Raw genomic sequence first — 57,671 nt, 5'->3', positions numbered from 1 at the left:
AGAGTTTAAAGAAGGTATTTTACCTTGGTCTATTCAAAATCCTGTTGCACTTGTTTTTGACGAGTATGATGCAGGAAGACCGGATGTGATGTTTGTTATTCAGAGGGTATTAGAGGCTGAAGGAAATTTCACTCTTTTAGACAAAAATAAAGTTATAAAACAAAATAAATTTTTTAGATTATTTGCAACTTCAAATACAGTTGGTTTAGGGGATACAACTGGATTATACCATGGCACTCAACAAATAAATCAAGGACAGATGGATAGATGGAATATTGTTACATCTCTAAATTATCTTAGTCTCGATAGAGAAATGGAAATCGTTCTCGCCAAGAATAAAAATTTAAATAATCCAAAAGGTAAAGAAAAAGTATCTAACATGATTAAAGTTGCATCTTTAACTAGAAAAGGCTTTATAGCAGGAGATATATCAACAGTAATGAGCCCAAGAACAGTACTTCATTGGGCTGAAAATACTGAAATTTTCAAAGATACAGGTTATGCTTTTAGAGTTACTTTTTTAAATAAGTGTGACGATATAGAAAAAAATACAATAGCTGAATATTATCAGAGATGTTTTGGGGAAGAGTTGCCAGAGTCGATGGTTAATATTCAGATCTAAATGAGCTCAAAAGAAAATAATTTTAAAGAGCAATTTAAACAAGCTTTAATTTCTACTGCTAAAGTAATTTCTGAAGATTACAAATTGGATATTAAAAAATTAGACAAAAATTTAAGTAATAAGAAAACTGATTTTTTTGATATAACCAATTTATCAAATAAAAATGATTTTGTTAGACTAAGAGCAGAAACTGATTCAGGTGCCTTAAAGAAAAAATTTTCTAATAAAGAAATATTTAACAAAAACCTACCTAATAATCCTTCTTGTAAATCTTTATATGATATTGCTGAAAAAATTAGGTATGAACTTCTTGGTGGCAAAATGCTCAAAGGAATTGGGAAAAATTTAAGTGAAAACTATAGTCAAAAAATACTCTCCAATCATAAAGGGCAATTAAAAAAGAAAGAAGACGTTCCAGTGACTGAAGCTTTTGAACTATATATGTTAAATAAATTCTTTAAATTAAAGCTCAACGATGTGTCTGAAAAAATGTTAGGTTTTTGGAAAAAAGAATTTGACGAATCAATTGATAAACATTTTGATTTTTTAAGTAAAAATTTGGAGGACCAAAATAATTATAGTTTGAAATTTTCAGAAATTTTAGAGAGTATGGATGTATTTGCTTCAAATAATGAGGAGAATAATGAAGAAAATGATGAACAAGAAAATGAACAAGACAATGAATCTGAGAACGATAATGACGGTCAGTCTGATGACAAAGAGGAAGAAAGTAAACAAGATGATAGTCAGACTAATTTAGATGCTGGTTTTGATCTTAGCGATCAACAGATGGAAGAACAATTAGAGGATTCAGACTCTTTAAAAGAGAGCACAGAAAATGTTTTACAAAAAACAAATATAAATAATATTGATCAAGATTATAAGGTATTCACCACAGAATTTGATGAAATTGCAAAAGCTGAAATACTAGAAGACATAAAAGAAACTCAAAAGTTAAGAAAAAATTTGGATCAGCAACTTGTGGGATTTCAAGATCTGATTACTAAGCTTGCTAATAAACTACAAAGACAACTACTTGCAAAACAAAATAGAGCCTGGGAATTTGATTTAGAAGAAGGTTTATTAGACAGCTCAAAATTAACTAGAATAATTATGGATCCTTATAATTCTTTATCCTTTATGAAAGAAAAAGATCTTGATTTTAAAGATACTATAGTAACTCTATTAATAGACAATTCTGGGTCTATGAGAGGTCGACCAATAACAATTGCAGCACTTTGTGCGGATATATTATCTAGAACCTTAGAAAGATGCTCTGTAAAAGTCGAGGTTTTGGGCTTTACCACAAAAAATTGGAAAGGTGGTAAAAGTAGAGAAGCTTGGACTAAAAATGATAAGCCAAAAAATCCTGGAAGATTAAATGATTTAAGACATATAATTTATAAAGATGCAGACACACAGTGGAGAAAGGCTAAAAACAATATAGGTTTAATGCTTAAAGAAGGATTGTTGAAAGAAAATATAGATGGAGAAGCTATTTCGTGGGCCTATAATAGAATTAAAAAGAGAAAAGAAGAAAGAAAAATACTCATGGTTATTTCTGATGGTGCTCCAGTTGACGACTCAACTTTATCAGTAAATTCTGGAGATTTTTTAGAAAAACATTTAAAGAGGATGGTTAAATTTATAGAAACTAAGAGTGATGTTGAAATTTTAGCTATCGGTATTGGGCATGATGTTTCTCGATACTATGATAAGGCTATTAAGATAACAGATGTACAAGAACTTGGAGATGTAATGGTTTCTCAATTGAGTGGCTTATTTGAAAATAAAAAGAAACTACACTAAAGTTTTAAAAGGTCTTCATTCTTCCATTTAATACTGACTTCAGCCCCACTTCTTGTTTGAGAATTTCTACATAAAATATTTGCATAATTTTTTTCAAGTAGAGTTTTGCCTATAAAAATCCCAAGACCTAATCCAGATTTTGATTTTATTGAAGACTTAAAAGATTTAATATAGGGCTCTCCAATTTTACTCAAGACATCTTTTGGATATCCCTCTCCATCATCTTCAATCATAACTTCTGTTAAATCACTATCACTTTTTATATTAATAAAAATTTTATTTGCAGAAAACTTATTTGCATTACCAATAAAATTTCTTAGACCATAAACAATTTCTATTGATTTAGTTATATTTAGTGGATTTGAATTTTGATCATAATTAACAATAAATTCTTTCTTGCTTGTTTGTTGGAATGATTTGACTATTTCACCCACATAGTCTGCCATTGTTAAATCACCATCAATAAAATCATCTTCAATAATCGGGTTTAATGTTAATTTTTTTAAAATCTCACTACATCTCTCTAATTGACTGGATAATAGCTCAATATCCTTTTTAACATCTTCATTATCTTTAAATTGCTCTAGTAAATCAGTAGAAATAATCTTCATTGTTGAAAACGGTGTACCTAATGAATGTGCGGCAGCAGCAGCTTGTCCGCCTAACGATAATAACTCATGTTCTTTGGACATAATTTCTTCCATTTTATTTAGTGCCTCTTTCCTTATTCTAGATTCCGTTCCAAAGGTTAAAGCAAAATAATTTAAAAAAATTAAAGCAATAATTAATGCTATTGGAATTGAATAATAATAATAACTGTCTACATGAAAATGTTCGCTAACTGGATAGGGTAAAGGTTGATTAAAAAAAGTAAGAAAAATAATCACTAAAACTGTGAAGCTGACTAACAATAGATTACTTCTAAAACTTAAATTAGATGATGAAAATATAGCTGGAATAATCAAAAAAATTGAAAAAGGATTTATAATTCCACCTGTTAAATAAATCAAACAACTCAGTTGCAGAATATCAATAAATAAAAAAAGAAATGCGGTTTTATCTAATAGCTGAGTGTGCTTATTAATATAGATTAAATAAAGATTACTTAGCACTCCAATTAAAATTATTGAATTTTCTAAAATTAAATTAAATTTAAAATCAAATACAAAATAAATAAGATTAATTGTTATAAGTTGACCAATAATAGCAATCCACTTTAGATTAATGTAAGTCGATTTTTTTAATGAAAAATATTTTGAAGTTTCGAAAAACTTCATTATTAAATATCTAGATTTTGAACATTAATTGCATTTGAAACAATAAAATCTTTTCTTAATGCAACATCATTACCCATTAATGTGTGAATTAAATCTTGATCTTTTTTTGTATCTTTTGAGTATTGTACTTTTAATAAATTTCTTGTTTCGGGGTCTAACGTAGTATTCCATAGCTCTTCTGGGTTCATCTCTCCTAATCCCTTAAACCTTTGAATACTCATTCTAGATTTTTCATCTTCATAAGCCATAGTAAATTCTTTTGTTCCTTTTTTAATTTTTTGCAATTCTTTGTTATTCTTTAAAATATAATCTTCCAACTCTTTTTCATCTTTTATATAAATGCCTTTTGTTCCTTTATTGATCTTGAATAAAGGTGGCTGTGCAAGATAAACATGTCCATTTTCAATTAGTTTATTAAATGGTTTGTTATTAAAGAATGTTAGCAACAATGCTCGTATATGAGAACCATCAACATCGGCATCAGTCATGATAATAATTTTTCCATATCTTAAGTCTTTCAAGTCAATATCTTCAACTTTTGGATCAAGGCCAAGTGCATTAATTAAGGTCACAACCTCATTAGATGACATCATTTTTGCTAAAGATTTTGTTCTATGTTCGCTACCATCTCTATTGCTATTTTTTTTAAGAACAATCTCTTCCACATAAGTATTAAGAATTTTACCTCTAAGGGGTAAAACGGCTTGATTTGACCTATTTCTTCCCTGTTTAGCAGAACCACCAGCAGAATCTCCCTCAACGATAAATAATTCTGTTCCTTCTTGTTTGCCTATTTGACAATCTGCTAATTTTCCAGGCAATCCACTTAATTCCAAAGCACCTTTACGTCTAACATTTTCTCTAGCTTTTCTAGCAACATCTCTTGCTAGAGCTGCCTGCATTACTTTAGCTAAAATAACCTTTGATAAAGATGGGTTTTGATCAAACCATATTGAAAGTTTTTCACTAACAATGCTTTCCACAATCATTCTAACTTCTGATGAAACAAGCTTGTCTTTTGTTTGAGAAGAAAATTTAGGATCAGGTATCTTTGCTGAAATTACACATGTAAGACCTTCTTTAATATCGTCTCCTGAAATAGTTAATTTGTTTTTTTTTAATAAATTATGTTCTGTAGCATATTTATTAATTACTCTAGTAAGGGCACTCCTAAATCCTAATAAATGGGTACCACCATCTTTTTGATAAATATTATTTGTATATGGATAGATATCCTCTCCATAACTTGCATTCCACTTCAAAGAGCATTCAATTTCTATATTGTTTTTTTTTCCTTCAATATAAATTGGCTTCTTAAATAAATCATTTCCTGTTTTATTTACAAGTTTTTCTCTTTTTTCGTCTAAAAAATCAACAAATTCTAAAACTCCTCCATCAAACTTAAATACAATTATTTTTTCTTTTTTTTGATTTAAATCATTAACTGTTATCTTTATTCCCTTGTTCAAAAATGCAAGTTCACGCATTCTTTTAATAATTATATTTGGAGTAAATTTTATTGAAGAGAATATTTCTTTTGATGGTAAAAATGTTATTTGTGTTCCGGTTTCTTTTGATTTTCCTATAACTTTAAGAGGTGCTTTTGAAGCCCCATCTTTAAATTCCATAAAATATGTATTTCCATCTCTATCTATTTCTAACTTTAATTTTTCAGATAATGCATTTACAACTGAAACTCCGACACCATGTAATCCACCCGATACTTTGTATGAGTCGTGATCAAATTTGCCTCCAGCATGAAGCTGAGTCATAATAACTTCTGCAGCAGACATTTTTTCACCCTTATGCATATCAACGGGTATTCCTCTACCATCATCTCTAACTGTAATAGTTCCATCAGAATTTATTTTAACGTCTATATTTTTACAGTGTCCTGCTAAAGCTTCATCTATTGAGTTATCAACAACCTCATAGACCATATGATGCAAACCCGTACCATCATCGGTATCACCAATATACATTCCTGGTCTTTTTCTAACAGCTTCAAGACCTTTTAAAACTTTGATGGAGTCTGCTTGATATGTGGAGTTATTTTTCATAATTAATTGAAAGAAATTGTAGTTTTATATCATTTTTATAATAATAATCACAAACAATTCATTCCGTCCATTACACTTCAAAAGTTGATTTAACGTTTAATCGATGTCTAACAAACTTCTATATTTATCAATATTTTCTACCACATAAGTGGGGAGGTTAACTTTATTAATAGAGAGTTTATTTAATTCAATTTTTTGCTTGATTTCAATAGGTTTTAGTTCATCAATACATTTCTCAATATAGTTATCATTATTTACAATGGGATTATTTAATTCTGTATGTGCAAAACTATTTAATTTATTTTTTATAAAGTCTAAATTTCCTAGCCAAGTAAAATGCCACCCACCACTATTAATAATTTTGAAATTTCTTTCATAATTAGTTGAAAACAATAATTTATCCAATCTATAAAGCTTATATCTTTTATGTGTTTTTAAATTTCTTAACCATTGCGGGCTTTTTAAAAACTTTTTTTGACAGGCTCTTGTTCCATGCCAGGTTGTTGTTTTTGCTCCAAAATTTAGTTTATAAAAAAATAATCTTTGATTAAATACAATTATTTTTTCATTATAATTACTGAAGTTGATATTTTCTAAATTTGGAATTTCATCGAGATCAGAAATCAATATAATATCATCTTGCTTAGCATAATTTAAACAATTTGAAATATAGTTTCTTTGATAGTTTTCTTTTTGCCAAGGGCTTAGCCCTACTGGAAAACTATTAATTTTTTTATATATAATTTTTTCTTTAAATTCTGGATATTTACTGATTTCGAATGTGGTATTTTTTTTATTACCTGAATGTGTCTCTTCACTTTCTATAATAACAAAGTGATCCACAAATTTATTTAACACATTAAATCTTATTTCTAACAATTTTTCTTCATTGTTAAACATAAAACAATCAAAAATTTTATTCATAATTATAAATATTAATAGAAATAACAAGCTATATATTATATTTTTACTTTTTAAAAATACAAAAAATTTATTTTATGCTTTATATACACATGGGTGCAGGTGTCAGAAATTTAGATTCTAAAGCAAATAAGTTAAATATAAAAAATTAAATTATCAATCGTTAAAATGGTAATGGTTATTCTTATTGTGGATCAGAATATGATCATAATAACTTTGATTACATATTCAAAAAAAGGATATTATTTAATAAAATATTTTCAAGAGTACTTTTTTTAGTAAATATAAAATATTTGAATATTTTTAATAAACTTTTATTCAAAGAATAATGATGGCGGAGAGAGTGGGATTCGAACCCACGGTACCTTTAACAATACACATACTTTCCAAGCATGCGCCTTAAACCGCTCGGCCATCTCTCCATTAATTTATTTAACTTAACACAATTACTTAAAATTGATTCATAAACCCCCATAAAATCTCAAATACCCAAATTTAAATTTAGAAAATTAAATCAAAAGGCAAAGAAATTCTATCAGTGATATTTGGATCTTTGTTTTTAACACTATGCTCTAGATATGAATTAAAAATTATAAGATCATTGTTTTTAGGGTTAAATAAGTATTTATCACCAGTAAATGTACTTTTTTCAATTTTATTTAAATTTAGATTGTACTTATAAATATCCATTTCTTCTAATGGGTTAAATATTTCCAGTCCAGAGTTAGAACTGTTGATGTTTACTTTTAGATAAAGGACTCCTGACAAGTCAGAGTCAAAATGACTATGCTTATTTATAATACCTGATTGTTTTGTTATTACAAACCACATTTTAATAAGGTTTATTTTTTTTGAATTAAAAATATTAGCTACATTTTTACTTATAAAATTTTCTATACTTGTGGAAATATCTATAAATTCTTTTTTTTTATTTAAATTATGTTCAGATTGAAAAATATTTTTATGACCATCGTTGGTAAATTCGTTTATATCAAATAAATTCTCATAGTTATAAATATTATCTATAATATCTTTAGTTTCAAAATCATGATTAAGAATAAATATTTTTGGTCTATAAAATGCTGTTAATAAATCTTTATCAAAATATCTTTTTCTTTTTTTGAAAAAATTATAAAAAGAAGTTCTTTTTTTTTCTTTTTTTGAAAATATTGAAATGAGTTTTGAAAAATAAACAGCTAATCTAAAAAAATTATACAAATATAAGAATTTTGGAAAGTTTATCACTTGCTATTTATACCAATTTTTATCTAAGAATTTTTCACTGACACTATTAACTGTTTTACTATCTAGTTTATGTGGAAGTATAGAAAACTTTGAAGAAAAATTTTTGACTCTATTTTTTCTAATAAAAGTTATTTCAATCATGTCTGGCACTAGATAATCACTAATTTTTTTAATTTTGCTAATATTATTTATATGTAAATGGCAGACATAAAAATAATTATTCAATTTAGTGATTATTTTATCAAAGAGGTTCAAAAATATATCATTACGCAGATTTCTTAAATCATGAAATTCAATTACTAAAATTCTTACTTTTTTTAAATTTTCCTCTGAAATATCAATTAGGCTAGCATACTCATCACCCTCAACATCTAATTTTAAAATTATGTCTTTATCAGCTTGTATTATCCAGTCATTAATAGATATTTCTTGATTACTGGACACTAAGCCTAATTTTTTTTTTAAAAATAAAGCTTTACTTGGCAATATAGTTTTTTCTATTTCATTAAAATCTAGCATGTTGGATTTGATTAAATATCTTGTTTCTAAATCTTTTTCGAATTGAGTCAAAAAACCTACCCCTGCAGAATAATTTTTATCAATATCAACAAAATCATCAGGCACTAAATATCCTCCATCATTTTTTTCACCCAGTCTTATTAGTTGAGCATCAATCTCATAGGGTAATAATTTTTTTAAAGTCTTTGAAATTTTTTCTTTGGATGATTTTTTTTCTATATACATTTTAAAAATATCAAAAAATTTTTCTTTTAAGTTCATTATCTTTAATATTTCACTCTATAATTTGCTTTTTTAATAAAAATATAATTTAGACAAGCTGTAAATCTTGTAAAGCTTCTAATATAATTTTTTTTACGCTGTAGTAAGAAATTAATAATAAGTTTAATAAAATATTTTAAAAACATTCTTAAAAAAAATAAGTAAAATGTTGGTCTTGTACTAAATTTATCCTTAAAATATAATGATGACCAACAAAAGTGCCAATTTCTAGATTTATCTATCTTTTCTCTATTTTTTTTTTTGTTTGAACTAAAACCTAAATGATGAGCAATTGATTTTTTAATTTTCATAATTGAGTATCCCTTTTTTCGTAATCTTAAGCATAAATCTATATCTTCATGATATGTGTATATATTTTCATCCCACCCATTGATCTTTTTGATGATTGATTTTTTTATTAACATTGCCGTTGCATTTACAGCTTCGACACAAATATCACCTGAGGGAAGCATACTAACTTTTTTTGGTCTTCTTTTATTTTCTAATTTTCCTGACTTTGATAAACTCAAATCTAAATAATCATATTGACTATATTTTTTTTTTTCAAACAATAATGGAGAAATAATACCTACTTTAGTATACTTTTTTTGTGCCTTAAGAAGATTTATTATTGAATTTTTTTCAAAGCAAACATCTGGCTGCGTGATTAATATATTTTCATTTTTAGACTTTGCTAATGCAATATTAAACGACTTTGATAAACCTACATCCCCTACTTTATAATGTTTGATTTTATATTTTTGTAGTTTTATAATTTTTTCTAATTCTGAGTCATTCCCATTGTCTATAATGATTATTTCGGAGCTCTGTGGCAATGATCCTAAACATTTTTTAATTATATTTCCTGGATAAAATGTTGGTATTACTATTGTTAGCTTTGAGAGTGACATAAATAAGTTAACTGTCTTTATTTATTTTTAAAACACCAATAAATGCTTCCTGAGGTATCTCAACTTTTCCAAATTGTTTACCTCTAGCTTTTCCTTTTTTCTGCTTATCTAATAATTTTCTTTTTCTGTCTCTAGCACCACCGCCATGAATTTTTGTTAAAACATCTTTTTTAAAACCCTTAATAGTTTCCCTTGCTATGATCTTTCCTCCAATTGCTGCCTGAACTGGTATCATAAAATTATGTCTTGGAATTAGATCTCTTAATTTTTCACAAACTTCTCTTCCAACCGTTTGAGCAAAATCTTTGTGAACCATCATTGATAATGCATCAACTGGTTCAGCATTAACTAGTATTCCTAATTTTACTAAATCTCCTTCTCTATGACCTATAATTTCATAGTCAAAACTTGCATAACCGCTAGTCATTGATTTAAGTCTATCATTAAAATCAAAAACAACTTCGTTTAAAGGAATTTCATAATTCAAAACTGCTCTATTACCTGAATAACTTAAGTTTGTTTGTACTCCTCTTTTATCCTGACAAACCTTTATAATTGCTCCTAGATATTGATCTGGTGTAATAATTGTTGCTTTAATCCAGGGTTCTTCAATAAATTTGATTAGAGTAGGCTCTGGTAAACTTGAAGGGTTTTGTAACTCTATTATCTCCCCTTTGTTCATGTGAACTTTGTAAACTACCCCAGGTGTTGTGGTTAATAAATTTATGTCAAATTCTCTTTCTAATCTTTCGGTTATAATTTCTAAATGTAAGAGACCTAAAAAACCACATCTAAAACCAAGGCCTAATGCAGATGAAGATTCTGCCTCATATGAAAAGCTAGCATCATTTAATTGAAGTTTACCCAAGCCATCTTTTAATTTTTGGTATTCAGAACTATCTACAGGGAACAATCCGCAAAATACAACTGGCTTACTTGGTTTAAATCCTGGAAGCGCCTCTTGAAGTGGTTTGGTTGCATCACAAATAGTATCTCCAACTTTTGTTTCTGATAAAATTTTTATTCCTGTCGTTATAAAGCCAATTTCTCCTGCATTTAATTCATTAACATCCGTTGCTTTTGGAGTAAATACACCTACTTTTTCAATTATGTATTCTTGTTTAGTAGACATCATTTTGATCTTCATATTTTTAGAAATTTTTCCGTTAATAACTCTAACTAAAATAACCACTCCTAAATAAGTGTCATACCAACTATCAACCAATAAGCATTTTAGATCTGCATCTTTTTCTCCTTCTGGGGCTGGTAGTGACACAATAATTTGTTCTAGAATATCTTCTATGCCCTCACCTGTTTTTCCAGAGCAAGGTATGGCATTTTCAGTATCAATACCTATAACTTCTTCTATTTCTTGTTTTGTTTTTTCTAAGTCTGATGCTGGTAAATCAACTTTATTTAGGACGGGTACTATCTCATGTTTGGTGTCTAAAGCTTGATAAACATTGGCCAATGTTTGAGCCTCTACACCTTGAGTACTATCAACAATTAAAATAGATCCTTCACATGCATACAGAGATCTACTAACTTCATAGCTAAAATCTACATGTCCTGGAGTATCAATAATATTTAGAATGTATTCTTTTCCATCTTTTGCTTTATAATTAAGTTTAACTGTTTGAGCTTTAATAGTTATTCCTCTTTCTCTCTCAATATCCATTGAATCTAGAACTTGCGCCTTCATCTCTCTTTCAGTTAGACCACCACAACTATGAATTATCCTATCTGCGATTGTCGATTTGCCATGATCAATATGCGCAATGATTGCAAAGTTTCTGATGTGATCAATTTTTGTCATGATTATGATCTAATCTTAGCACCAGTTTTGGATTCAACAGCTGAAATAATAAGTTGATTAATTTTGTTTAAATCACCTTCTGTCAATGTTTTTTCCAAAGATTGAATAATTACATTTAATGCAATTGATTTTTTGCCTTCAGGAATATTGGTTCCTTCATAAACATCAAATACTTTGACAGATTTTATTAATTCTTTGTCTACATTGGAGATGATTTCAATTAATTCTTGAACTTTAAAATTTTTATCCAAAACAAAAGCAAAATCTCTCTCTGATTTTTGAAAATCTGAATATTTGTACTGAGTTTTTTGATCTTTTAATGATTTTTTTGGTTGCTTTAAATTATCTAAAAATATTTCAAAACCCACTAATGATTCAACCTTAATATCTAATTTTTTTAATATACCTGGGTGAATATCACCAAAAAAAGCTACTACTTTTTCTTTACCTTTGTTAAGAAATATTCTTCCTGATTTTCCAGGGTGATAATAACTAGGTGTTTCATCATCAATATAGAGTTTGTCTTTATTATAACCTGCTTCAACTAAACTTTTGATGACATCACTTTTAACATCAAACACATCTACTAATCTTTCTTTTTCCAGCCAGCTCTGCCTAGCCAATTTTCCTGATTTTAATCCAGTAGCTACAGTTTGTTGCTCACCTGGCTCAGATCCTAAAAAAGTTGGGCCTATTTCAAAAAATGACAAATCTTTAAATCCTCTTCCTAAATTCTTATTCAAATGGATAATTAAATTAGAAAAAATTGAACTTCGCAAAACGTTCAAATCAGAACTTATAGGATTAATTATTTTAATTTCTTTGTTATTTTCAATGAATAGCTGATTAATCTTACTATCAGTAAAAGACCATGTGATAGCCTCAAAATAGCCCTTAGAAGCAATAGATCTTTGTAAAAAATGAAATAACTTTTGTTTTAAATTTAATGTTTGTTTTTTTCTAACTTTTTCAGGTTCTATAATTTTAATTTGATCATAACCCTTAATTCTCACAAGTTCTTCTACCACATCAACTTCTTGTGAAATATCTGGTCTCCAAGATGGTATAACAACATCAAGCAGTCCTTTGTTTTCTTTTATTTCAAATCCTAGGTTATCTAAGATTGTGACCATTTCTTTTGTGTCGATATTAAACCCAGTAATTTTTTCAAACAAAGAAGGATCAAATTTTAATGATTGTTTTTTAACATCTTCAGTTTTTTGAATATCAAATTCACTAACTACACCACCACATATTTCTTGTATTAAGCTAGCTGCTTTTTCAAGTCCCTGGTCAATTGATAATGGATCAATACCTCTTTCAAATCTAAATTTTGCATCTGTGTCTATATTCAAGATTTTAGATGACTTTCTGATTGATCGTGGGCTAAAGTAAGCAGACTCAATTAATACATTTTTTGTATCCAGCTCAGTTCCAGTTCTTGTGCCTCCTATTATGCCACCAAGACCTAATACACCTGACGCATCTGATATGACACACATCTCATCCTCTAATTTATACTCCTTATTATCTAATGCTTCGAATGTTTCACCTTTTTTAGAATTTCTTACAACTATTCCTTTATCTATTTTATCAATATCGTATGCATGAAGTGGTCTATTTAAGTCAAACATTACATAATTTGTAATATCAACTATTGCCGAAATAGGTTTTTGGCCTAAAGAAATTATTTTGTCTTTTAACCACTCTGGACTTTCAGTATTTTTTACCCCTTTAATTAAACAACTACCAAAGGATATGCATGCTTGATTTTTTTCATTTTCAATTTTTACACTAATTGTTTGTTTATTTTTTTTATCAAGTTTTTTTTCTTTTTGATTTATTAATATTCCCGCACCAGCTGCAGCTAAATCCCTTGCTATTCCTCTTACACCTAAACAATCTGCTCTATTTGGTGTAATGGAAATATCAATTACATTTAAATTTTTTTTCGGAAAATAATTTTCTCCTACTTTTTTATTATATTTTTCTGGCAAAAGCTCTGTTATACCATCACTTTCATTTGATAGATTAAGTTCAGATTCTGAACAAAGCATTCCATATGAGGTTACACCTCTTATTTTACTTACCACCAATTTCATTTGGCTTTTTGGTACTACAGCACCAGGAGGAGCATAAATAGTTAATAAACCCTCTTTAGCATTTGGAGCTCCACAAACAACTTTTACTGGTTTACCTGAACCTATATCAACATCGCATACTCTAAGCCTGTCTGCATTAGGATGCTTTTCAGCCTTCAAAATTTTGGCAATTACAAATTTATCAAGCTCTCCTGATTGAGTATCAACACCCTCTACTTCTAAACCAATATCTGTAAGTTTATCGATGATTTGATTTTCATTAAGTTTGGTATCTAAATGATCTTTAAGCCATCCTGTTGTAATCTTCATCGGCTTAAGCCCCTATAGTTTGTTGGGACATCTATTGGATCAAATCCAAAATGATTTAGCCATCTATAGTCACAATCAAAAAAGGCTCTTAAATCATTAATGCCGTATTTTAACATTGCGAGCCTATCTATTCCTATTCCAAATGCATAACCTTGGAATTCATCAGGATTTACTTTAACATTTTTTAAAACATTGGGATGAACCATTCCGCAGCCTAAAACTTCTAGCCATTTATCACCTTCCCCAATTACTATTTTTCCATCTTTTATTTCATAACCAATATCAACTTCTGCAGATGGCTCTGTAAATGGGAAATGACTAGGTCTAAATCTCATTTTAATTTTATCAACTTCAAAAAACTCTTTAATAAAATAATTTAAGCATCCTTTTAAGTGCCCCATATTAATATTTTTATCGATATGCAGACCCTCAACTTGATGAAACATTGGTGTATGGGTTTGATCGCTGTCAGATCTATATGTTCTGCCAGGTGCTATTATTTTAAAAGGTGGTTTATCATTAAGCATTGTTCTAATTTGAACTGGAGAAGTATGGGTTCTTAATAAAAGTTCTTTTGTATCATCTAGATAAAAAGTATCATGCATATCTCTTGCAGGATGGTTATCAGGCGTATTTAATGCAGTAAAATTATTATATTCATTTTCAACATCTGGTCCTTCTTCTACGCTAAAACCAATTTCTGAAAAAATTGAAGAAATTTCATCTATGACTTGAGATACGGGATGAATTTTTCCCTGAACAAAAGGTCTTTCTGGTAAAGTTATATCTATTTTTTCTTTTTCTAACTTTTTGTTAATCTCTTTTGTTTCAATATCGTTAATTTTTGTAGTAATCAAATCTTCGAGTTCATTTTTGACTAAGTTTAAATCTGATGCAAATTTTTTTCTTTCATCTTCTTCTAATTTTCCAAGCTGTTTAAATTGTGAGCTGATTAACCCAGTTTTACCAAATAGTTCTGTTTTAATTTGATTAACTTGATTTAAATCTAAATTCGCTTTTAACTTTAAAAGAAATTCATCTTTTATTTTTTTAATATCAGACATATTGAGAGATTATTTCTTCACCGAAGAAAAACAATAGTGAAGATTAATTTAGTGCCGATTGAGCTTTTTGAACGATCGTTTTAAAGGCTTCTGGGCTATCGTATGCTATTTCAGCTAGTATTTTTCTATCTAACTTAATTCCACATTTAGTTAAGCCATTAATAAATTTTGAATAAGTTAATCCTTCAGATCTAACACCTGCATTAATTCTTTGTATCCATAAAGATTTGAATTCTCTTTTTTTAGTTCTACGGTCTCTGTAAGCATATTGCATAGCTTTTTCCATGGCTTGCTTTGCAACTCTTATAGTATTTTTTCTTCTGCCCCATTGACCTTTGACAGCTTTTAAAACTTTTTTATGTTTAGCGTGACTTGTTACACCTCTTTTTACTCTAGCCATTTTATCCTCTTAAACTGTAAGGCATGTATGATTTAACTATTTTGCCATCTTGTTTTGACATAGCAGTCGTGCCTCTTAATTTTCTAATTTGTGAATTTGTTCTTTTTATCATGCCATGTCTCTTTCCAGCTTGAGCCATCATAACTTTTCCTGTAGCTGAGATCTTAAATCGTTTCTTTGCTGAACTTTTAGTTTTTAATTTTGGCATAATTCTGCGGACTTATACAAATATTGGAATGGATTTACAACCTCTATTAAGCCTTATAAAGGCTGAATAACCATGATCATTTGCTTCCCATCAAACTTTGGGTGCAATTCGACTTTGCCAATATCTTGCATATCAGCTTTTATTTTATCCATTAATTCTCTACCTAAGTGTGAGTGTTGTAGCTCTCTACCCTTAAATCGTATTGTAAATTTTACCTTGTCACCTTTTCCAATAAATTTTTTAGCATTTTTAACCTTAAAATCATAATCATGAGTTTCTGTAACTGGTCTCATTTTAATTTCTTTTAATAAAACAATTTTTTGTTTCTTTTTAGCAACATTTGCTTTTTTTTGAGCGTCATATTTAAATTTACCCATATCAATAATTTTACATACAGGTGGTTTTGCGTTTGGAGCTATTTCAATTAAATCCAATCCTTGCTCTTTAGCCATTGATATGGCCTCATTAGTATTTAATATTCCTATGTTATCGCCATCACTTCCAATTACCTGAACTTCTGGTGCAGTAATCCTATTATTGGACTTAGGTCCTCTGTCTTTTGTTCTTCTTTGAAAGTAATTTCCTTTAAAATCTGCCACTTAGTTTGAGGGTGCTTTATTTAAAGCTGAGAATTTTTTTAAAAATAAGTTTAATTCCATATTTTCTTGTTTGTTAGTATCTAATCTTCTAATCGTTACTGAGTTACTGTCAACTTCTTTTTTACCACAAATTAACAAAAGTGGTATTTTAGATAAAGAATGTTCTCTAATTTTATAATTCAGGTTATGGTTTTTTAAATCTACTTCAGAGCTTATGCCTTCATTATTAATCTTTTCATTTACTTCTTTTGCATAAGAATCAAACTCTTCTGAAATCGGAATTACAACAGCCTGTAAAGGAGCTATCCAAAATGGAAATTTACCTGCATAGTTTTCTATAAGAATTCCAATAAATCTTTCTAATGATCCAAATAACGCCCTGTGAAGCATTACTGGAATTTTTTTAGTTCCATCTTTATCAACAAAAGAAGCATCTAGTCTTCCTGGTAAATTAAGATCTACCTGTAAAGTTCCACATTGCCAATCTCTACCAATGGCATCTCTTAAAACAAATTCAATTTTTGGACCATAGAATGCTCCCTCTCCTTTGTTAATTGTGTATTCAAGCTTTGAAGCTTTAACTGCATCTAATAAAGCTTTTTCGGCTTTGTCCCAAACATTATCATCACCAACTCTTAAATCTGGTCTATCTGAATATTTTAATATTACATCTTCAAATCCAAGATCTTTATAGATATCTAAAATCAAATTTGTAACAATCAAACACTCTGATGTAATTTGATCTTCTGTGCAAAAAATATGAGCATCATCTTGGGTAAAGGCTCTAACTCTTAATAGTCCATGTAAAGCACCTGAGGGCTCATACCTGTGTACTTTTCCAAATTCTGAAATTCTTAAAGGAAGATCTCGATAACTTTTTAAGCCTTGATTAAAAACCTGTACGTGTCCTGGACAATTCATTGGTTTTATTGCAAATATTTTTTCATCTGGTGTTTGAGAGGTATACATGTGCTCTCCATATTTTTCCCAGTGGCCAGATTTTTCCCATAGATATCTATCTAAAATTTCAGGAGTATTTACTTCTTTATAGCCAGCTTTTTCTTGTCTAGCTCTCATGTATGCAACTAATTTTTGAAATAACTTCCAACCTTTTTCATGCCAAAATACTGATCCTGGACTTTCTTCCCTAAAGTGAAATAAATCCATTTCTTTTCCAAGTTTTCTATGGTCTCTTTTTTCCGCTTCTTCTATTCTTTTTAAATATTCATCTAAGTCTTTTTGTGATGCCCAACTTGTTCCATAAATTCTTTGTAGCATTTCATTATTTGAGTCACCTCTCCAATAAGCTCCTGATACCTTTGTTAATTTAAAGTATTTACCAATTTTTCCTGTTGAAGACAGATGAGGGCCTTTGCATAAATCATGCCAGTCTCCATGAAAATATATAGACACATCTTCACCTTGTGGAATACCTTCAATAATTTCAGCCTTGTATATTTCTCCTTTATCCTTGAAATGAGATATGGCCTTATCTCTTTTCCAAACTACTCTTGTAGTTGGGACGTCTCTATCAACAATTTCTTTCATTTTATTTTCAATTTTATTTAAATCATCCTCTGTAAAAGGTTCTTTCCTTGAAAAATCATAATAAAATCCATTTTCTATAATTGGACCAATTGTAACTTGTGTTCCTGGAAAGAGTTCTTGAACAGCCATTGCAGTTATATGGGCCGTGTCATGACGAATAGTTTCTAAACCTTCTTTATCTTTTGAAGTAAAAATTTTAATTGAGCAGTCTTCATCTATAACAAAACTTAAATCTTTAAGCTCTTCATTAACACTAATAATAGTTGCCTGCTTTGATAAAGATTTACTAATCTTTTCAGCAACCTCAAGTCCTGTTACTTTATTTGGAAATTCAATAGTGTTTCCATCTGGCAATGTTATTAATGGCATTTAATTCAATAATTTTTTGTATTCTGAATATGTAGAAAAACACATTTTTTCAACATTAAATTTTTTAATTATATTTTTTCTACCTTCTATACCAATAGATTTCAATCTAGATTCATCTAATTGTAAGGCTTCTACTATTTTTTTACTCAAAGCTTTTGCATTACCAGACTGAAATAAAAAACCCGTCACATTATCAGTAATAGTTTCGTTAGACCCCCCAATATCGCTTGCTATTATTGGTTTTTCCATTGATTGAGCTTCAACTGCTACCCTTCCAAAAGCTTCAGGTTCTACTGAGGCCGAAACAACAATGTCTGATATTTTGTAGGCTAATGGCATATTTTTACAATGTTCTATAAATTTTAATTGACTAGTTAGCCTATATTGCTCAGCCAATCTTTTAATTTTTTTTGTATAAATGTCTCTTCCTTGATCGCTACCCAAAATAACAGCATTAAAAGAATCATATCCTAATTCTTTATTAACAAGATTTAATGCTTCAATAAATGTCTCCTGTCCTTTCCAGGCAGTTAAACGACCTGGCATTAGGATTATTTTTTTATTTTTATCAACTTCCCAATCTGAAATGAGGCTGTTTTCTTCACTGTCTAAAGTTGTTGATGAATCAAAATAATCGACATTAATACCCCTAAAAATTACTAAGAATTTTTTTTTTAAATCTAAATATTTCGGATAATTTTGATTAATATGTGAAAAAATAAAATTTGATCCTGCTATTATTAAATCTGATCTAACCATTACTGAATTATAAAATTTTTTAATTGAGTTTTTAAAATTATAAGTACCATGAAAGGTTGTAACAAACTTTCTTCTTGTAATTTTTGTTGCAAACAAACAAGACCAAGCTGGAGCACGACTTCTTACATGAACAATAGATATATTATTTAGTAAAATAATAAAAATCAAAGCTATTGAATTAAAGAGCATTAAAAATGGATTTTTACTATGGACGGGAAGTTTTATTAATTTTACTTTTTTTCTATCAATAAATTTTAATAATTCTCCTCCGCTAGTTACTATATAAGAACTACAATTATTTTCTGGTAAATAGTGTGCAAGATCGTAACAGCCTGTTTCTGCACCCCCATATCCAAGTTTAGGAATTACTTGCAATACTTTTAATTCTGAAGACATTTGATAGAACTATATATTAAGAATTAATTCTAATAAACTCATATGAATAAATTTAAATACATTAGGGTCCTTAATAACAAGGAAATAAGATACTTAAGTAAAGAATATAAAGATAATCTCTATATTGTTTTTTTACATGGTTTTATGTCAAGTATTGAAGGTGAAAAACCTCAGACTATATTAAAATTTGCTAAAAAAAATAAACTTGGCTTTCTTGCTCTCGAATATTCTGGTCATGGAAAATCCTCAGGAAAATTTACAAAAGGAAATATCACTCAATGGTCAAAAGAAGTTGAAACTGTAATTAAAAAAATAGTTAAAAAAAATAAATTTATCTTAGTTGGCTCGAGTATGGGTGCATGGCTCTCCTTAAATCAATTTAAATATTTTAAAGATCAAATTAAAGGTTTTTTAGGAATTGGTTCGGCTCCAGAGTTTTTACAAAACCTAATGTGGAAAAAGTTCTCAAAAAAAATGAAGAACGAAACTATAAAGAAAGGAATTTATAATTTAAAACATGGTAATTATGAGTATCCAATCACTTATCAGTTAATAAAAGATGGTAGAAAAAATAAAATCTTAAATAAAAAAATTAAATCCAGCATCAATGTAACTATGATTCACGGAAGTAAAGATGAAGTTGTTCCAACAAGTTATTCGAGAAAAGTTCTTAAACTATTTACTAAAGCTAATAAAAAATTAGTAATAATAAAAAATGGTGATCACAGCTTATCAAGCAAACAGGGCTTAAAGAGAATACTCTTAGAACTAGATAAAATTACTTCTAATATGGTTTAATCCTTCTATATAGCTTGGAAATTTTAAATTATAGTTAAAATAACTTTTCATCTTTTTATTACTAACTTTTTTAGACTCATTATAAAAATTTTTCAACATCTCACTTTTAATTTGATCAACTTCAATATTTAACATTTTTGCTCCAAATAAAGTAACATCTTCAGATGTGGATGGTTTATCATCAGATAGATTATATATTTCTCCTGACTTAAATTTTGATAAAGATTTGAATAATATATTTGAAATATCATCCACATGAATTCTAGAAAAATAATGATTTTTTTTATTGATCAATTTCACACTTCCTGATTTTAGACGTATTAAAATATTTTTTTCATTAGAATAAATTCCAGATAACCTAAATATTTGAACTGGTATTTTGTTATTTTTTTCTAAAGAAACCCATGCATTTTCAGCTTTTAATCTTGCGATACCATTAATTGAGATTGGGTTTGTTTTGCTATTTTCATTTACCCATTCACCATTATGATCACCATAAATACTAGTGGCCGATAGGTAGGTTATCCATTTTACTTTGGAGTTCTCTATAAATTTAGAAAAATTTTTTACAACTATATCTTCTTGATTTTCTGGTGGTATAGAAACTAAGATATGATCTGCTTCTTTTAATTTTACAACTAACTTTTGATCAAATTCATCACCATTAAATAGATAACTATTATAACTAATACCATTGAATATTTTTTTTGAAGATTCACTTCTAGAAGTTGCTGATAAGTTAATATTATATTGTTCAATATTAAGCTTCTTTATAAAATTTTTTGCTACTTGACCAAAACCAAAACAAAAAATATTTATATTCTTCATTTTAACTAACTTCTTTTATAATAGATTTTAAACTTATTGGGTTTTTTAGCTTATCAATCATTTCTTTTGGACAAACTTGTATAAAATTAGAAATTTCATTATCAAAATTTTCTATTATCTTTTTAGAAAAATCTGAATTTGTCTCCTTGTAATGCTCTTGTACTAAATTTTTTAAATAAGCTATCCAATGATCCGTTTCTGGCGTTTGCCATACTACAGTCTCTGGGTTCACTTTTTTGTCGAATTTCTTATTTATATCGTAAATAAACGCCATTCCACCTGTCATTCCAGCTCCAAAATTGTCTCCTACATCACCCAAAACTACAACTGTACCACCCGTCATATATTCACAAGCATTAGAATCACAGCCTTCAATAACTGAAATTGATCCTGAATTTCTTACGGCATACCTTTCTCCAGCTTGACCTGCTGCAAAAAGTTTTCCAGATGTTGCTCCATACAAAACCGTATTTCCTATTATGGTATTCTCATGTGAAACTAAATTACTTTCATCTGGAAGTTTAACTACTACTGTTGCTCCTGACAAACCTTTACCAACATAATCATTAGCGTCACCTTTTAAAATAAGTTTTAAACCTTTAATTCCAAATGCTCCAAATGATTGCCCTGCTGATCCTTTAAATTTTAAAGATAAAAAGCTATCTTCTAGTTTTTCAGATCCATATTTTTCATAAAGATGATTAGAAATTCTTGTACCAACAGTCCTATGAGTATTCTTAATAATATATTCTTTTTCAATAACTTTTATTTTTCCAATTTGTTCTTTAATTTCAGGTAAAATTTCTTGATCTAAAGTATCTGGAACAGAATTTATTTCTGGAACTGTACAGTACCTCGTATTCTCACCAGCATCTGTTTGAACAAATAAAGGATTTAGATCTAAATCGTCTAAGTTTGGTGATGCTTTGCTTACCTGTCTTAATAAGTCAGTCCTACCAATTATTTCATTCAATGATTTAAATCCTATCTGCGCTAAAATTTCTCTTACTTCCTCAGCTATGAATTTAAATAAGTTAACTACCTTTTCTGGTGTACCAGAAAATTTATCTCTTAGTTTTTCATCTTGAGTACAAACTCCAACTGGACATGTGTTTGAGTGGCACTGTCTAACCATTATACATCCCATGGCTACTAAAGCTGTAGTTGCTACTCCATATTCTTCCGCCCCCATCATGGCTGCAATAACAACATCTCTTCCTGTTTTAATTCCACCATCTGTTCTTAGAGTAACTTTATGTCTTAAATTATTTAAAGTTAAAACTTGATTAGCCTCAGTTAAACCCATCTCCCAAGGTATCCCAACATATTTAACACTTGTTTGTGGTGTTGCTCCTGTTCCTCCATTATGTCCAGAAATTAAAATTATATCTGCTTTAGCTTTAGCCACACCAGCTGCAATTGTTCCTATACCTGATGATGCTACTAATTTTACTCCAACTCTTGCTTTTGGATTTGCTTGTTTAAGATCATAAATTAATTGAGCTAAATCCTCGATAGAATAAATATCATGGTGAGGTGGTGGTGATATTAAGGTTACACCTGGTGTTGAGTGCCTTAATTTAGCAATTTCTTCTGTGACTTTAAACCCTGGTAACTGACCTCCCTCACCAGGCTTTGCCCCTTGTGCAATTTTAATCTCTATTTCGTTACAGTTATTTAGATATTTAAGTGTTACTCCAAATCTTGCTGAAGCTATTTGTTTAACTCTAGAGTTAGCACTGTCACCATTTTCCATCTTAATAAATCTTTTTTCATCTTCACCACCTTCACCACTACAAGAGGCTCCTTTAATTCTATTCATTCCTATGGCTAAAGTTTCGTGTGCTTCTTTCGATAATGCACCATGAGACATACTTCCACTTCCAAATCTTGTTAAAATATTTTCAATTGGTTCTACTTCTGAAATATCTAAGGACGGGTTTAAATTTTTATCTCTAAATCCAATCAAATCTCTAAGGTGTATAGGTGGAAGATTATAAATACCTTTTGCATATTTTTTATAAGCTTCAAAAGAATTTGATGAAACTGCACTTTGTAAAAGATGAATAAGCTTACCTTGATATTGATGAGTTTCACCATTCTTTCTATATCTATAAATTCCCCCAATTGGCAAAACTGTATCCGTACCTTCAAATGCTTCTTTGTGAATAGTTCTTAATTTTTTTTCTATTCCATTTAAACCTATACCTGAAATTTTTGATAAAATTCCTGGAAAATACTCTGATGCTACAGTTCTACTCAAACCAACTGTTTCAAAATTACATCCACCTCTATAAGAACTTATGACTGAAATTCCCATTTTTGACATTATTTTCAGAAGCCCATAATTTACCGATTTTATATATCTCTCTATACATTCATCGTACTCAAACTTTCCAAATAATTTTTTTTCAAACCTTTGATATAAACTATCCAGTGCTAAATAAGGATTAACTGTTGTAGCCCCAACGCCTATAAGTGTTGCAAATGAATGTGTATCTAATGCTTCTCCAGTTTGAGCATTAATTGATGCATAACCTCTTAATTTTTTTTTAATAAGATAAGTATTTATTGCACCAACACTCAATAGCATTGGAATGGGTAATCTTTTTTCAGAAATATTTTTATCACTTAAAACTAATTGAGTAAGGCCTTGTCGAACTGCAATTTCAGACTCTTTTCTAATTCTCTCAATAGAGGTTTCAAGATTTTCACTTTTATCAAAAGTACAATCAATAGTTATTGATTTTTGGCCAAAAAAATTAATAAATTTTTCTAATTGAGAATTTGACAATATGGGGCTGTCTAAAACATATATATTTTCCTCTGTTAAATTAGTAAAATCTAAAATATTTCCAAGATTACCAAAACGAGTTTTTAAACTCATAACTTTATTTTCTCTTAAAGAATCAATTGGTGGGTTTGTAACTTGACTAAAATTTTGTCTAAAAAAATGGTAGAGCGGTCTATAACGGTCAGACAATACTGCAAGTGGAGTGTCATCACCCATGGAACCAATGGCCTCTTTTGCGTCTTCTGCCATGGGGTGAAGAATAAGCTCTAAATCCTCTAAACTATAACCAAATGTATGTTGTCTTTTTTTTAGTTCATCACCTGAAAAAGTAGATTTTTCATTTTTTATTGGAAATTTTTTTTCTAAATCAATTATCTGATTGTTAAAATGTTTAAACTCTTTTGCCAAATAATCTTTTATTTCAACATTAGAAAATACTTTACCTTTAGCTATTCTAACTCCAAGAATTTCTCCAGGTCCTAATCTGCCTTTTTTAAGAATTTGCTTCTCATCAATTTCAACCATTCCTGTTTCTGATCCTGCACACAATATTTTGTCTTTTGAAATAGTATATCTCATTGGGCGTAACCCATTTCTATCAGCAGCTACAATGGCCCATTCATTATCGGTAGCTGCAATAGCAGCTGGTCCATCCCATGGCTCCATTGTACTGTTTAAAAAATTAAATAGTTGTTGGTGATCTTTTGATAATGTTTGACTTTTTTTAGACCATGCGTCTGGAATTAACATTAATTTTGCAAGAGGCGCTGATTGGCCAGAAATATTTAAAAGTTCAAAAACACTATCCAGTGCAGCAGAGTCTGATGATCCTGGTTGTATAACTGGTTTTAAATTTTCCATATTATCAAATAATGGACTATTCATTTCTTGCTCATGAACTTTCATCCAGTTTGTATTTCCTTTAAATGTATTTATTTCTCCATTATGAGCTAGTGCTCTAAAAGGTTGTGCCAGATCCCAGCTTGGTGCTGTGTTTGTTGAAAACCTTTGATGAAATATTGCAAATCGAGATATAAACCTCTCATCATTTAAATCTAAATAAAAATCTGCAATAGACTCTGCTAGAAACATTCCCTTATAAATAACTGACTTAGAACTTAGTGAACAAATATAAAAACCTTCTATCGCATCTTTAATAGCTTCTTTTTCAATTTTTCTTCTAGATTCATAAATTTTTCTTTCTAATTCTTTTTCTGTTAAATTTTTATTATTATGTTTGAATAATACTTGGGTAATTTCTGGTCTTGTAAGATTTGCTTTTTCACCTAAAACTTTTGGATTTACTGGAACCTGTCTCCATCCATAAATACTAAAATTACTTTTTGTTAATTCACTTTCAACTAAAGTTCTTGCATTTTCTTGTGCTTGATAATTATTTCTGGGTAAAAAAATCATACCCACACAAATTTCTGAACCATCATGGTCATGACCTGTGATTTCTATTTTTTCAGCAAAGAAATCTGAAGGAATTTCTAAGTGGATTCCAGCTCCATCACCTGTTTTTCCATCAGCATCAACAGCTCCTCTATGCCAAACCGCTTTTAGAGCATTAATTCCATATTCTACTACTTTCCTTGATTTTTTACCTTCTGTAGAAGCAATTAACCCTACTCCACAAGCATCATGCTCCATTTCTTTTGAATAAACATGACCATCTTCAAGAATTTTAAGATTTTTTTTATAATTTTTCATCAAGCAACCTTCTCTTTACTGAGTTCTTTAATCTCTAAAAAATTTTTTATTGATACTGCTACGTCTCTTCCATCTTTTATAGCCCAGACAACTAAAGATGCTCCTCTAATAATATCTCCTGCTGCAAAGACGCCTGATAAATTTGTCTCCATTGTATCAAAATTAGTTTTTAATGTTCCCCATTTAGTAACTTGCAAATCCTCAGAACCAAATAGTTTTGGTAAATTTTCTGGATCAAAGCCAAGAGCCTTGATTACTACATCCGCTTTAATATTAAAGTGAGAATTGTTCTTAATTTCAGGTTTACGTCTACCACTATCGTCAGGTTCGCCAAGTTTGATTTTATCCACCATCAAACCTTCAACTTTATTTGTTCCTATAAATTCTTTGGGACTAGATAGCCATACAAACTCTACTCCTTCTTCCTCTGCATTAGCTACCTCTCTAGCTGATCCAGGCATATTTTCTTTGTCTCTTCTGTAAAGGCATTTAACTGATTTTGCTTTTTGTCTAATTGAAGTCCTAACACAATCCATTGCAGTGTCACCTCCTCCAATCACAACAATATTTTTTCCTTCAGCATTTAAAGTTCCATTATCAAATAACTCTACTTTATCTCCTAATCCTTTTTTATTAGAAGCTGTTAAAAATTCCATAGCTGGAAAAATATTTCCTAAATCTTTTCCTGGTAGATCTATTTCTCGAGCTTTATAAACTCCAGTTGCAATTAAAAGAACATCATGTCTTTTTCTTAACTGCTCTAATGTAGCATCTTTTCCAACTTCAAAATTTTGAACAAACTTAATTCCACCCTCTTCAAGTAATTTGGTTCTTCTTTCTACAACAAATTTTTCTAGCTTAAAATTTGGGATCCCATAAATCATTAAACCACCAGCTCTATCATATCGATCGTATACTGTGATTTGGTACCCTAACTTACGTAACTGCTCCGCAGCAGCCAGACCAGCTGGACCAGCTCCTATAATTCCAATACTTTGACTCTTTTCATTTTTAACTTTTATTGGGTTTACCCAGCCTTGTTCCCAAGCATTATCGGTAATATACTTCTCAACTGAACCTATAGTTACTGTTCCATGTCCCGATTGTTCGATTACACAATTTCCTTCACACAATCTATCTTGTGGACATATTCTTCCACACACCTCTGGCATGTTGTTAGTGCTTTGAGATAATTCGTATGCCTCTTTTAATCGTCCCTCTGCAGTTAATTTTAACCAATCTGGGATATTATTACTTAATGGACAATGTACTTGACAAAAAGGAACTCCACATTGTGAGCATCTGCTAGATTGTTCGCTTGCCTTTTCGTTAATAAATTCTTTATAAATTTCGTTAAAATCTTCTTTTCTGTTGCCAACTTCTCTTTTAGGTGGAGTTTGTTGACTTATTTTAACAAATTTAAGCATTTTTTCTGACATATATACCCCTTAATAATCCAGCATATATCAAGGTTTTGTGTAATAAAAGACAAACAAGGTCAATATATATGACCTTAAATTTACAATAAATGCCGTTAATTCTTTGTATTTTAATTTTTGCATATCTAATATGTTCAAATGGAATTGTTTAAATCATCGAATATTTAAGCTACGAAGCTTTAAATGTTCTCAAATATTATTGAAATTATAATTCTATCAATAGTTCAGGGCATATCAGAATTTTTGCCGATCAGTTCATCTGCTCATTTAAACATTGTTGAAATAATCTTTAAGTTTAATTCTAACTCACTAATGATTGACGTTAGTCTCCATCTTGGCTCTTTACTAGCAATAATCTTTTATTTTAGAAGAGAGCTACTAGACCTTAGAAATAATCAAAAATTATTATCTTTATTAATTATTGGCTCTATACCAATTGTAATAGCTGGGTACATAATCAGCTCCACGGGTCTAGTTAGTCTATTAGAAAATAATTTAAAGATAATTGCTTGGACGACATTAATTTTTGGAATTATTTTATATCTCGCAGACAAAAGTAAATTTGATAAAAAAATATCCTCCAACCTAAATTTTAAAACAATACTATATATCGGTTTGTTTCAAATACTTGCTTTAATACCAGGTGTGAGTAGGGCAGGAATTACAATAACAGCTGCAAGGCTTTTTAGATTTAATAGATTTGATTCAAGCAAAATTTCTTTTTTACTAGCTATACCTGCAATAGCTGGAGCAAGTGTACTACAATTAAAAAATGCTATTGGCCAAAACTTTGAATTTAACTACCTTATACTAATATCAATTACTCTTTCTTTTTTATTTTCTTATTTTACAGTTAAGTTTTTTCTAGACTACATAAACAAATTTTCTTTAAATATTTTTGTAATTTATAGAATTATTATTTCAATAATTTTATTTATAATAATATATAATTAATTTTTTTTTAATATTGGTGCTAATTGTGAAAATAAAACACCAAATAAAATAAATAAACACCCAAATAGATTATTTATATCTAAAATTTGATCTAATAAAATCCAAGCAGCAATTGTTGCAAAAACACCCTCTAAAGAAAAAATTATTGCTGATGGAGCAGGGGATATATTTTTTTGTGCATATATTTGCAAAACAAATGCAAGGCCTCCAGATAAAACTCCAGCATATAAGATTTGAAATTTTTCTTTAAGAATATTAGACCAAATAAAGTCTTCAAAAATTAACCCTATAATTAATGATAAAGAGGCAACAATTAAAGTTTGAATTGCACCAATTGTTAATGGAAGATTGTAGTTTTCTATAATTTTACCAGTAAAGATAATGTGTGTGCTCCAGAAAAATGCACCCATTATTATAAGCGCATCACCAGTTCTAACCGTTGCACTGTAAAAATTAGTTAGCAAATAGCCTCCCATAACACAAAGGAGAACAGAAGGCCAAATACTCCAGTGAATTGGCTTTTTATAAATAAAAAAAATTATAAACGGGACCATTGGTACATAAAAAATAGTAAAGAACGCTGCATTAGCAACATCTGTATAGAGTAAAGCCACTTGTTGAAGTGCTGATCCTAAGAATAAAGATAGGCCTATTAAAAGAGCTAAGTTGGTAAATTCTTTTTGATTTCTTTGGACTGATTTTGAGATATTTTTTCTTTCAAAAATAAAAGCTAAAGGGGCTACTACTAAAAAGCCTACAAAAAACCTAACCGCATTAAAAGTGAAAGGACCAATGTCGTCCATTCCAGTATCTTGAGCAATAAAAGTTGTTCCCCATATGAATGTACAAAGTAATGCACAAAATAATGATGAGGTTTTTGACATTAAAATTTATACAGCTAATTTATAAGCAAAATTTTTGCCTAAATTTTCTTTTAGATCATTATTAAATCTAGCTGCTTCAGCTCCATCAATTATTCTATGATCATATGATAATGAAAGCGGTAACATTGTTCTTATTTTAAATTTTCCATTGAAAAAAATTTGTTTTTTTTGTGCTTTACCCACTCCTAGTATAGCAACTTCAGGATAATTTATTATTGGTGTAAAAAATGAACCTCCAATTCCTCCAAGACTTGTAATGGTCATAGATCCTCCAAAGAATTCTTTCTTATCTATTTTTAAATTTCTACATTGGTCGCTTACTGTTTTCAATTCATTACCAATATATGAAATACTTTTGTTGTCAGCATTTCTAATTTTTGGCACCATTAAACCATGTGGTGTGTCGACTGCAATTCCAACATGAAAATAATTTTTCATTGTTATTTTTCCATTTTCAATATCATCTATTGATGAGTTGAAACTAGGAAACTTTTTTAAAGATGCAACTAAAGCTTTAACAATAAAAGCTAAGGGAGTAATTTTTTTTTTTTCACCTGTATACATATCAGTAAGTGAAGTTCTAAAATCTTCCATTTCAGTTATATCTGCTTCATCATGATTTGTTACATGAGGTATTGTAGTCCAAGAATTAACTAAATACGTAGAGGCTAATTTTTTAACCCTAGGCATATCTTTAACTTCAATTTCTCCAAAATCAGAATGGGAAAATTCACTAACAATTTTTTTAGGTTGAGCTTCAGTCTTATCTGAAGTTTTATTAATTTTAGAGGATATAAAATTTTTTACATCATCTTCTACAATTCTTCCTTGTCTTTCACTGCCAACTATCTCATTAATATTAACCCCAAGCTCTCGAGCAAATTTACGTACTTTTGGGCTTGCAGATGAAGCTTCTGAATTATCTTTTTTTATTAAATTTTGTGTTTGTATAACTTTTTCAATTTTTTCTTCTTGATTTTGATTTGTAACTGATTTTGCTTCTTTAATAGTTTTTTGCTCTATACTCTTTTCTTCTTCTCCAGATTGCTCTACAGTTAATATTAAATCACCTTCTGAAACCCTATCTCCTAGTTTAATTTTAACAGACTTAACCTTTCCGTCAAAAGAAGCTGGTATTTCAACACTAGATTTGTCACTCTCAATTGTAATAAGTGGATCATTTTTAGATACTGACTGACCATTTGAAACTAATACTTCGATTACCTCAACGTCTTTAAATTCGCCAATATTTGGTACTTTAATCTCTTTATCTGACATCTTATAGTTTTGTTGGCATTGGTTTGCTGCCATCAATATTATACTTCTTTATGGCTTCTTTAGCATATTTTGAGGCTATTAGTTGCTCTTTTGCTAGTACGCTAAGACCATAAGCAACAATATGTTCTTTATCAACTTCAAAAAAATTTCTAAGGTTTTTTCTAGTGTCGCTTCTTCCATAACCATCTGTACCTAAAGAATAAAAACTTTTATTAGTATAGGGTCTGATTTGATCAGAATTCATTCTCATGTAATCTGAAGCTGCCAAAATTGGTCCTTCGGTTTTTCCTAAGCACTGTTCTACAAATGAAACTTTTTGTTCTTTATCAGGGTTTAAAAGATTATATCTCTCAACTTCCATACCATCTTTTCTCAACTCATTAAAACTAGTGACACTCCAGATTTCACTATCTATCTGATATTCATTTTGAAGGATTTCTGCTGCAGCCATCATTTCTCTCAATATTGTACCAGAGCCTAAAAGTTGAATTTTAGTTTTTTTATATTTATTGAACTCTTTAATTTTATACATTCCTTTAAGAATTCCTTCTTCACAATTCTTATCTTTTGGTATGCTTGGATGTGAATAATTTTCATTCATGGTTGTGATATAGTAAAAAACATTCTCATTTTTTTCATGCATTCTTCTCAAACCTTCTCTAAAAATAACAGCTAGCTCATAATGAAAAGTTGGGTCGTATGTCACACAATTTGGTATTGTTGAGGCTATCAAGTGACTGTGTCCATCCTGGTGTTGTAGTCCTTCACCAGCTAAAGTAGTTCTTCCAGCTGTTGCTCCAATTAAAAATCCTCTAGCCTGACTATCTCCACCTGCCCATGCAAGGTCACCTATTCTTTGAAAACCAAACATAGAATAAAAAATATAAATTGGTATCATTTCAATATCATGATTAGTGTAGGAAGTTGCAGCAGCAATCCATGACGACATTGCTCCAGCTTCATTAATTCCTTCTTCTAGAACCTGTCCAGTTTTCTCTTCTCTGTAAGAACTTAACTGAGCAGAATCTTCTGGTTCATACTTTTGACCTTCGTGTGCATATATTCCTATTTTTTGAAAAAATCCTTCCATACCAAAAGTTCTTGCTTCATCAGGAATAATTGGAACTAATCTGGGTGAAATATTTTTGTCTCTTAATAAATTTGTAAACATTCTAACTAATGCCATGGTTGTAGACATTTCTTTTTCACCCGTTGATACTTTCATAAAATCGAAAATATCTTTTGCTGGTGCTTTAATAGGTTTTGAATATGTTGTTCTTTCAGGTAAGAAACCACCAAGTCTCATTCTCTTTTCTTTAATATATTTAATCTCTAATGATTTTTCATCAGGCTTGAAATACTCAACATTTTTTACTTGTTCATCTGTTAATGGGACATCAAAACGATCTCTATAATATAGCAAATCATCTACATCTAATTTTTTAGTTTGATGAGTAGTATTAACACTTTCACCTGTTTTTCCCATACCATAACCCTTAATGGTTTTAGCGATTATAACCGTTGGGCTACCTTGGTTTTTTGATGCCCGATCGTATGCTGCATAAACTTTATGAGGATCATGACCACCTCTATTTAATCTCCAAATATCTTTATCTGATAAACTAGAAACTAACTCTTGAGTCTCTGGGTATTTCCCAAAAAATTTTTCTCTAACATAAGCTCCATCTCTAGCTTTCATTGCTTGGTATTCACCATCAACAGTTTCATTCATAGTTTTAACTAAGTGACCTGTTTTATCATTAGCAATCAATGAGTCCCAGTAAGAACCCCAAATTACTTTAATTACATTCCAACCAGCTCCTCTAAAACTTCCTTCTAGCTCTTGAATAATTTTTCCATTACCTCTGACAGGTCCATCTAATCTTTGAAGATTGCAGTTTACAACAAATATTAAGTTATCCAGTTTTTCCCTAGCTGCTAATCCTATTGCACCTAAAGATTCGGGTTCATCCATTTCTCCATCACCAAGAAATGCCCAAACTTTTCTACCTTCATCTTTAATTAATCCTCTGTTAATTAAATATTTCATGTATCTCGCCTGATAAATTGCAAGCATAGGCCCTAGTCCCATTGATACAGTTGGAAACTGCCAAAACTTTGGCATCAACCAAGGATGTGGATATGAAGAAAGTCCACCTGGTTTTACTTCTTGTCTAAAACTATCTAATTGTTTTTCATTTAATCTACCTTCTAGAAATGCTCTAGCATAAACACCTGGTGCACTATGACCTTGAAAATAAACTAAATCACCACCAAATTTATTATTCTTAGCTCTCCAAAAATGATTCATTCCTACATCATAAAGTGTTGCTGCTGATGCAAAAGTACCTATATGGCCACCTAATTCAGGAAATTTTTTATTTGCTCTAACAACCATGGCTGCTGCATTCCATCTAATTAAAGATCTAATTCTTCTTTCAATATTCTGATCTCCATTAGACTTAACTTCTGCCTCTGGTGGGATTGTATTAATGTAAGGAGTGTGCTGTGTATAAGGAATATTTGCACCTTCTCGATATGCTTTGTTAATTAATTCTTTTATCAAAAAATGAGCTCTTTGATTTCCATCTTTTTCAACAACTGCAGATAAAGACTCTAACCAATCTTGAGTTTCTAATGGATCAATATCATTGTCATTTGTAACCTGAATTATTGTTTGTTTTTTTTCCACAACTGGGCTTTGTTCAGTGGCCTCTTCTTTTTTTTCATTTTTTAAAACTGATTCTGCTTGTTTAATGATACTTTCTGTATCTTTAGGAATTGGCTTTTCTGAAGGGCTTTCTTTTGAAGACTCAACACTTAACAATAAATCCCCTTTAGAAACTTTATCACCCACTTTAATATTTACAGATTCTACCATACCAGTGACTGTTGATGGAATTTCAACGCTAGATTTATCACTCTCAATAGTAACAATAGGATCATTTAAGTTTATTTTATCTCCAACTTTTACTAAAAGTTCAATAACCTCAACTTTTTCAAATTCACCAATATCTGGGACAAGTAATTTTTTACTCATTATTTAAATTGATTTATACACCTAAAAAAAACTATATCTCATGTTATTTTAGCACAATAATAAGTTTTTTTATGCAAACCTGTATTTTTATTGAACAAAAAACTTTAAAAATTAACAAATAAATAAGAAATTAATTTCTTTCAATGCACATGGCTATACCCATTCCACCACCAATGCAGAGAGTAGCGCAACCTTTGTTTTTATTTTGTTTTATCATTTCATGAATAAGGGTTACTAAAATTCTGGTTCCAGAAGCTCCAATTGGATGTCCTAATGCAATTGCTCCACCATTAACATTCACAATCTTTTTAGGAATTTTAAGATCTCTAATCACAGCAATACTTTGAGCTGCAAATGCTTCATTGACTTCAAATAAATCAATATCTTCAATTTTCCATCCTGCTTTTTCTAAAGCTATATTGACAGCTTTAATTGGACCTAGTCCCATCAATGAAGGCTCAACACCACAAGTTGCCCAGGAGACCACTTTTGCAAAAGGTTCTATACCTCTAAGTTCCGCCTCTTCTCTAGACATTAAAATAGTTGCTGCCGCACCATCATTTATTCCTGATGAATTACCCGCCGTAACTGTTCCATTTTCTTTAAAAACAGTTTTTAATTTTTTTAAATCCTCTAAGTTTAAATTACTTCTTGGATGTTCATCTTTTTTAAAAATAAAATTTTTATCATTTGTATTAATATTTAATTTAATTAACTCGTTTTTGAATTTATCATTACTTATGGCATCTTGTGTTTTTTTTTGAGAATTGAAGGCAAACATATCTTGTTCATCTCTGGAAATTTGATACTTTTCTGCTACATTTTCTGCCGTAACACCCATGTGATAATTATTAAATGAGTCTATCAGTCCATCATTGACCATTGTATCAACTAATTTATTTTCATTTAATTTTTTATCTTCTCGATAAAATATTGTATGTGGTGCTCTAGACATATTTTCTTGTCCGCCAGCGACTATAATTTTATTTTCACCTAGTTTAATAGATTGATAGCCTGAAATTATAGATCTTAATCCAGATCCACATACTTGATTAATTATATGTGCAGGTTTTGAAACTGGAATTCCAGCATGAATAGAAGCTTGTCTTGCTGGGTTTTGCCCTAATCCAGAAGTGAGAACGTGTCCCATAATCACCTCATCAATATCGTCTGATTTTAATTTTGATTTATAAACAGCTTCTTTAATAACTAGTGCACCTAATTTATCAGCACTAAGACCTTTTAAAGACCCTTTATATGTGCCTATAGGTGTTCTTAATGCAGCTGTAATAACCACATCATTTGATTTTTTGCTCATTGATAGTGCAGCATAATATTTTATAACTTAAATTACATCAAAAACTTTGATATGTTGGAAAAATTATTTAATTAAGGACCGCTGGCCAAATTGGATAAGGCGCTCGGCTACGAACCGGGAGATTCCAGATTCGAGTTCTGGGCGGTCCACCAAAAAGGATAAATAAAAATGTTAGATTGGCTACTAAAATCATCACTACAAAAATCAGTTATATATTTTTTTATAATTGTTTTTATAATTATATTAATTTTAACTTTCGTACTATAATGACCTATGAGCAATGAATTTGAGCAAATAAGTATTAAACCTGGTTTTATGAAACACAATGGTGGAGTTTTATTTAAAACTGTATCTGAAACAGAATATGAATTCAAAACTACGATTAATGAAAATCATTTAAATGCTGCCGGGATAACTCACGGTGGTTATTTATCAGCCTTAATTGATGCAGGAGCAGGGACTGCTGCACATAAAGCATCTGGAAATGCACCTTGTGTAACTATTTCATTAGATTTAAAATTTATTGGTGCCTCTAAAGTAGGTGATATAGTTACTGGCTTTACTAGAATTCTTAAAAAAACTAATACACTGATTTTTTTATTTTGTGAGCTCAAATGTAATGATAAAATTATAACTTCAGCATCGGGGATATGGAAAATCTTAAAAATTAAACCATCTGATCTTGGTCCTGGTGGATAATTATTCTTTTCTTCTATAGTTCAAATAACCAAACATAATTAATAATAAAATAGCTATTGGGTAAATGATTCCTTTATTTGGTCTATCTGCATTTTCTATTTTAAATTCACTTATATAATCACCAGTTTCAAAACCACTTTTTTTAGCACTTCCATTCCATTGCAGGGTATCTACAATAACCCTGTTTTCTTCTCTAATTAAACTAAGTCCATATTGCTCTAAACTATACTCGGTTTCAAAAGTATTTTTTTTGATTACAATTAATTTATATCTTTCACCATAATTACTTGGGCGTGTTACTTTAAATCTAGCCTCCTTATTGAAATCTACCTTCATTAAATGAATTTTGTTAATATCCATATAATTATATTTAGGATAAAATTTATTTAAAATAAATTCTGGGGCTAAGAGTGAAATGGAGATTAATAAAAAAATTATTATCTCGTACCATCTTAATCTATTAATAAACCAAGCTTGAGTTGCAGAAGTAAAAACTAATATACCTATCAAAGAAGTGATGATTACCAGTAGTCCATGCCACACATTTTCAATGCCTATCAATAACAATTCGTGATTAAATAAAAATACGATAGGTAAAATACCTGTTCTTAGACTATACCAAAAAGCTTGCAGACCAGTTTTAAGTGGATCACCTCCTGAAATAGCAGCTGCCGCATATGATGCGAGACCAACTGGAGGAGTGACGTCAGCCATTAAACCAAAATAAAAAACAAACAAGTGCACCGCTATAAGAGGAAATACAAATCCAGAGGCATTTCCAACATCAACCAATACTGTTGCCATTAAAGAAGCTACTACAACATAATTTGCAGTGGTTGGAAGACCCATGCCAAGTATCAGACATAAAATTATTGTTAAAAATAGCAAAATAACAACATTATCTTTTGCAATAAATTCTATAACTATAATTAAATTTGTACTTAACCCTGTTGAACCAACAGCTCCAACTATTATACCAGCTGTTGCTATTGCTATTCCAACACCAACCATATTTAAAGCACCTTTTTCAAAACCAACTATCGTTTGATTAAACCAAGTTTTTATTGCTAATTTAAAATCAGAATTTTTAAATAATATGTAACCAAGGTTTACAATTATTAATGCAATCGTTGCAAAAAATATTGAGTATGAAGCGGTAAATCTTAAATAAACGAGCATGTATACTAAAACAAAAATAGGAATTAAAAAATGTAATCCTGATAAAAATGTTTTCTTTAAATTTGGAATATCGACATCATCCATTCCTTTTAAATTTAATTTTAAAGCTTCAAGGTGAGAAATATAAAATAATGCCACATAAGAAATAATTGCTGGTAAAAATGCGTGCTTAACGACCTCAAAATAAGTAACACCTAAAAAACTTGCCATTACAAATGCTGCAGCTCCCATTACAGGTGGCATTAATTGTCCATTAACTGATGATGATACCTCTATAGCACCAGCTTTTTCTTTGGAAAAACCAGTTTTTTTCATAATTGGAATTGTAAAAGTTCCAGTTGTAACCGTATTTGCAATTGAAGATCCTGAGATTAGACCGGTCATTCCAGATCCTAAAATTGCTGCTTTTGCAGGTCCTCCTCTCATTTTGCCAACCATGGCAAAAGCTAGGTCTAAAAAATATTTACCACCACCGGCCGTTTCTAGAAGAGCTCCAAATAAAACAAATAAAAAAATGAAATCTACAGAAACACCTATAGGAATCCCAAATATAGCTTCTTGATCAAGCCACTGAAATCCAACTAATCTATTTAATGAAAGCCCACCATGAGAAATTATTTCTGGTGCGTATCTACCAAAATATGAAAAGAGCAAAAAACAAACTGCAATAATAACTAGAGGTAATCCAAATACTCTTCTAGTTGCTTCAATTAATATTAAAATTCCACAACTTCCAATAATTAACTCAATTGGTAAATTAAATTTTTCCCAAATTGTAACAGTTAAAAGAATTCCCCCTCTGTCAACTAATTGATCATAAAAAAAATAAATATATAAACAACAAAATGCAGCAATAAAACTAATTAGAATATCAAATATAGAAATTTTTTTTCTTTTAGAAATTGGATAAATTAAAAAAGCTAAAGTTAAAGCAAAACCTAAGTGAATAGCCCTAGCTGGAAGTCCTTTAAACATTCCAATATCAAACATAAAAGGAAATGGAGAAGCATACCAAAGTTGGAATAATGACCAAATGATTGCAATACTTCCAACAATTTTTAAATGTAGTCCAGTAAGATTTCTAGTTGGAGATAAATCCTCACTAATCTTATTTTCTACTTTACCGTTAATGCTTTGATTCATTTTTAAAATGATACTCTATAACAAAAAAAAGGCCCGATAAATATATCAGGCCTTTTAATTTAATTAAGGAGTTGGATTACATTAATCCAGCTTCTTTATAATATTTAATTGCACCTGGGTGTAATGGAGCTGACAAACCAGCAGCTATCATATCTTCTTTTTTTAAAGAAGCAAAAGCAGGGTGTTGTTTTTTGAAATCATCAAAATTCTCCATCACAGCTTTAACAACTAGGTATACAAGTTCATCAGAAACATTAGCCGAAGTTACTACAGTAGCTTTAACACCAAAAGTAGTTACATCTTTTTTCTGTCCCGTATAAGTGCCAGCAGGTATTACGGCACTTGCATAATAAGCAGCACCATCAATTAGTCCTTGAACTTCAGGACCTGTTAAGTTGATGGGTAAAGCTTTTGCTCCACAAGAAGCAGCATTCTCCATAGCTCCATTTGGAAACCCTACCGAGTAACCAAAAGCATCAATCTTACCATCACATAATGCTTTTACTTGTTCAGATGAAGTTAATTCAGTAGTTGATTTAAAGAAGCTATTGCTAACTCCTTTTGCATCCATAAGTACTTCCATAGTTCCTCTTTGACCTGAACCAGCGTTACCAATGTTTACAACTTTTCCTTTAAGCCCAGCAAAATCTTTTACTTTTGCTTTTTTTCTTGCCCAAATTTGAAAAGGTTCATTGTGTACTGAGAATACAGCTCTTAAATCACTGTACTGTTTACCTTCCCATTTGCTTGATCCATTTACAGCATGATATTGCCAGTCAGACTGAGCTACACCAAATTGAAATTCACCAGCTGCGATTTGACCAATATTATAATTCGATCCACCAGTTGAAGGCGCAGTACATCTGTAAGCTTTATCTATACCTTTTTTTCTTCCGTGTTCTTTAGCAATTGCTGATTTGTGCAACATTTTGCAAATTGCGTTACCAGTTTGGAAATATACTCCAGTTGGTCCGCCTGTTCCTATCGTGAAGAACTCTGCAGATTTTGCAACACCAGTAAAAGATAAAGATGCAACAAAAATTAGTAGAGCACTTGATAGAGATGTTATTATTTTTTTCATGTTCTCTCCTCTATATCGTTATTTATATTAATTAAATTTAACAGTAATTAAGTGAGTATGTATAGCTGGTAGTTATGTTGATGTTGACCATTTTTTTAAGTTATCAACACCCTCAACAATCTTAGGTGCAAGTTTTAAAATTAAACCATCATCAATTTTTTTTCCATTTTGAGTTTGATTCATAAAATTTTGACCATCAAAATCTGTAAAGCTTAACCTTGCTAACATCTTATTTTTCTCAAAACCAAAGTCTGATCCTGGTAATAACGCTACACCTGTCTCCTTTAAAATATTGTCACACATTTCTGATGATGTATTAAATTTTTTATTTAAAAATTCTGGCATAAGATAAAACCCACCTTGGGGCTTATTAATTAAAACCTTGTTTGATTTTAGATTTTCATAAACATAATTACCAACTGCTTTAAGAATATTTTTAGAACTATCAATATATTTGCTATGATCACTTGTATAAGCAGTAATTGCAGCATATTGAATTGGCGCACTGACAGCAGAAAAAGTTTCACTAGCTAAAACATTAATTGAATTTTTTAAAATATCTAAAGAGTCTGGAACTACAAAATAACCCAATCTCCACCCACCTGCACCACACCATTTACTTAAACCACTGCTTATAATAGTTTTTTCAGGACAAAAACTTGAAATAGATTTGAACCCTTCATCAAAACTCAACTCAGAATAAATTTCATCTGATAAAATAATAAGATTATATTTTTTAGCAATCTCACTAATTTCTTCTAGATTTTTACAAATCTGCCCTGATGGATTATTTGGTGAATTCAAAAATAATAGATAGTTTTTATTTTTATCCCTTAAAATAACTTCTTCAATTTCAGAACCAGTAGGAAACCAATTGTTTTCTCTTTTTGTTTTAATTGATTGAATTTTATTTCTTCCAAGAATTGCTTGTGGGGCATAAGAAACCCAACTTGGTGCTGGCAATATTATTTCTCCATCAAACAAAATGTGTAGTAAAAACATCAATTCTTTTGATCCAGGACCTATAATTACATTTTCAGACTTGTAATTATAATCTTTTTTAACTGATGTATATTTTGCAACAGCATCTCTGAGCTCATTAAGACCTTGCATTGGTAAATATTTATTTTGATAGGCATTATCTTTTAACGCATTAACAATATCAGTTGGTATTTGGAATGGGGATTGGCCAAATCCAAATTTAAATATTTTTTCACCTTTCTCTTCTAGCTTTCTAGAGATTTCATTAATTTTTAAAGTAGAAGATGGTTCTAGACCTTTAACTATATTTTTTAACATTTAATAATTTAATTCCTTTAAATTTTTATATTGATTTAAAACTCTTGGATTTGCTAGCGCTTCTTTGTTTTTAATTTCATTTCCTTCTATTGTATTTTTTACAGCTAGTTCAACTATTTTTCCATTTTTAGTTCTTGGAATATCATCAACTACTATAATTTTAGACGGAACATGTCTTGGAGATGCATTTTTTCTAATTTGTATTCTAATTTTCTTTAATAAATCTTCATTCAACACATGTTTGGGGTTTAAAACTATAAACAAAATAATTCTGACGTCATTATCCCATGCTTGACCAACAACAATCGATTCTTTGATTTCTATAAACTTTTCTACCTCAGAATATATTTCAGCAGTACCAAGTCTTACTCCTCCAGGGTTAAGTGTTGTATCTGACCTGCCATGAATAATAAAGCCACCTCTTTTCTTTATCTCTGCATAGTCACCATGATACCATATGTTTAAAAAATGATTAAAATATGCTTTTTTAAATTTAATATCATTTTTATCATTCCAAAATTTTAAAGGCATTGATGGGAAGGGATTTTTGCAAACTAGCTCTCCTTTTTTATTTTTTAAAGATTCACCCTTTTCATTGAAAACATCAACATTCATACCTAAACCTTTATTTTGTATTTCACCTAAAATTACAGGCTGGTATAAGTTTCCCAAAACAAAACAAGAAACAATATCTGTACCCCCAGAGATAGAAGACAAGTGAACATTTTTTTTTATGTTCTCGTACACAAATTTAAACCCATCATTTGATAATGGAGATCCAGTGGAACAAATTGTTCTTAATTTTGATAATTTATACTTATATTTTAAAGTAGGCTTAGATTTTCGAAGAGCGTCAACATATTTTGCACTAACACCAAATAAAGTAATTTTTTCTTTTTCAGCTATTTTTAATAGTAAATCATCTTTTTTATACATTGGTGACCCATCAAATAAAACAATAGATGCTTTTGATGCCAAGACACTTACCAGCCAGTTCCACATCATCCATCCGCAAGTAGTAAAATAAAAAACATTATCACCTTCTCTGATATCACAATGGAGCTGATGCTCTTTTTTATGCTGAAGCAAAACTCCTCCACTCCTATGACATATACATTTTGGTTTTCCCGTGGTTCCACTTGAATATAAGATTGCAAGATCTTGCTCAAAATCAAATTTAGGAAATTGAATCTCTTCAGATTCTTGTTTCATTAATTTACTCCATTTAAGTACTTTTGATTTTTTAGATGTATATTTATTTTCTAAATATCTTTCTCCTGGGTAATTAACAATGACAACATATTCAATAGAAGGTATCTCTTTTAAAATTAGAGGAACTCTTTCTAAAATATTTATTATTTTTCCATTATAAAAATACTTATCTACTACAAATAAAACTTTAGGACTGATTTGTGAAAAACGTTCTACTACACCTTTAACACCAAAATCTGGTGAGCATGAAGACCATATTGCTCCTAAAGAAGAGGAGGCTATAAATGCCTCAATAGTCTCAATAGTATTGGGCATATATGCTGCAACCCTATCTTTTCTTTTAATTTTAATACTTTTTAAAAATTTAGATATTTTACTTACATTAATGTTTAGTTCGTACCAGCTTCTTTCTTCTCGAAAACCATTCTCGCTAACAAATGTTATTGCTTTATTCTTACTATTTTTTGAGAGTAAGTTTTCAGCAAAGTTTAATTTTGAATTTGGTAAAAATTTATTCTTATAAAATATTTTTGATTTTTTTATTTTAATTTTACTCTTAAATCCTTTAATCTCAGAAAAATCCCAAATTGAACTCCAAAAATTACCTGGGTTTTCAATGCTCCATTTTAAAATATTGTCATATTTTTGATTAAATCTTTTTTTGAATTTTTTTGAAATAAATTGCTCATAGCTCGATAAAAGAGATTTTTTTTTCTGACCAGGTGACGCTTCCCACAATTTTTTATTCATAACTTTGCTACAAAATACTAATACAGAATTGTTTTTTATTATGTTAAATTAATTAGTGTATAAAGTGCAAATGAGAACTTTTATCCTTACGATTCGGTCATGTTTTAGTCTATTTTTGTTCTTTATGAGCAACAATATGTAGTGGAGAAAATATTAGAGGTACCATCAATAGAAATGTCTAAAAATAAAATCACAGCTGTTCTCGGTCCAACAAATACCGGTAAAACTTACTTAGCAATTGAAACTATGCTTTCTTTTGATTCGGGTATGATTGGCTTTCCTCTAAGACTACTTGCACGTGAAGTGTATGACAAAATTATTGAAAAAATAAGCATAGATAAAGTTGCTTTAATTACTGGTGAAGAAAAAATCATCCCTGCAAATGCAAAATATTTTCTTTGTACAGTTGAGTCTATGCCAATTAATAAACATTTAGATTTTGTTGGGATAGATGAAATACAAATGTGTGCAGATCATGAAAGAGGTCATATTTTTACTGATAGATTATTAAATCTTCGTGGAGAAAAACTAACAATGCTTATGGGTTCAAGCACTATTAAAAGTATAGTAAATAAACTAGATGAGGATACTGAATTTATAAACAGAGAAAGACTTTCTCAACTTTCATATGTAGGTCATAAAAAAATTTCAAGAATAAATAGGAAGACAGCAATAATAGCTTTTTCAACTGAAGAAGTTTATGCTATTGCAGAACTTGTTAGAAGACAAAAAGGTGGAGCAGCTATTGTTATGGGATCATTAAGCCCTAAAACGAGAAATGCTCAAGTTCAATTATATCAGTCTGGTGATGTTGATTTTCTTGTTGCAACTGATGCAATTGGAATGGGAATTAATATGGATTTAGAAAATGTTTTTTTTTCAAATTTAAAAAAATTTGATGGAAGAAAGTTAAGGCGTCTTAACATGTCTGAAATTGGACAAATTGCTGGAAGAGCTGGCAGATATTTAAATGATGGAAATTTTGGAATTACTGGTGACTGTAAAGAGATTTCTGCAGAGGAGGTTGAGCTGCTCGAAAATCACAAATTTGAAGAAATTAAAATGCTTTTTTGGAGAAATTCTAATTTAAATTTTAATAACGCTTTAAGTTTAGTTAAATCACTTGAAGAAAAGCCTAATAGAGATTGGTTAAGAAAAATACATGAGTGTGGAGATGAAAAACTTTTAAAATATTTTTTAAAAGATATGGACGGTCACAACATTAAAAATAACCAAGAAACATTGGAATTACTTTGGGAATGTTGTCAAATTCCAGATTTTGTAAAAAAAACTTATGGTAACCATCTTGAAGTGGTTAGTAGGGTTTTTAGCTTTTTAAATGGTAAAGATGGCAAAATTACTAATGATTATATGAGGTTACAGTTAATAAAGTTGGATAAATTAGAAGGAAATGTTGATTCTTTATCAAATAGAATTGCAAATGTTAGAACTTGGTCATATGTTTCAAATAAAATTAATTGGGTTGAAAGTCAAAGTTATTGGATAGAGAAAACTAAACTATTAGAAGACAAATTATCTGACAGATTACATGAAGAACTTACTAAAACTTTTATTGATAAAAGAGCAAGTGTGCTTGCAAGGGGATTAAAACAGGATATAGAATTTAAAACTGAGATAATGGAAGATAATAAAGTAATGATTGATGAGCAGTTTATTGGTAATTTGAAAGGTTTAAGGTTTGAGATAGATTTTAAAGTTGGTGCGCTTGAAACTGATATTAAGTCATTAAAAAAAGCAGCAAGACAAACTGTGGGCCCAGAACTGCAAAAAAGAATTCAATCTATTATTGATACAGGGTTGATAGAAATAAAAGATGATTTTAAAATTTATTGGAAAAATTTTCCAATTGCTAAATTAATAGCTGGTAAAGACTATTTAAACCCTGATATATTTTTAATAGTAGATGATATTCTGGAGAATGATGACAAACAAAAATTATCAGAGTTTATTGGAAATTGGATTAAAGGAAAAATAAAGCTCGTATTGAAAAGTCTGATTGACTTAAAAAATTTAAAAGAAAGTAACTCTTCCATTAAAGCATTGGCTTACCAATTATATGAAAATAATGGTGTTATTAAAAGAGAAGTAGTAGCTGAATACTTAAAGAAGCTTGGTCAAGATGAGCGAAAAACTTTAAGAGATTTGGGTGTTAAATTTGGAAGATACCATGTTTTTTTATTTAGATTACTAAAGCCTGAAGCTGTTTCCTTAAGAACCTTACTGTGGAAAAACTTTAATCAAAAAAACTTGAATTTAACTCCTCCTACTTTTGGCTTAAATTTTTTGGATGATAAGAATATAAGAGATAAACATTTTATGCTTCTTTGTGGCTTTGAAAATTTTGATAATTATTATGTTAGAATTGACATTCTAGAAAGATTGTTTGTGCTAATTATTAACGCTAGCCCCGAAAAGGATAAAGAAATTAAACTAGTACCAGAGATGCTTAATTTATTAGGATGTAGTAAAGAAAATTTTAAAAAATTAATTGAGAAAATGAATTACAAAACACTCGAAAGAGACAAGGATATTTATTTTAAGTACAGTCCACAAAAAAAAATTAAAAAGCCTTTTAAAAAGACAGTCTCTATAAATAATCCATTTAAAGTATTAAAAAATTTTAATTTTAATTAATGATAAGCTTTTTTAAAAATAAAGAAAAAGAGAAGGATACAGTGAATAATGATAAATCTTATTCTAATATTGCTGCTTTATTAATTCATGTAGCAAAAATTGACGAAAATTATGAAGATAAAGAAAAAGAGATTATTAGAAAAACTTTAATTGAATTGGGTGCAACAATTTCAAATATAGATAAATTAATTGCAGATGCTTCAGTTATTGAAGAAAATTCTAACCAAATACTAAGTTTTACAAGAGAGGTCAAAAATGCTCCTGAATCAGATAAAATTAGAATTGTTGAGTCTCTATGGAAAATTATTTATTCAGATGATAACGCAGATATGTATGAGACAAACTTGATGAGGAGACTAGCTGGTTTATTATATATAGATGCAAAGACTATGGGTGACTTAAAAGAAAAAGTAAAAAAAGAATTATCTAAATGACATACCTGGTAAATGATAAATGCATTAAATGTAAATTAATGGACTGCGTCGAAGTCTGTCCTGTTGATTGTTTTTATGAAGGCAACAATATGCTTGTAATTAAACCAGAGGAGTGTATAGATTGTGGCGTTTGTGAGCCAGAATGCCCAGTAGATGCAATTGTAGCAGATACTGAGTCTGGAAGCGAAAAATGGCTTGAAATAAATACAAAGTATAGTGAAATTTGGCCAAATATAACTGAGAAAAAAGATCCACCTGAGGATCATGAAAAGTATAAAAATGAAGAAAACAAGTACGACAAATATTTTAGCGAAAATCTTTAAAAAAACTCCTGAAAAAAAAGTAAAAAAAAAAACTAAAGTAAAGGTAGTTAAAAAGTCTACAGCTCCTAAAGCTAAAGTTGTTAAAAAAACTAAAGTAACAAAAGTAACTGCAACTAAAATTAAAAAAAATTTAAAAACAGCTACTCCAGAAAAAGTAGAAATAAAAACTGATAATTTAAGAATTTCAAAAAGTAATGAAATTAAACCTGAGATTAAAAAGGTTAAAAAACAAGAAACAGAAAAAAAAGAATATAAAGTTAAAGATTACGTTGTTTACCCAAAACATGGTGTTGGCCAAATTACAGAGTTTAAAAAGATTAATATTGGTGGAATTGATGTTGAGACTTATGTTCTTAAATTTGAAAAAGACAAAGCCAATGGTATGGTTCCTGTAAATAAGCAATCTCATCTTAGACCTCTTGCAACAATAAATCAGGTCAATAAATGTATATCTATTTTAAAAAGCAAGCCAAAAATTAAAAGATCTATGTGGAGTAGGAGAGCACAGGAATATGAAGCAAAGATTTCTTCAGGCAAAATCTATGAGCTTGCAGAAGTTGTTAGAGATTTAAATAAAGGTGACGACTTAATGGTTGATCAATCATACAGTGAAAGACAATTGTTTGAAAAAGCGTATGAAAGAATTTTATCAGAATTTCAAATAGTGATGGGTGTATCACTAGAAGATACCCAGAAAAAATTAGATAAAGCATTAAAGAGAAATTTAGAAAGCCAAGCAAAAGCTATAGCTGCACCAAAGAAGATTAAGGAACCTGCTGCAGAACCTGACACTGATTCAGGGGCAATTACCGATACTGAAGATTAAAAATTAGGGAAAAAAAAACGCCTCTCATACATAACATTATGAGAAGCGTTTTTTGAAAAGTCTAAGATACTATCTTTTTCTTTTCTTCGCTTTTTTAGCTTTTTTAGCTTTTTTCTTAGTTTTCTTTTTAGCTTTTTTAGCTTTTTTCTTTGTAGCCATCTTTAGCTCCCTGTTTAAGTTAAACGAATCAAAGTGATTCGCTGTTAACTTATTTTTATTTTTTTATGCAAGTGATGTCAATTCATTAATTAATTAACAAATTACAAATTTATTTTTTAATAAAAAGTTTTTTTAATTTTTTTATTATGTAAAAAACATTAATGTTTATGCGACTAATAATGTCTTTTATAAAAATTAATTAAAAAGTTTTTCTAACTCGTTTAGATAAGTTTTTACAATTTTATATCTCTTTAATTTTAAAGTAGGTGTCATCATATTGTTTTCAATTGTAAATTGATTTTTAATTACAAAAAATTTTTTTATTTTTTCTATTTTACTTAAATTTTTATTTATTTTTTCTATTTCTTTTTGGATTTCTTCATTCTTTTTATTTTTATATTCCAAACTTAAAACAATTAGACAGACTAGGTAGGGTTTATTGTCACCATAAACTAAACTTTGCTCTATGAAATTAGATTTATTTAAATCACTCTCTATTTTAATTGGAGAAATATTATCTCCACCTGGAGTTATAATTATATCTTTTTTTCTATCCGTTATTTTTAAAAACTCACCATCGAACTCTCCTATATCACCTGTAGATAACCATCCATTGTTTAAAACTTTATTTGTTTCTTCTTCATTATTCCAGTAACCCAACATAACATTCTCCCCTTTAACCAGAATCTCCCCATCACTTGCAATTTTAACTAAATTTCCCTTAAAAGGTTTGCCCACAGTTTCTACTCTAATTTCATTAATAGAATTACAGCTTACCACAGGAGATGTTTCGGTTAATCCATACCCTTGTAATGTTGGGAGACCAATTGCATTTAAAAAATACCCCACTTCCTTATCTAGTGCTCCTCCTCCTGAAATAAATGCTTTTAAATTTCCACCAAATTGTTCTTTAATTTTCTTTCTTACCAAAAGATCGCAAACAAAATTTATTAAACTTTCTATTAATGAAAATGGCTCTCTATTTAATTTCTTATTTCCAAGTTTAATAGTTTGATTAATTAAGAATTTTTTTATTCCTGCTGCTTTATTAAAATTAGTATTTATTTTTTGATGTAAATTTTGATAAAATCTAGGAACGGCCGTCATTATCTCTGGGGAACAATTTCCCATATTTTTTATAAGTTTTTCTATACTTTCAGCATAGAATACCTGTGCTCCCACAACTATTTGGACAAATTGGACTGTATGCTCGTATGAATGAGAAAGGGGTAGCCATGTCAAAAATTTAGGTTTTTTTGAAATAAATTCTTTTAATAAACCAAGCGCTCCTTCACAATTATTTAAAATTCCACCATGGCTTAATACAACTCCTTTTGGATTTCCTTGGGTACCAGATGTATAAATTATACAAGCAACATCTTTTCTTTGAATTTTTACTTCAGAAAAATTTAACAAACTAAAGTTTTTATTTGCAAAGATTTGATTAATATTTACATGAAGTTCTTGGTCAAACTCTTCAATTACATCGAAAAAAATTATTTTTTTTATAAATTTTTTTTTAGATATTATATTTTTTACTTTTAAATACTGTGTTTTATCAGAAATGATTAAAACAGTCGGCGAGCAATCATCAATTATATACTCGTAGTCTCTTTCTGTGTAAGTTGTGTAAGCTGGAACCGTTATACCTCCTGAAAGCATAATGGATAAATCTGATATCAACCATTCAGGTCTATTTTCTGATATTAACAAGCATCTATCACCTTTTTTTATATATTTTGATATTTCTTCAGAAAGTTTAATGATGTTCGAATACACGTCCTCCCAAGAATATTTGTTTTCAACTTCTTTCAAGGACTGTAAAAATACACTTGTTTTGTCTTGTGTTTGGTATTGATTATAAAATAGTTCTAATAAATTATTAACTTTGTTTATTTCCATAATATATTGGTGGGCGAAGAGAGAATCGAACTCTCACTTCTTGCGAAACACGATTTTGAGTCGTGCGCGTCTACCAGTTCCGCCATTCGCCCTTTGTTTTCCTTATTATAACTATAAAATTAAATAGTATAAGAACATAATTTATATTAAAAACAAAAAAATGCTTAATGAATTGTATCAAAAAACTTTAAAACTTGCTGCTCATAAGAGATCAAATACTTATCTTGCAATTTTATCTTTTACAGAAAGTTCTTTTTTTCCAATCCCACCTGACGTTATGATTGCTCCAATGGTTATTGCAAAAAAAAATAATTATTTAAAAGTTTTTTTAATTGCTACTTTATTTTCTTCACTTGGAGGTATCCTTGGATATTTCATTGGATCTTATTTTTTTGATCTTGGAATGATTGTAGTAGAATTTTATAATTATGAAGAAAAGGTAATTAATCTTAAAAATAACTTATCTGAAGGAAGTGGTCTTTATATGTGGCTTGCTACTTTATTTCTTGCTGGATTTACACCTTTGCCCTTTAAAGTGTTCACAATAACTAGTGGCATGATTGGTTTTAATTTGCCTATATTTTTTATTATTTGTCTATTTTCTAGAGGGTTAAGATTTTTTATCGTCTCATACCTATCATATAAATTTGGTGATATTTTTAGCAAATTTATGAAAACTGATGCTGCAAAATGGTTTACAATTTTGGGTATTATAATTGTATTAATTTTTGCCTCAATATATTTTGTAATTAAATAACACAAATATGATTAACCGAAAAACTCCACTTCATCTTATATTATTGTTCAGTATTTTTGCTGTTTCAGCAGCCTATTTTATTGAATATATTTTAGGCCATCAACCTTGCAATCTTTGTTTAATTGAAAGAATACCTTATGTCGTTTCAATAGTTATAATTTTGCTTTTCATCTTTATTCAAAGGTTTGAAAGATTTTTTTTAATAATTTTAAGTATTACATTCATTATAGCGTTCATTATATCCTTTTATCATTTTGGGATAGAGCAAGGTTTCATAAAGGAATCTTTAGTTTGTGATTTAAATTCTAACAATACTGATTTGACTAAAGAAGCGCTCCTAAATCAGCTAAAAGAAGTCACAGTTAGCTGTAAAGATGCAACTTTTAAAATTTTAGGATTATCTCTTGCCACAATTAATATTTTTATCTCTTTAATAATTGCAACTATAACTATAAAACTTTTCTTAACTTATGAAAAAAACAAATAAAAAAAAAGTAAAAGAATTTATTCGAGTTGATCACGCAGGTGAACGAGGTGCGGTAAAAATTTACGAGGGTCAATTACTGGCTCTAAATACATTTGTTAAGGATGAAAATCTAAAAAAGAAAATTGAAGAAATGAAAATCCACGAAAAAGAGCACTGTGAATATTTTGAAAATGAAATTAAAAAAAGAAATATAAAACCAACAAAATTCTTACCTTTGTGGGATTTGCTTGGTGTAGGACTTGGTTTTGGTTCAACAATCTTAGGAAAGAAAGCTGCCATGTTATGCACTGCTTCAGTAGAAGAAGTAATTGACGAACACTATCTAAATCAAATTAATGAATTAGAAAATGATGAGAAAAAATTAAAAGAAAAAATAATTAAGTTTAGAGAAGATGAGCTGCATCATAAAGATATAGCCTATAAAGAAGGTGCAACTAAAAAAGGAATGTATTCTATTTTAGATAAATTAATTAAAACTGGATCAAAAATTGCTATTAATATTTCTGAAAAAATATAATTAAGCTTCTAACTCAACATCCCAATACAAATAATCCATCCAGCTCTTGTGTAGGAAATTCGGTGGGAAATTTTTACCATTTTTGTGTAAGTCTTCTGTAGATGGTTGATATGGTTCCTGATTTAAGCTCATATCCAAATTTTTCAATAACCTTCCACCTTTTTTTACATTGCATGAAGAACAAGCAGTTATAACATTATTCCAATTGGTTTGCCCTCCTTTAGATCTTGGAAGTAAATGGTCAAAAGTAAGCTCTTCACCACTTCCACAGTATTGACAGGAAAATTTATCTCTTAAAAAAACGTTAAATCTAGTGAAACTAGGGTTGGACTGTGGTTTTATAAAACTTTTTAATGCAATAACGCTTGGTAACCTCATATTAAATGATGGGCTTCTAATAACCCTGTCATAATTGCTAACTATGGTAACTCTATCTAAAAAAACAGATTTTATAGAATCTTGCCAGTTCCATAAAGACAATGGATAATAACTTAAAGGTCTATAATCAGCATTTAAGACTAATGCAGGACATTTCTCTAAAGACAAATTTTGATCATTAAAAATCATTATAAAAAATTCTAACTGAAAAAAATTAATTTATCAATAAATAGAATTCAATTATGTTTGAAAATTATTTTTAATATAATTTAAAGCTACACTTGAGGCTTCAATAGGAATATGATGTTCACAATTCTCTATCATTTTAGTTTCAACTTCAATATTATTTCTAATTAGGAAATCTTTTGCCTCTAATAAAAATGTTGGTGACACAACCGTATCTTGATCACCGTGTATCAATAGCATTTTAGTAGAAGAAGATTTTCTTTTGCTAAGATCATCTTGATTTATTATTTTACCAGAAAAACCAACAATACAATTATAATTTTGATTGCTGGTTAAACCTAAATTAATAGACATCATACATCCTTGACTAAATCCTGATAAACAAATTTGAGAATTGTTAAGATTATACTCACTTTTAACTTCTTCAATATATTTTTGAAGTTTAGTTTCTGCTTTTTTAGATTCTTCTAGGATATAACTTGGATCATCTTTGGTTAAATCAAACCACTGCAAACCAGCTGGATTAATTTTACATTCCTCGTGACCATCTGGGCATAAAAAAACAGTATTAGGTAAAAACCTTTTCCAATTTAAGGTCAACATACTTATATCTTTTCCATCACCACCATAGCCATGTAGTAAAATAATAGCGTTATTAATTAGTATATCTTTTTCTGGCTTAATAATTGTAGTTGGTAGACAAAGTGTCATAGATGTTTTTATTATGTTTTTTTTATCAAAAACTATTCTACAATAGTTTTATGATAACAGGAACATTAGTTAAAATTTTAGGTATTGTACTTTTAATAGTCGTAGCAGTTGTCTTGGTCTTAGGTATAGGGACCTTATTCAAAGGTGGTGAAACTAGCAAAAAATATTCAAATAAGTTAATGCAATACAGAGTACTTTTTCAATTTATAGCCATAATTGTTTTGGTTTGTTTTGCTTATTTTTTTAAAAATTAATCGTATTGTTTTAGCCAATTAACAAACTCTAGGTTATTAAAATCAATAGATCCAATAATACGTCCAAACTCTTCACCTTTTTTATTAAATAAAATAGTTGTGGGAACCCCTCTTAAAGAAAATTTTTTAGCTAGAGTAATTGGTGCATCAAAATAGATTTCTAGATTTTGAATGTCTAGTTCTTTAAAAAAGGCACCTGATTTAGAGAGGTTTTCTTGACCAATATTAATAGGAAAAACTTTTAAATTATCAAAATTACTATTTGATTGTAAGTCATCTAGTGATGGCATCTCCTCTCTACAGGGAGCGCACCAAGTAGCCCAAAAGTTTAATATTAGCAATTTTCCTTTAAAAACATCTAAGTTTACATCGTAATTGTTTGAATCCCTAAAAACTACTTCTTCATATATTTTTGGATTTTTTGATAGAACTAAATTTTTTATATTAGGTTTTTCTAGAGCATAACTAATGTTGCTAGTTATTAGGTAGATAAATATTAATAATAATTTCATACTAAATATGTATAATTAATTAACATGGTAAAAAATAAAAACAATATGACAATATGGGGATCAAGAATAAAAAAAGATGCCTCAACTTTGTTTCAAAAAGTTGGTAATTCAATAGATATCGATAAAAAGCTTTTTCAAGAAGATATTTTAGGATCAATTGTACATGTTGAGATGTTATTTAGACAAAAAATTATTTCTTTTAAAATTAAGAATAAAATAATTTTTGGACTTAATAAAATTGAGAAAGAAATTTTAAAAAATAAATTTGAATATAATAGAAAGTATGAAGATATTCATATGAATATTGAAAAAAGATTATTTCAAATTATAGGGGAAGAGGCTGGATATGTTCACACAGCTAGATCTAGAAATGATCAAGTGATTACCGATTTTAAAATGTGGACGACTTCAGCAACCAAAGAAATTAATAAGAGTTTAGACAATATTATTAAAACCATTCTCAAAATTTCAGAAAAAAATATTGAAACTATAATGCCTGGATTTACTCATTTAAAAAATGCGCAAGCAGTATCTTTTGCTCATTATTTAATGTCTTATGTGGAAATGTTTAATAGGGACAAAAAAAGATTTACCTATAATTTAGAAAGTTTATCAGAGAGTCCGCTGGGTGTTGCTGCTTTAACGGGTACTTCTTTTAATATTGATAGAAATTTTACTTCAAAAAAACTTGGATTTAAAAGACCCACGAATAATTCAGTTGATACTGTTGCAGATAGAGATTTTGTTTTAGATTTTTTATACAGCGCTTCTGTTTGTTCGATGCATATTTCAAGAATCGCTGAAGAACTTATTATTTGGAACTCTGATGGATTCAGCTTAATTACACTTTCAGACAAAGTGGTGACTGGTTCTTCAATAATGCCTCAAAAGAAAAATCCTGATTTGTTAGAATACTTAAGAGGGAAAACTGGAATGGTTTACGGAAATTTATTTTCAATGCTAACAATTCTTAAAGGACTTCCCATATCCTATTTTAAAGATCTTCAAGATGACAAAGAAATACTCTTCAAATCTAATGAAATACTTAATAATAGTATTGCTATTCTTAATGAGGTTTTAAAAAATCTAAAACCCAATAAACAACAAATGTTAAACCTTGCTAACTCAGGCTATATTACGGCTACTGACTTAGCGGACTATCTTGTTAAAAATCACTCAATGCCATTTAGAAAAGCTTACCAAACTACTGCATCTATTGTGAATTATGCAGAAAAGAAAAAAAAAAATTGAATGAATTAAATATTGATGAGCTAAAGAAAATTGAACCAAAGCTTACAATTGAAGTTTTGAGGATATTTAATGTAAAAAACTCTGTAAACTCTAAAAAATCTTACGGTGGAACGTCTTTTGATAATATCAAAAAAATGATAATGAAATATAAAAAAGCTTAAAATGATAAAAAAGTTAATTTTAATTTCTATATTTTGTTCTTTCTTATTTTCATGTGGAAAAAAAGGAGATCCTCAATATGGGGGGAATGAAATGGTTTTTCCAAAGTCAGTAGATTAATGAAATATATAAATAAAAACTTAACAATTGAAAAAGTTAATGTTCAGAAAATAGCAAAAAAGTTTGGTACACCAACTTATTGCTATTCACACAAGCAACTTACAGAAAACATAAAAAACTTTAAAAAAAATTTTAGCTCTTTTTCACCATTAATCTGTTTTGCCGTTAAGTCTAATACTAATGTAAGCCTGATAAGAGAAATTAGAAAATTAGGATTAGGTGCTGATGTTGTTTCAATGGGTGAGCTAATGATGGCTCTAAAAGCAGGTATAGAACCAAAAAAAATTGTTTTTTCAGGGGTAGGTAAAACTTCAACTGAAATAAGTTATGCAATTGATAAAAAAATTTTATTAATAAATGCTGAATCTAAAAGTGAAATTATTGAAATTGAAAAAATTGCAAGACTAAAAAAAAAAATAGTCAATATAGGTGTTAGACTTAATCCTAATACAGATGCCAAGACGTTAAAACAAATTTCAACTGGGAAAAAAGAAAATAAATTTGGTGTAGATGAAAAAACTTTTTTTGAATTAGTAAATTTTACAAATTATTCTAAAAATATTAATCTTAAATGCTTAAGTGTTCATATTGGCAGTCAAATTTTAGATCACAAACCATACGAGAAAATGCTCAATGTGGTGAATAAAATAATAAAAAAAAGTAATCATACCTTTGAATTTATTGATCTAGGTGGGGGTATGGGTATTTCTTATGAAAAAAATAGCAAAAAATTAAACTACCAAAAATATAACATTGCCATACAAAAATTTTTAAAGACCCAAAGAGCCAAAATAATATTTGAACCTGGACGATCTATAGTTGGCAATATTGGATTTTTAATTTCTCAAGTTATTTATATAAAAGAAAACATTAAAAAAGACTTTATCATATTGGATGCTGCAATGAATGATCTTATGAGACCAGCATTATATGGCGCAAATCACCAAACTATACCTGTAGTAAAAAGTAATAATATTTCAAAGAAAACTTATGAATTTGTTGGACCAATTTGTGAAAGTACTGACAAATTTACAACTATAAAAGGTTTTCAGAAATTAAAGGAAAAAGATCTTGTGGTAATGTGTGATGTTGGGGCTTATGGAATGTCACTAAGCTCAAATTATAACTTAAGACCAAAACCACCAGAATTAATAATTAAAGGGTCTAAGATTAATATTATTAAAAAAAGACAAAAACTAAAAGATTTAATTTAGTTTTTGATTAATATGATAAGAAATTTTTTATTTTCGTTATTTTTTTTCTCAGGAATAATTTTTATTTCCCTAATCTTCTTGCCAGCAATTTTACTACCAAAGAAAATTGTTTTATTTGGTGGAAAAATTATGGGCTTTTGGACATCCTTATGTTTAAAAATATTTTTATCAACTAAGATAATCATTAAAGGCAAAGAGAATATAATTAGTGGGAAAAAATTTTTTATAGCTGCTTCACACCAGTCAATGTTTGAAACTTTTTTTTTACAAACTATCTTTAATTCTCCTGTTTTTATTTTAAAAAAAGAATTACTAATGATTCCTATATTTGGCTGGTATTTGAAAAAAATAGGATCAATATCAATTAAAAGAAACAAAATTTCTAAAGAAAACTTGGGTTTTTTTGATGATATTTCTAAACAAGTAAATTCATCAGAAAGACCATTAATAATTTTTCCACAAGGAACTAGGTTGTCTCCAGAGGACAGAACACCTTTCAAAAAAGGATCTAGTAGAATTTATGAAGAATTAAATATTTCATGTCAACCAATTGCAATTAATTCTGGGAATACTTGGCCAAAACATGGTCAAAAAAAAGTTAACACAACTCTCACAGTTTCAATTTTAAAACCCATTGAACCTGGATTAAGCAAAGAAATTTTTACAAAGGAATTGGAAAATACTATTTATTCTGAACTTGATACTTTGAACTAGCCTTTCATGGGCATTACAACAAATATACTATCAAAATCACCTGGATCTTTAATTAATGCCGGAGACCCTGTATCATTGAAAAAAATTTCAATCTTATCGCCATCAAGTTGTGATGCTACATCAATTAAATATCTAGAATTAAAACTTATTTCTAAATCATGATCAAACTTTACGGTTAAACTTTCTTTTCCATCTCCACTATTGGTATTATTAACTGATAAGTTTAGAGTGTCTTTCGACAAATTAAATTTAACTCCATCTTTTTTATCCAATGAAACTGAAGCAACTCGATCAACGGAATCTAAAAATAATTTTAAATCTATTTCTAACTTCTTTTGATTATTCTTAGGTATTACCTGAATATAATTTGGAAATTTTCCATCGATTAACTTAGATATCAATATGCTATTATTTAATTCAAATTTTATTTTAGATTTAATATTTGAAATTTTAACATCCCCATCATAACTTTCTAGCAACGAACATAATTGAAAAATTGTTTTTTTAGGAAGTATTATTGGTTCAAAATCTACTTGCTGGTCTAATCTTATTTTTGAAATAGACATTCTATGACTGTCTGTAGCTGCTGCTGTTAAAAAATTTTTATCTTCAGTTTGTGTTTGATGAAAAAAAATTCCACTTAAGTAATGTCTAGTTTCATCATTAGAAACTGAGAATTTACATTTATTTAATAATTTTAATAATTGTTTTGAGTTTATAGAAAATTCATTTTGATTAAAGTTTTCGTCTGTTAGTGGGAACTCAGATGCACTAATACAATTTAGATTGAAAATAGATTTTTCAGACTCAACTTGAAGTTTGCTAACGTCCGTCAAAGATAAATTAATTTTTTTCCCTGATGAAAATTTTCTTATGATGTCATACATAATAGATGACGTAGTAGTGGTATTTCCTTCTTCTACAACTTCAATATTGTTAATTTGATGAATAAATATTAAATCTAAATCTGTTGCAGTGATTGTTAAATTTGAATTACTAGCATTTAGTAAAATATTTGACAAAATAGGAAGAGTGCTTCTTTTTTCAATTACGCCTTGGCAGTAATTAAGTGCTTGTTGCAGATCTTGTTGATTAACGTTAAATTTCATTTTCTTTATTATACAATATCTGATTTTTTAGATTATTAATATTGTTTGTCATTTCTGGATCTTTTTCCTTCAATTTTTCAATAGTTTTAACAGAATGAATGATTGTTGTATGATCTCTATTAGAAAATTCTCTCCCAATCTCAGGTAATGATTTGGATGTCAAAATTTTTGTTAAATATATTGCTGTTTGTCTTGGTCTTACAAGGTATCTAGATCTTCTTGCAGAAAGCATCTCACTTTTACTAATTTTAAAGAACTTACATACAGTCGATTGTATTAAATCTATTGTTACTTTATTTTCTCCAATATTTAATAGATCTTTTAAAACTACTTTAACTTCTGATAAATTTGAAACTTTGTTGTAAATTCTTGAAAAAGAAACAACTCTATTAATTGCTCCTACTAACTCTCTAATACTTGTAGTTATTTCTGTGCTTATAAATTTTTGTATTTCTTCTGAAATATTTACTTGATTTGAATAAAAAATGTTTAGTTCCTCTGTTTTTTGCTTAACAATTTTACTTCTAAGTTCATAGTCTGGTTTTTGTATATCAACAACAAGACCTCCAGCAAATCTTGATTTAATTCTATCTTGGATTCTTGATAATTTGTTTGGAGCTCTGTCGGCAGAGATTATCACTTGTGACCCTTTATCTAATAATGCATTAAACGTATGAAAGAACTCTTCTTGCATTGCCTCCTTACCATTCATGAATTGAATATCGTCTATTAATAATATGTCAGTATTTCTAAAATACTCTTTAAACTTTACCATATCATTAGATTTAATCGATTTTACAAACTGATACATAAATCTCTCGGCAGAAATAAACATAACTTTATTTTTTTCTTTTAATGAAAGACCAATTGAATTTAATAAATGCGTTTTTCCCATTCCAACACCCCCATAAATGTAAAGCGGATTATAATGAGAAATATTTTCTGAAACTTTCATAGATGCTTCATAGGCTAGTTTATTACTTGTTCCTGTTATAAAATTATCAAATCTTTTATTTGGGTCTATTCTGTTGTATTGCAAATATGTGTCTTTAATGAAGGATACATTTTCATTGTTTTCATTTTTAGTAATATTATTTTCTATTTCATTTTCAGAGTTTTTTTCAATAATCTTAAACTCTATTCTTGTTAAATCTTTCTTATAAATTTTTACTATTTGCAAAATTTGATCTAAATATCTTGAGGTAATCCAGTCTCGGATAAACCTAGTAGAAACTGAAAGTAAGACAAAACTATTCATCTCTTCAACAAAGTCTATCTTTCTAAGCCAGCTTTCATATATATCACTGCCTAGTTTATTTTTCATATCTTTTTGAACTACAGCCCAATCTAGAGCTTCAGGAGATACGTTTTGTAAATTTTGTGTTGTGTTATTCGACAT

The 57,671-nt window shown here is 29.2% G+C and carries 46 protein-coding genes, 3 tRNA genes and 1 pseudogene (1 of these 50 running past the window's edge); 17 read left to right on the top strand and 33 right to left on the bottom strand.

All coding sequences use genetic code 11. The annotated features are described in order from the left end of the window. Together cobS and AC5YGC_RS00245 are read left to right on the top strand one after the other, a co-directional pair. Positions 1-622, top strand: the 3' portion of a protein-coding gene (cobS, locus tag AC5YGC_RS00250; protein WP_496139664.1) for a cobaltochelatase subunit CobS. It extends 353 nt beyond the left edge of the window; 622 of the gene's 975 nt are visible here — the last part of the coding sequence; the start codon falls outside the window, past its left edge; its stop codon occupies positions 620-622. Continuing rightward, positions 623-2,431: a cobaltochelatase CobT-related protein gene (locus AC5YGC_RS00245; RefSeq protein ID WP_496139663.1), complete on the top strand. Its 1,809-nt coding sequence runs from the start codon at positions 623-625 to the stop codon at positions 2,429-2,431. On the opposite strand, the gene AC5YGC_RS00240 is transcribed toward AC5YGC_RS00245, so the two are convergent. From AC5YGC_RS00240 to AC5YGC_RS00170, 15 genes are all read right to left on the bottom strand, one after another. Beyond that, on the bottom strand, positions 2,428-3,708 hold the full coding sequence (locus AC5YGC_RS00240; protein ID WP_496139662.1) for an ActS/PrrB/RegB family redox-sensitive histidine kinase: 1,281 nt from the start codon (positions 3,706-3,708) through the stop codon (positions 2,428-2,430). The two genes, AC5YGC_RS00245 and AC5YGC_RS00240, sit on opposite strands and share 4 nt — an antisense overlap. A gap of 2 nt (positions 3,709-3,710) precedes the next feature. Next, the gene (locus AC5YGC_RS00235) at positions 3,711-5,768 is read right to left on the bottom strand and encodes a DNA gyrase subunit B (protein WP_496139661.1); all 2,058 of its coding nucleotides are present in this window, start codon (positions 5,766-5,768) and stop codon (positions 3,711-3,713) included. Between the two features lie 96 nt (positions 5,769-5,864). After that, complete coding sequence (locus tag AC5YGC_RS00230; RefSeq protein WP_496139660.1) at positions 5,865-6,692, bottom strand: glycosyltransferase family 17 protein; 828 nt, start codon at positions 6,690-6,692, stop codon at positions 5,865-5,867. A gap of 329 nt (positions 6,693-7,021) precedes the next feature. Next, a tRNA-Ser gene (locus tag AC5YGC_RS00225) sits at positions 7,022-7,111 on the bottom strand. Between the two features lie 79 nt (positions 7,112-7,190). Further along, complete coding sequence (locus AC5YGC_RS00220) at positions 7,191-7,934, bottom strand: putative 2OG-Fe(II) oxygenase (protein ID WP_496139659.1); 744 nt, start codon at positions 7,932-7,934, stop codon at positions 7,191-7,193. Between the two features lie 3 nt (positions 7,935-7,937). Continuing rightward, positions 7,938-8,714: a hypothetical protein gene (locus tag AC5YGC_RS00215; RefSeq protein ID WP_496139658.1), complete on the bottom strand. Its 777-nt coding sequence runs from the start codon at positions 8,712-8,714 to the stop codon at positions 7,938-7,940. Positions 8,715-8,719: 5 nt separating this feature from the next. Beyond that, positions 8,720-9,625 carry a glycosyltransferase gene (locus AC5YGC_RS00210; RefSeq protein ID WP_502314019.1) on the bottom strand — a complete coding sequence of 302 codons (906 nt, stop codon included), beginning with the start codon at positions 9,623-9,625 and terminating at the stop codon, positions 8,720-8,722. A 7-nt stretch (positions 9,626-9,632) separates the two neighbouring features. Next, a complete protein-coding gene (lepA, locus tag AC5YGC_RS00205) occupies positions 9,633-11,441 on the bottom strand; it encodes a translation elongation factor 4 (protein ID WP_496139656.1) in 1,809 nt (602 codons plus the stop codon). A 2-nt stretch (positions 11,442-11,443) separates the two neighbouring features. Then, complete coding sequence (pheT, locus tag AC5YGC_RS00200) at positions 11,444-13,852, bottom strand: phenylalanine--tRNA ligase subunit beta (protein WP_496139655.1); 2,409 nt, start codon at positions 13,850-13,852, stop codon at positions 11,444-11,446. Further along, a complete protein-coding gene (gene pheS / locus AC5YGC_RS00195) occupies positions 13,849-14,916 on the bottom strand; it encodes a phenylalanine--tRNA ligase subunit alpha (RefSeq protein WP_496139654.1) in 1,068 nt (355 codons plus the stop codon). The genes pheT and pheS overlap by 4 nt, the downstream gene beginning before the upstream one ends. Before the next feature lie 43 nt (positions 14,917-14,959). Continuing rightward, positions 14,960-15,316 (bottom strand): 50S ribosomal protein L20, encoded by a 357-nt coding sequence (rplT, locus tag AC5YGC_RS00190; protein ID WP_168606836.1) that lies wholly within the window; start codon positions 15,314-15,316, stop codon positions 14,960-14,962. 1 nt (position 15,317) lies between these two features. Next, positions 15,318-15,524, bottom strand: a complete 207-nt coding sequence (rpmI, locus tag AC5YGC_RS00185; protein WP_006997462.1) for a 50S ribosomal protein L35 — start codon at positions 15,522-15,524, stop codon at positions 15,318-15,320. A gap of 53 nt (positions 15,525-15,577) precedes the next feature. Next, positions 15,578-16,123 (bottom strand): translation initiation factor IF-3, encoded by a 546-nt coding sequence (infC, locus tag AC5YGC_RS00180; RefSeq protein ID WP_415271905.1) that lies wholly within the window; start codon positions 16,121-16,123, stop codon positions 15,578-15,580. Beyond that, positions 16,124-18,040 carry a threonine--tRNA ligase gene (gene thrS / locus AC5YGC_RS00175; protein WP_496139653.1) on the bottom strand — a complete coding sequence of 639 codons (1,917 nt, stop codon included), beginning with the start codon at positions 18,038-18,040 and terminating at the stop codon, positions 16,124-16,126. It lies immediately after the preceding gene. Continuing rightward, complete coding sequence (locus AC5YGC_RS00170) at positions 18,041-19,195, bottom strand: glycosyltransferase (protein ID WP_496139652.1); 1,155 nt, start codon at positions 19,193-19,195, stop codon at positions 18,041-18,043. 42 nt (positions 19,196-19,237) lie between these two features. On the opposite strand from AC5YGC_RS00170, the gene AC5YGC_RS00165 reads away from it, so the two are divergent. Next, a complete protein-coding gene (locus AC5YGC_RS00165; RefSeq protein WP_496139651.1) occupies positions 19,238-19,993 on the top strand; it encodes an alpha/beta fold hydrolase in 756 nt (251 codons plus the stop codon). On the opposite strand, the gene AC5YGC_RS00160 is transcribed toward AC5YGC_RS00165, so the two are convergent. The 3 genes from AC5YGC_RS00160 to AC5YGC_RS00150 are packed head-to-tail and all read right to left on the bottom strand — an operon-like array spanning position 19,964 to position 26,767. Continuing rightward, the gene (locus AC5YGC_RS00160; RefSeq protein ID WP_496139650.1) at positions 19,964-20,821 is read right to left on the bottom strand and encodes an NAD-dependent epimerase/dehydratase family protein; all 858 of its coding nucleotides are present in this window, start codon (positions 20,819-20,821) and stop codon (positions 19,964-19,966) included. The two genes, AC5YGC_RS00165 and AC5YGC_RS00160, sit on opposite strands and share 30 nt — an antisense overlap. Position 20,822: 1 nt before the next feature. Next, positions 20,823-25,328, bottom strand: a complete 4,506-nt coding sequence (gltB, locus tag AC5YGC_RS00155; protein ID WP_496139649.1) for a glutamate synthase large subunit — start codon at positions 25,326-25,328, stop codon at positions 20,823-20,825. Further along, positions 25,328-26,767, bottom strand: a complete 1,440-nt coding sequence (locus tag AC5YGC_RS00150) for a glutamate synthase small subunit GltD family protein (RefSeq protein WP_496139648.1) — start codon at positions 26,765-26,767, stop codon at positions 25,328-25,330. Before AC5YGC_RS00150 ends, gltB begins: the two co-directional genes overlap by 1 nt. Before the next feature lie 183 nt (positions 26,768-26,950). On the opposite strand from AC5YGC_RS00150, the gene AC5YGC_RS00145 reads away from it, so the two are divergent. Beyond that, positions 26,951-27,721 carry an undecaprenyl-diphosphate phosphatase gene (locus AC5YGC_RS00145; protein WP_496139647.1) on the top strand — a complete coding sequence of 257 codons (771 nt, stop codon included), beginning with the start codon at positions 26,951-26,953 and terminating at the stop codon, positions 27,719-27,721. On the opposite strand, the gene AC5YGC_RS00140 is transcribed toward AC5YGC_RS00145, so the two are convergent. From AC5YGC_RS00140 to AC5YGC_RS00125, 4 genes are all read right to left on the bottom strand, one after another. Beyond that, positions 27,718-28,605, bottom strand: coding sequence for an EamA family transporter (locus AC5YGC_RS00140; protein WP_496139646.1), 888 nt, complete (start codon positions 28,603-28,605; stop codon positions 27,718-27,720). The two genes, AC5YGC_RS00145 and AC5YGC_RS00140, sit on opposite strands and share 4 nt — an antisense overlap. Positions 28,606-28,611: 6 nt before the next feature. After that, positions 28,612-29,883 (bottom strand): 2-oxo acid dehydrogenase subunit E2, encoded by a 1,272-nt coding sequence (locus tag AC5YGC_RS00135; RefSeq protein WP_496140322.1) that lies wholly within the window; start codon positions 29,881-29,883, stop codon positions 28,612-28,614. Position 29,884: 1 nt separating this feature from the next. Then, complete coding sequence (gene aceE, locus AC5YGC_RS00130; RefSeq protein ID WP_496139645.1) at positions 29,885-32,923, bottom strand: pyruvate dehydrogenase (acetyl-transferring), homodimeric type; 3,039 nt, start codon at positions 32,921-32,923, stop codon at positions 29,885-29,887. Positions 32,924-33,053: 130 nt separating this feature from the next. Then, a complete protein-coding gene (locus tag AC5YGC_RS00125) occupies positions 33,054-34,241 on the bottom strand; it encodes an acetyl-CoA C-acyltransferase (RefSeq protein ID WP_496139644.1) in 1,188 nt (395 codons plus the stop codon). Positions 34,242-34,316: 75 nt separating this feature from the next. Between AC5YGC_RS00125 and AC5YGC_RS00120 the strand changes: the two genes are divergently transcribed. Together AC5YGC_RS00120 and AC5YGC_RS00115 are read left to right on the top strand one after the other, a co-directional pair. Then, positions 34,317-34,393 (top strand) — tRNA-Arg (locus tag AC5YGC_RS00120). A 121-nt stretch (positions 34,394-34,514) separates the two neighbouring features. Further along, positions 34,515-34,940, top strand: coding sequence for a hotdog domain-containing protein (locus AC5YGC_RS00115; RefSeq protein ID WP_496139643.1), 426 nt, complete (start codon positions 34,515-34,517; stop codon positions 34,938-34,940). Here AC5YGC_RS00115 and AC5YGC_RS00110 read toward each other — a convergent pair whose 3' ends face one another. The 4 genes from AC5YGC_RS00110 to AC5YGC_RS00095 form a co-directional block, all read right to left on the bottom strand. After that, entirely contained in the window at positions 34,941-37,262 is a 2,322-nt protein-coding gene (locus tag AC5YGC_RS00110) for a TRAP transporter fused permease subunit (RefSeq protein ID WP_496139642.1), read from the bottom strand. Between the two features lie 76 nt (positions 37,263-37,338). Beyond that, complete coding sequence (locus AC5YGC_RS00105; protein ID WP_415278332.1) at positions 37,339-38,343, bottom strand: TAXI family TRAP transporter solute-binding subunit; 1,005 nt, start codon at positions 38,341-38,343, stop codon at positions 37,339-37,341. Between the two features lie 72 nt (positions 38,344-38,415). After that, complete coding sequence (locus AC5YGC_RS00100) at positions 38,416-39,642, bottom strand: aminotransferase class I/II-fold pyridoxal phosphate-dependent enzyme (protein ID WP_496139641.1); 1,227 nt, start codon at positions 39,640-39,642, stop codon at positions 38,416-38,418. Next, positions 39,643-41,604, bottom strand: a complete 1,962-nt coding sequence (locus AC5YGC_RS00095; protein WP_496139640.1) for an acetoacetate--CoA ligase — start codon at positions 41,602-41,604, stop codon at positions 39,643-39,645. A gap of 174 nt (positions 41,605-41,778) precedes the next feature. Between AC5YGC_RS00095 and AC5YGC_RS00090 the strand changes: the two genes are divergently transcribed. The 4 genes from AC5YGC_RS00090 to AC5YGC_RS00075 are packed head-to-tail and all read left to right on the top strand — an operon-like array spanning position 41,779 to position 45,842. Continuing rightward, the gene (locus AC5YGC_RS00090) at positions 41,779-44,259 is read left to right on the top strand and encodes a helicase-related protein (protein WP_496139639.1); all 2,481 of its coding nucleotides are present in this window, start codon (positions 41,779-41,781) and stop codon (positions 44,257-44,259) included. Continuing rightward, positions 44,259-44,693: a TerB family tellurite resistance protein gene (locus tag AC5YGC_RS00085; RefSeq protein WP_496139638.1), complete on the top strand. Its 435-nt coding sequence runs from the start codon at positions 44,259-44,261 to the stop codon at positions 44,691-44,693. Before AC5YGC_RS00090 ends, AC5YGC_RS00085 begins: the two co-directional genes overlap by 1 nt. Next, positions 44,690-45,016, top strand: a complete 327-nt coding sequence (gene fdxA, locus AC5YGC_RS00080; RefSeq protein WP_415286485.1) for a ferredoxin FdxA — start codon at positions 44,690-44,692, stop codon at positions 45,014-45,016. Before AC5YGC_RS00085 ends, fdxA begins: the two co-directional genes overlap by 4 nt. Beyond that, the gene (locus tag AC5YGC_RS00075; RefSeq protein WP_496139636.1) at positions 44,958-45,842 is read left to right on the top strand and encodes a CarD family transcriptional regulator; all 885 of its coding nucleotides are present in this window, start codon (positions 44,958-44,960) and stop codon (positions 45,840-45,842) included. Before fdxA ends, AC5YGC_RS00075 begins: the two co-directional genes overlap by 59 nt. 354 nt (positions 45,843-46,196) lie before the next feature. On the opposite strand, the gene AC5YGC_RS00070 is transcribed toward AC5YGC_RS00075, so the two are convergent. Beyond that, positions 46,197-47,903: an AMP-binding protein gene (locus AC5YGC_RS00070; RefSeq protein WP_496139635.1), complete on the bottom strand. Its 1,707-nt coding sequence runs from the start codon at positions 47,901-47,903 to the stop codon at positions 46,197-46,199. A gap of 7 nt (positions 47,904-47,910) precedes the next feature. Next, positions 47,911-47,995 (bottom strand) — tRNA-Leu (locus tag AC5YGC_RS00065). A gap of 68 nt (positions 47,996-48,063) precedes the next feature. Here AC5YGC_RS00065 and AC5YGC_RS00060 point away from each other — a divergent pair. From AC5YGC_RS00060 to AC5YGC_RS00050, 3 genes are read left to right on the top strand one after another with little or no spacing between them, the layout of a single operon-like run. Beyond that, positions 48,064-48,660, top strand: coding sequence for a VTT domain-containing protein (locus AC5YGC_RS00060; RefSeq protein ID WP_496139633.1), 597 nt, complete (start codon positions 48,064-48,066; stop codon positions 48,658-48,660). Between the two features lie 7 nt (positions 48,661-48,667). Then, positions 48,668-49,147 carry a disulfide bond formation protein B gene (locus tag AC5YGC_RS00055; protein WP_496139632.1) on the top strand — a complete coding sequence of 160 codons (480 nt, stop codon included), beginning with the start codon at positions 48,668-48,670 and terminating at the stop codon, positions 49,145-49,147. After that, positions 49,131-49,664: a demethoxyubiquinone hydroxylase family protein gene (locus tag AC5YGC_RS00050; protein ID WP_496139631.1), complete on the top strand. Its 534-nt coding sequence runs from the start codon at positions 49,131-49,133 to the stop codon at positions 49,662-49,664. Before AC5YGC_RS00055 ends, AC5YGC_RS00050 begins: the two co-directional genes overlap by 17 nt. Here AC5YGC_RS00050 and AC5YGC_RS00045 read toward each other — a convergent pair whose 3' ends face one another. Both AC5YGC_RS00045 and AC5YGC_RS00040 read right to left on the bottom strand, forming a co-directional pair. Further along, positions 49,665-50,231: an HNH endonuclease gene (locus AC5YGC_RS00045; RefSeq protein WP_496139630.1), complete on the bottom strand. Its 567-nt coding sequence runs from the start codon at positions 50,229-50,231 to the stop codon at positions 49,665-49,667. A gap of 51 nt (positions 50,232-50,282) precedes the next feature. Then, the gene (locus AC5YGC_RS00040; protein ID WP_496139629.1) at positions 50,283-50,939 is read right to left on the bottom strand and encodes an alpha/beta hydrolase; all 657 of its coding nucleotides are present in this window, start codon (positions 50,937-50,939) and stop codon (positions 50,283-50,285) included. Between the two features lie 50 nt (positions 50,940-50,989). Here AC5YGC_RS00040 and AC5YGC_RS00035 point away from each other — a divergent pair, with 50 nt between their 5' ends. After that, positions 50,990-51,193, top strand: a complete 204-nt coding sequence (locus AC5YGC_RS00035; protein ID WP_415286478.1) for a twin transmembrane helix small protein — start codon at positions 50,990-50,992, stop codon at positions 51,191-51,193. Here AC5YGC_RS00035 and AC5YGC_RS00030 read toward each other — a convergent pair. Beyond that, positions 51,190-51,705 carry a redoxin domain-containing protein gene (locus AC5YGC_RS00030; protein ID WP_496139628.1) on the bottom strand — a complete coding sequence of 172 codons (516 nt, stop codon included), beginning with the start codon at positions 51,703-51,705 and terminating at the stop codon, positions 51,190-51,192. The two genes, AC5YGC_RS00035 and AC5YGC_RS00030, sit on opposite strands and share 4 nt — an antisense overlap. A gap of 24 nt (positions 51,706-51,729) precedes the next feature. On the opposite strand from AC5YGC_RS00030, the pseudogene argH reads away from it, so the two are divergent. The 3 genes and pseudogenes from argH to AC5YGC_RS00015 all read left to right on the top strand — a co-directional run bounded on the left by argH (position 51,730) and on the right by AC5YGC_RS00015 (position 55,163). Continuing rightward, positions 51,730-53,117, top strand: a pseudogene (gene argH, locus AC5YGC_RS00025) (argininosuccinate lyase). 117 nt (positions 53,118-53,234) lie between these two features. Further along, positions 53,235-54,449, top strand: a complete 1,215-nt coding sequence (gene lysA, locus AC5YGC_RS00020; RefSeq protein ID WP_496139627.1) for a diaminopimelate decarboxylase — start codon at positions 53,235-53,237, stop codon at positions 54,447-54,449. A 12-nt stretch (positions 54,450-54,461) separates the two neighbouring features. Next, a complete protein-coding gene (locus AC5YGC_RS00015) occupies positions 54,462-55,163 on the top strand; it encodes a 1-acyl-sn-glycerol-3-phosphate acyltransferase (RefSeq protein WP_496139625.1) in 702 nt (233 codons plus the stop codon). Here the strand turns inward: AC5YGC_RS00015 and dnaN are convergent. Then, the gene (gene dnaN / locus AC5YGC_RS00010; RefSeq protein ID WP_496139624.1) at positions 55,160-56,272 is read right to left on the bottom strand and encodes a DNA polymerase III subunit beta; all 1,113 of its coding nucleotides are present in this window, start codon (positions 56,270-56,272) and stop codon (positions 55,160-55,162) included. The genes AC5YGC_RS00015 and dnaN overlap by 4 nt on opposite strands. Then, on the bottom strand, positions 56,262-57,671 hold the full coding sequence (dnaA, locus tag AC5YGC_RS00005) for a chromosomal replication initiator protein DnaA (protein WP_496139623.1): 1,410 nt from the start codon (positions 57,669-57,671) through the stop codon (positions 56,262-56,264). The genes dnaN and dnaA overlap by 11 nt, the downstream gene beginning before the upstream one ends.

It is taken from the genome of Candidatus Pelagibacter sp. uisw_138 (assembly GCF_059512485.2).
This window is presented reverse-complemented; position numbering and strand designations above follow the sequence as displayed.

What these genes read in the sequence shown, in the direction of transcription:
- AC5YGC_RS00245 (WP_496139663.1), top strand. Translation starts at nt 623, where the DNA reads ATGAGCTCAAAAGAAAATAATTTTAAAGAGCAATTTAAACAAGCTTTA.
- AC5YGC_RS00240 (WP_496139662.1), bottom strand. Translation starts at nt 3,708, where the DNA reads ATGAAGTTTTTCGAAACTTCAAAATATTTTTCATTAAAAAAATCGACT.
- AC5YGC_RS00235 (WP_496139661.1), bottom strand. Translation starts at nt 5,768, where the DNA reads ATGAAAAATAACTCCACATATCAAGCAGACTCCATCAAAGTTTTAAAA.
- AC5YGC_RS00230 (WP_496139660.1), bottom strand. Translation starts at nt 6,692, where the DNA reads ATGAATAAAATTTTTGATTGTTTTATGTTTAACAATGAAGAAAAATTG.
- AC5YGC_RS00215 (WP_496139658.1), bottom strand. Translation starts at nt 8,714, where the DNA reads ATGAACTTAAAAGAAAAATTTTTTGATATTTTTAAAATGTATATAGAA.
- AC5YGC_RS00210 (WP_502314019.1), bottom strand. Translation starts at nt 9,625, where the DNA reads ATGTCACTCTCAAAGCTAACAATAGTAATACCAACATTTTATCCAGGA.
- lepA (WP_496139656.1), bottom strand. Translation starts at nt 11,441, where the DNA reads ATGACAAAAATTGATCACATCAGAAACTTTGCAATCATTGCGCATATT.
- pheT (WP_496139655.1), bottom strand. Translation starts at nt 13,852, where the DNA reads ATGAAGATTACAACAGGATGGCTTAAAGATCATTTAGATACCAAACTT.
- pheS (WP_496139654.1), bottom strand. Translation starts at nt 14,916, where the DNA reads ATGTCTGATATTAAAAAAATAAAAGATGAATTTCTTTTAAAGTTAAAA.
- rplT (WP_168606836.1), bottom strand. Translation starts at nt 15,316, where the DNA reads ATGGCTAGAGTAAAAAGAGGTGTAACAAGTCACGCTAAACATAAAAAA.
- rpmI (WP_006997462.1), bottom strand. Translation starts at nt 15,524, where the DNA reads ATGCCAAAATTAAAAACTAAAAGTTCAGCAAAGAAACGATTTAAGATC.
- thrS (WP_496139653.1), bottom strand. Translation starts at nt 18,040, where the DNA reads ATGCCATTAATAACATTGCCAGATGGAAACACTATTGAATTTCCAAAT.
- AC5YGC_RS00170 (WP_496139652.1), bottom strand. Translation starts at nt 19,195, where the DNA reads ATGTCTTCAGAATTAAAAGTATTGCAAGTAATTCCTAAACTTGGATAT.
- AC5YGC_RS00165 (WP_496139651.1), top strand. Translation starts at nt 19,238, where the DNA reads ATGAATAAATTTAAATACATTAGGGTCCTTAATAACAAGGAAATAAGA.
- AC5YGC_RS00160 (WP_496139650.1), bottom strand. Translation starts at nt 20,821, where the DNA reads ATGAAGAATATAAATATTTTTTGTTTTGGTTTTGGTCAAGTAGCAAAA.
- gltB (WP_496139649.1), bottom strand. Translation starts at nt 25,328, where the DNA reads ATGAAAAATTATAAAAAAAATCTTAAAATTCTTGAAGATGGTCATGTT.
- AC5YGC_RS00150 (WP_496139648.1), bottom strand. Translation starts at nt 26,767, where the DNA reads ATGTCAGAAAAAATGCTTAAATTTGTTAAAATAAGTCAACAAACTCCA.
- AC5YGC_RS00145 (WP_496139647.1), top strand. Translation starts at nt 26,951, where the DNA reads ATGTTCTCAAATATTATTGAAATTATAATTCTATCAATAGTTCAGGGC.
- AC5YGC_RS00140 (WP_496139646.1), bottom strand. Translation starts at nt 28,605, where the DNA reads ATGTCAAAAACCTCATCATTATTTTGTGCATTACTTTGTACATTCATA.
- AC5YGC_RS00135 (WP_496140322.1), bottom strand. Translation starts at nt 29,883, where the DNA reads ATGTCAGATAAAGAGATTAAAGTACCAAATATTGGCGAATTTAAAGAC.
- aceE (WP_496139645.1), bottom strand. Translation starts at nt 32,923, where the DNA reads ATGAGTAAAAAATTACTTGTCCCAGATATTGGTGAATTTGAAAAAGTT.
- AC5YGC_RS00125 (WP_496139644.1), bottom strand. Translation starts at nt 34,241, where the DNA reads ATGAGCAAAAAATCAAATGATGTGGTTATTACAGCTGCATTAAGAACA.
- AC5YGC_RS00115 (WP_496139643.1), top strand. Translation starts at nt 34,515, where the DNA reads ATGAGCAATGAATTTGAGCAAATAAGTATTAAACCTGGTTTTATGAAA.
- AC5YGC_RS00110 (WP_496139642.1), bottom strand. Translation starts at nt 37,262, where the DNA reads ATGAATCAAAGCATTAACGGTAAAGTAGAAAATAAGATTAGTGAGGAT.
- AC5YGC_RS00105 (WP_415278332.1), bottom strand. Translation starts at nt 38,343, where the DNA reads ATGAAAAAAATAATAACATCTCTATCAAGTGCTCTACTAATTTTTGTT.
- AC5YGC_RS00100 (WP_496139641.1), bottom strand. Translation starts at nt 39,642, where the DNA reads ATGTTAAAAAATATAGTTAAAGGTCTAGAACCATCTTCTACTTTAAAA.
- AC5YGC_RS00095 (WP_496139640.1), bottom strand. Translation starts at nt 41,604, where the DNA reads ATGAATAAAAAATTGTGGGAAGCGTCACCTGGTCAGAAAAAAAAATCT.
- AC5YGC_RS00090 (WP_496139639.1), top strand. Translation starts at nt 41,779, where the DNA reads ATGTCTAAAAATAAAATCACAGCTGTTCTCGGTCCAACAAATACCGGT.
- AC5YGC_RS00085 (WP_496139638.1), top strand. Translation starts at nt 44,259, where the DNA reads ATGATAAGCTTTTTTAAAAATAAAGAAAAAGAGAAGGATACAGTGAAT.
- fdxA (WP_415286485.1), top strand. Translation starts at nt 44,690, where the DNA reads ATGACATACCTGGTAAATGATAAATGCATTAAATGTAAATTAATGGAC.
- AC5YGC_RS00075 (WP_496139636.1), top strand. Translation starts at nt 44,958, where the DNA reads ATGAAAAGTATAAAAATGAAGAAAACAAGTACGACAAATATTTTAGCG.
- AC5YGC_RS00070 (WP_496139635.1), bottom strand. Translation starts at nt 47,903, where the DNA reads ATGGAAATAAACAAAGTTAATAATTTATTAGAACTATTTTATAATCAA.
- AC5YGC_RS00060 (WP_496139633.1), top strand. Translation starts at nt 48,064, where the DNA reads ATGCTTAATGAATTGTATCAAAAAACTTTAAAACTTGCTGCTCATAAG.
- AC5YGC_RS00055 (WP_496139632.1), top strand. Translation starts at nt 48,668, where the DNA reads ATGATTAACCGAAAAACTCCACTTCATCTTATATTATTGTTCAGTATT.
- AC5YGC_RS00050 (WP_496139631.1), top strand. Translation starts at nt 49,131, where the DNA reads ATGAAAAAAACAAATAAAAAAAAAGTAAAAGAATTTATTCGAGTTGAT.
- AC5YGC_RS00045 (WP_496139630.1), bottom strand. Translation starts at nt 50,231, where the DNA reads ATGATTTTTAATGATCAAAATTTGTCTTTAGAGAAATGTCCTGCATTA.
- AC5YGC_RS00040 (WP_496139629.1), bottom strand. Translation starts at nt 50,939, where the DNA reads ATGACACTTTGTCTACCAACTACAATTATTAAGCCAGAAAAAGATATA.
- AC5YGC_RS00035 (WP_415286478.1), top strand. Translation starts at nt 50,990, where the DNA reads ATGATAACAGGAACATTAGTTAAAATTTTAGGTATTGTACTTTTAATA.
- AC5YGC_RS00030 (WP_496139628.1), bottom strand. Translation starts at nt 51,705, where the DNA reads ATGAAATTATTATTAATATTTATCTACCTAATAACTAGCAACATTAGT.
- lysA (WP_496139627.1), top strand. Translation starts at nt 53,235, where the DNA reads ATGAAATATATAAATAAAAACTTAACAATTGAAAAAGTTAATGTTCAG.
- AC5YGC_RS00015 (WP_496139625.1), top strand. Translation starts at nt 54,462, where the DNA reads ATGATAAGAAATTTTTTATTTTCGTTATTTTTTTTCTCAGGAATAATT.
- dnaN (WP_496139624.1), bottom strand. Translation starts at nt 56,272, where the DNA reads ATGAAATTTAACGTTAATCAACAAGATCTGCAACAAGCACTTAATTAC.
- dnaA (WP_496139623.1), bottom strand. Translation starts at nt 57,671, where the DNA reads ATGTCGAATAACACAACACAAAATTTACAAAACGTATCTCCTGAAGCT.